Genomic DNA, 47,737 nt, shown 5'->3' with positions numbered 1-47,737 from the left:
GCGAACAGGGGCATGGGCGTCTCCGCACGGCCGAACGGAGTGAGGGCGTGAGCGACGCTTGCGGAGCGAACAGGGGCATGGGCGTCTCCGCACGGCCGAACGGAGTGAGGGCGTGAGCGAAGCGACGAAGGCGCGGCAGGCGGCGCTGGCTGCGGAGCTGCGGGCGCTGTACGGCTACGCGCTGGTCGGCCCGCGGCTCGACAGTGCCGGGCAGGCCCTGGCCCGCAGCTGCATCGCCGCGCACGAGCAGTTGCGCGACGCACTCACGGCCACGATCGAGGCCGCCCGCGGCGTTCCCCTGGCCACCCGGCCGGACTACCCGGACCTCTACCCGGTCACGGACCTCGCCACGGCCCGGACGCGGGCCGTCGACCTCGAGCACACCTGCGCGTCCGCGTGGCGCTATCTCTACGCCGAGCTCGCCGCGCCCGGACCCGCGACCGGGTCGTCGACCCGGGATCGGGCGAGCGCACAGCGGGCGCTCACCGCGTGCGCCGTCCGCGCCACCCGCTGGCGGCTGCAGGCGCACGCCGCGTTCCCGACCGTCGCCTTCCCGGGCATCGACTGAGCGGTCAGCGCCAGGCGTCCACGACGGCCAGCACGTCGGCGAGCCGGGTGACCACCGCGTCGGGCTCGCCGTCGACACGACCCCGCTGCTCCTGGGGGATGGTGCTGTGCGGGACGTGGATCGTCCGCAGCCCGGCCGAGGCGGCTCCGTGGATGTCGTCGAAGAGCCGGTCACCGACGAAGACGGCCTCCCCCGGGTCGTCGACGTCCACCGTGGCCAGGGCGGCGCGGAACGCCTCGGGGTGCGGCTTGGTCCACGGGATCTCCGAGGAGTACACCGCGCCGTCGATGAGCGGCAGCACGCCGTCGCGGGCGAAGATGCGCTCGTGCTCGGCGCGTGTCCAGATGGTGTTCGACAGCACGCCGATCCTGATCCCGCGCTCGTGCAGTGCCTCGAACAGGGGCGGGACGTCCGGGTCGGTGTAGGTGTGCGGTTCCCACCACGTGCTGAAGCCGGCCGCGGCGGTGTCGGACAGCTCGGCACCGGCCAGGCTGAAGACCTCGGCCAGGGTGCCGCTGCGGTGGTCGTCGGTCGACCGGCGCCAGATCTCGGTCTCGGCGGCCGCCAGGCGCTGCGCCAGCTCGTCGTCGCCGACGGCGGCGGCCCAGGCCTCCCGCGGGTCGACGGTGTGCCACGGGGTCAGCGTGCCGCCCCAGTCGAAGATCACTGCTGCGATGCCCACGCGGGCACCGTAACCGGACCGGGCAAGGGGTATCGAGTGCGGGCGTCGCGCTCGGGCGGGAGCCGTGCCGACAGCAGCCGCGAGCCGTGCCTACAGCAGCCGCGAGCCGTGCCTACAGCAGCCGCGAGCCGTGCCTACAGCAGCACGGTGGACAGCACAGCGACCTCACGCATGCCCAGCCGGTCGTACATGCGCCGCGCGGCGGTGTTGAAGTCGTTGACGTAGAGACTGACCGTCGAGGCGACCTCGAGCCCCCGGTCGAGGACACCCACCATGGCCGCCGTGCCCAGCCCGCGTCCGCGCAGGTCCGGGCGGGTCCATACGCCCTGGACCTGACAGGTGTAGGGCGACACGGCGCCGAAGTCGGCCTTGAAGACCACCTGCCCGCGGTCGAACACGGCGAAGGCGCGACCCTCACGGATCAGCGAGGCGATCCGGTTGCGGTAGTGCCCGGACCCGCCGTCCGCCGGCGAGACGCCGAGCTCCTCGGCGAACATGGCTGCCGCGGCGGGGAGGTAGCGGTCGAGCTCCCCACGTTCGACGCGCCGCAGACCCACCTCGGCCGGTCGGTCGGCGACCGCGCGGTCCAGGAAGAGCAGCGGCTGACGCCGGCGCACCGCGCGTGGGGCACCCCAGACGGCCTCGAGCACCGACCACATCGTTGCGATGGCGTCCGCGCGCCCGACCAGCGAACTGCACACCCGCGGATAGGTGGCCACCGACTCGGCCAGCATCCGCCAGTGCTCGGCGCTGCCCCCGATGGGCAGCAGGTTGCCGCCGTTGAACGCTGCGGCGACGAGTACCCCACCGGGGTCACGCACGCCGAGCAGGGTGCCGCCGAACCGCCGGGCCGACAGCGACGGGGACGCGTGCAGGCGGGCCGCGACGACGGCGTTGACGACCGGGTCGAGGTCGACCAGCGCCTGCAGGTCCGCACGGTCGCCGTCGCCGAGCTCGGCGACACGCCAGGGCCGCTGCCGGACCGGAGGGTCGAGCAGCGTGCTCATGACCGCACCGGGCCGGCAGTGATCACCTGGCGAACGGTAGTCCCACTGCGCGACCCGTGCGCTGCGACCCGGGTCAGCTCGCGCCGCGACCCGTGCTCTGCTGTAGCTTGTCGATCATCTCGCTGGCCCCGGCCTTGGTGAGACCCTCCGGCACGTCCTCGCCGGCCTCCTGCGCGAGCGTCTGCAGGTAGGAGTGCTGCGGGCCGGTCATCGGCTCGTCGCCGGTGACCCACTCATCGGTGGGCTTGTCGGCCTGAGGTGTGACGTCGTCTGGCGTGGCCATGGTGGCCCCTCTCGTATCGAATGTGTGTTCGACACGGGTATGCCCCGGTGTGCGCTGCCGCTAACGCACCGCGGGAGGTCGCGATCGTCGGATCAGGCGATGGAGACGGTGGGTTCCCCCGAGGTGACGCCGGCGTCGCCCATCTCCTCGGCCATCCGCAGGGCCTCCTCGATCAGGGTCTCGACGATCTGCGACTCGGGGACGGTCTTGACGACCTCGCCCTTGACGAAGATCTGCCCCTTGCCGTTGCCGGAGGCGACGCCCAGGTCGGCCTCGCGGGCCTCGCCCGGGCCGTTGACGACGCAGCCCATGACCGCGACGCGCAGCGGGACCTCGATGCCCTCAAGCCCGGCGGTCACCTTGTCGGCCAGCGTGTAGACGTCGACCTGGGCGCGTCCGCACGAGGGGCACGACACGATCTCGAGCCGGCGCTGGCGCAGGTTCAGCGACTCCAGGATGGCCAGGCCGACCTTGACCTCCTCGACGGGCGGAGCGGACAACGACACGCGGATGGTGTCGCCGATGCCCTGCGAGAGCAGGGCACCGAAGGCCACCGAGGACTTGATGGTGCCCTGGAAGGCAGGACCCGCCTCGGTGACGCCGAGATGCAGCGGGTAGTCGCAGGCCTGCGCGAGCAGCTCGTAGGCCTTCACCATGACCACCGGGTCGTTGTGCTTGACCGAGATCTTGAAGTCACGGAAGCCGTGCTCCTCGAACAGCGCGGCCTCGTTCATCGCCGACTCGACGAGCGCCTCCGGCGTCGCCTTGCCGTACTTGGCCAGCAGTCGCTTGTCGAGCGAGCCGGCGTTGACGCCGATGCGGATCGACACGCCGGCGTCGGCGGCGGCCCTGGCGATCTCGCCCACCTTGTCGTCGAACGCCTTGATGTTGCCCGGGTTGACCCGGACGGCGGCGCACCCGGCGTCGATGGCCTGGAAGACGTACTTGGGCTGGAAGTGGATGTCGGCGATGACCGCGATCTGGGACTTGGTCGCGATCGCCGGCAGGGCGTCGGCGTCGTCCTGCGACGGCACCGCGACCCGCACGATGTCGCAGCCGGACGCCGTCAGCTCGGCGATCTGCTGCAGCGTGGAGTTGATGTCGGCCGTCAGCGTCGTGCACATGGACTGCACCGACACCGGCGCGTCGCCGCCCACGGCGACGGAACCGACCTGGATCTTGCGCGATGCGCGACGCGGCGCGAGCACCGGCGGGGGTGAGGCTGGCATGCCCAACGAAACGCTCATGACTCCATCATCCACCCGTGAGGTTAATCGGCTTCACGATGTCGGCGTAGAGAGTGAGTAACGTCAACACGACGAGCACCGAGGCGACCGCGTACATCACGGGCAGCATCTGGGCGGTGTCGACGAAGATGGCCGGCCTGGGGATCGGAGATCCGTCGGCGCCGACCGCCGCCGGACGGCCGCGGGCGCGCAGCCGGGCCCGTCCCCGCTTGATCGCCTCGACGATCGCGCCCGCCACATGGCCGCCGTCCAGCGGCAGCAGCGGCAGCAGGTTGAACAGGAACAGCAACAGGTTGACGCTCGCGAGCAGCCCCAGCAGCGTGTAGATCTTCGACTTCAGGGTGAAGTGCGGGTCGCTGGCGAACTCCCCCGAGATGCGCCCGATGCCCACGACACCGACCGCGCCGGCCGGGTCACGCTTCTTGCCCTCGAAGACCGTCTGGTACAGGCTGTGCAGCTTGCTCGGGTACTGGCCCAGCGCGTCGAGGCCCAGCTTGAGCTGACTCCCGATCTTGCCGGGAACGCCCGTGATGCCGACGGACGCGAAGTAGGACCTCTCGTAGGGCGAGAGGCCCACGAAGCCGGCCGTGACCGCCGGCTTGCCGACGGTCGGAGTGAAGGTGTTGCGGGTCGGCGTCAGGGTGACGGTCCGGTCCTGACCCTTGCGCTCCACCTCGACCCGCAGCGGTTTGCCCGCCGAGGCCTGGATGATGGGCGCCACGTCGTCCCACGAGGAGACCTTGCGGCCGTCGATGGCCAGGAGCTTGTCGTTCACCTGCAGGGTCTTGGCGGCCGGCGTGCGCGGCGCACCCGCCGGGCACGTGTTGTTCTTGGCGGCCGTCGAGTTCGCGGAGACGACGCACTTGGCGATCGACCCGACCGTCGTCGTCGACGTGGTCGTCGGCGAGCCCAGCGTCAGCAGGAGGATAAGGGTGAGCACCAGGTAGATGACCAGGTTCATCACCGGGCCACCGGTCATCACGATCATCTTCTTGCCGGGCGTCAACCGGTAGAACTGCCGGTGCGCGTCCTGCTCGTCGACCTCGGCGCGACTCACCTGGCGGAACTCCTCGACCGCGGTCGCCATCCGACGCGGCCAGCGCGAACGCGAGCCGTCGGCGCGGGGCGGCACCATCCCGATCATCCGGATGTAGCCGCCGAGCGGGATGCCCTTGATCCCGTACTCGGTGTCACCCCTCTTGCGCGACCAGACCGTCGGACCGAACCCGACCATGTACTGGGTGACCTTCACGCCGAACTTCTTGGCCGGCACCATGTGCCCGATCTCGTGCAGCGCGATCGACAGCAGGAGCCCGAAGGCGAAGATCAGCACACCCAGCGTGTAGAGCAACCAGCTCGGCACCGCGTCCTCTTCTCGAATTCCCCCGGCAGGTTCCCGCTACCCGGCTACCCGGCGAGGGTGCGCGCGCGCTCGCGTGCCCAGTCCTCGGCCTGTTCGACCTCCTCGACGGTACCTGGAATCCCCTGATTCGCCGCCACGTGACGCCGCTCGCTCAGCCATTCCTCGACCACGTCGGCGATGGTGTCGACGATCTGCAGGAACCCGATGCGCCCGTCGTGGAAGGCATCGACCAGCTGCTCGTTGGCGGCGTTGTAGACCGCCGGCGCGCAGCCACCCTCGCGGCCGACCCGCTTGGCCAGGGCGACGGCGGGGAACGCGGCGTCGTCGAGCGGCTCGAACGTCCAGGTGTGCGCCTGCGTCCAGTCGACGTGGTGCGCCGCCCCGGCGACGCGGTCCGGCCACCCCAGGGCCAGCGAGATGGGCAGGCGCATGTCCGGCGGCGATGCCTGGGCGATGGTCGACCCGTCGACGAACTCGACCATCGAGTGGATCACCGACTGCGGGTGCACGACCGCCTCGATCCGCTCGTAGGGCACGCCGAAGAGCAGGTGCGCCTCGATGATCTCCAGGCCCTTGTTGACGAGCGTCGCCGAGTTGGTGGTGACGAGCCGACCCATGTCCCAGGTGGGGTGGGCGAGGGCCTGCTGCGGGGTCACGTCGACGAGCTCGCCTCGGTCCCGCCCACGGAACGGGCCGCCGCTGGCGGTGACGAGCAGGCGGGCGACCTCGTCCGCGGAACCGGAGCGCAGGCACTGGGCGAGGGCGGAGTGCTCGGAGTCGACGGGCACGATCTGGCCGGGCGCGGCGAGCCGGGAGACGATCGGGCCGCCGGCGATCAGGGACTCCTTGTTGGCCAGGGCCACCGTCGTGCCGGCCTCGAGGGCCGCGATGGTGGCGCGCAGTCCCTGCGAGCCGTCGACCGCGTTCAGCACCGTGTCGCAGCCGGCTCCGGCCAGCTCGACGGTGGCCTGCGGCCCGGCCTGGATCGTGGGTGCGGGGGCGTCGGCGGGCCACAGGGCCTCGAGGTGCTTGCGCAGCTCGTCGACCCCCGACTCCTGCGCGATGCCGACCTCGCGCACCCGCAGCCGGGCGGCCTGTTCGGCGAGCAGCTGCACGTTGCTGCCGCCGGCGGCGATCGCGCGCACACGGAACCGGTCGGGGGCCGCGGCGGTGACGACGTCGACGGTCTGGGTGCCGATGGAACCGGTCGAGCCGAGCAGCACGATCTCGCGGGTCATGCCCTCAGCCTGCCAGCCTCAGGCGAACAGGGACTTGCCCCACCAGTCACCCGGGCCGCGCAGCCCCGGCGGGACGGCGAACAGCGCGCTGCCGGTGTGCCGGATGTATTCGTTGAGCAGGTCATTAGAGCCGAGCTTGCGCTGGATGGGGACGAACTGCCGCCGCGGGTCCTTCTGGTAGGCGATGAAGAACAGTCCGGCGTCGAGCAGGCCGGTGTCACTGTCGATGCCGTCCGTGTAGGAGTAGCCCCGGCGCAGGATCTTCTGCCCGTCGTTGGTCTCGGGCGACGCCAGCCGGATGTGCGCGTTCTGGTCGATGACCGGCTTTCCGTTGCGGGTGGCCTGCAGATTGACGGGGTCGAACTCCTTGTGGCCGGTGAGCGGTGCACCGGAGGTCTTCACCCGGCCGAACACCCGCTCCTGGTCGGCCAGGTAGTCGGTGTCCCACGACTCGATCAGCATCCGGATGCGCCTTGCCACGAGGTAGCTGCCGCCCCTCATCCACGCCTGGTCGCCCTCGTTGCCCACCCAGACGTAGCTGTCCATCTCCGACGGGTACTCCGACTTGATGTTGTTCGTGCCGTCCTTGAAACCCAGCAGGTTGCGCTCGGTCTCCTGCTTGCGCGACGTGGACGACGTGCGGCCGAAACCGAGCTGCGACCAGCGCATCACCGCGGTGCCTCGGGCCAGCCGGGCGAAGTTCCGGATCACGTGGAACGCGACGGTGGGGTCGTCCGCGCACGCCTGCACGCACAGGTCACCGCCCGAGCGCTCCTTCTGCAGCGCGTCGCCGGGCAGGGCCGGGATCGGCGCGAGGGCGGCGGGGCGCCGCTCGGCCAGTCCGAACCGGTCGTCGAACAGCGACGGCCCGAAGCCCACCGTGATGGTGAGGTTGGCGGCGTTGAGACCGGTGGCCTCGCCGGTGTCGATCGGTGGCCGCTCCGGTGAGGTCTCGACGGCGCCGACGGGCAGGCCCTTCGTCATCTGCGACGCGGCCGCCGCCCACGAACCGAGCAGCACCTGCAGGGCCATCGGGTCGACGGCGGTCACGTCGAAGGCGGCGAACGCCAGCTGATCCTGCGCAGGCGTGGCGATGCCGGCCTGACGACTGCCGTAGAACGGCACCACCGAGGCGGCCGGTCTCGAGGTCGTCGTGCTGCCGTCGTCGGGCCCGGTGGCGCGAGCCACGCCGAACCCGGCTCCCCCGCCGACGACGACGCCGGCGGCACCGAGGGCCCCGCCGAGGAAGCGCCGCCGACTGTGCCCGGCCGACGACGCCTGCGCGCCGTCGGCCGTGCCCGTGGTGTCGTCCGTCATCCGTTCCGTTCCCGTCTCAGGCGTTCGCGACCTTGCTGGCGACCGTCGACAGCGGCTCCTGCACGGCCTTCACCGCAGCCGCGAGCAGACGCTTGTCGTTGGCCGTCAGCTGGTTGTAGAGCTTGTAACCGGACGGGTTGCTCGTGGTGCGGTAGGAGTCGACCAGCTTGTCCAACGCGGTGAAGTTCGTCTGAATGCTCTTGGTCAGCACCGGGTCGATCTTGGTCAACGCGGGCTGCAACTGGGCGAAGGCCTGCTCGGCGCCCTCGTCGTTGTTCGCGAAGTCGAGGAGGTCGATCTGCGAGTACGCCTCCTCCTCACCGGTGATCTTCGACGACGACACCTCGTCCAGCAGCTCCTGGGCACCGTTGGCGAGCTCGGTCGGCTTGTAGGTCAGGCCGGTCGTCAGCTTCTTGAGCCGGCCGACGTCGGCGACCAGCTTGTCGCCGAACGCGCCCATGCCCTTCAGCGACTTGGCCTTGAACAGGCCGTACTCGATGCGGTGGAAGCCGCGCCACTTGGAGAAGGTGGTGTCGGCGATGCGCACGTCGATGTCGGCGTCGATGCTGTCCTTGCCGATGACGAAGGACTCGGCGACCGGCTCGATCTTCTCGTAGTACGGGCGGGCCTTCATGTACGCGACCTGGGCGGCCTTCAGGTCCGTGCCGTGCAGCGTCTTGTTGAACGTGGCCACCGACGTGGCCAACGTGGCGATCTGGGTGTCGACGTAGTTCGCGTAGTTCGTGCTGGCGGTCTTCAGCAGCGCCGCGACGGTGGCATTGGAGGTGCCGGCCGATTTGCCGACCACCTTGAGGGGGCGCTTCTCGGGCGTGCCGCCGGGGCAGTACAGCGTGTATGTACCGGCCGGGACCGAGACGGCGAACTCGCCGGAGAACCCGGGCGGCAGGTTCTCCTTCTCACCGACGATGCGCTCACCACTGAGCAGCTCGACCTCGCTGACCGCGGTGGCGTCGGTGTTGCGCACCTTGAACGTCAGCGCGCCCGCCTTGTACTGCGCGGCGTCGGCCGTGCAGCCCTTGGCCGCAGAGACGGTGACGGTGGCGACGCGCGAGCCGGTGGTCGTGCTCGAGGAGGCGTCGGAGGCCTTGGCGCCGCCCGTTCCCTTGCCCGAACTGCCGCAGGCGGTCAGGGCCAGGGCGGCGACGACGGTCGAGGCGAGGACGGCGGGAACCGTGCGGGTGCGCGGTGCGGGCATCAAGCAACTCCGGGGATCGGACGGACGATTTAGGGCAGCCTAACCTAACTGCGGACGAGGGCTGCCTGGGGTCGGGCAGTGGGCTCCTCCGCAGCGACCCGGCGGCGGGCGGCCAGGGCGAAACCGAGCGCGAGCAGCAGGGCGACGACGGCCAGCGCCGTGCACCACCCGACCAGGGTCTGCAGCACCGATCGGTGGCCGAGCGTCGCGTGGTCGGCGCGCGCCTGCGTCGCCGCCGCGCTCACCGCGGAGGCGGGCAGGGCGACGGTGGCGGACGCGACGGGACGGGCCAGCGCCTCGGTGTCGCTGGCTGTCCGCACGGCGGCGACGACCCGCTCGGTCCACCGGACGTCGAGGACGCGGTCGGTGCGCGAGTCGAGCCAGACGGTGAGTGTCGCCGCGTCGCGGTAGATGACGGCGATGTCGCCGGAGGACGTGCGGACGGCCGACAGCGGCAACCGCCCGCCGTTCAGGGCGGCGACCCGTTCCGCCGGGAGCGCGGCCGGCCGGCCGGCGCCGCCGGACCCCCGCACGAAGGTGACGAAACGCTCGGCGCTGACGCCTGCGTAACGGCTGGTGCCCTGCGAGCTGAGCTGGTACGGCGTCAGCGCCCCGGTGCTGCCGGTGACGGCGTCGCGGGCCTGGGTGCGGATCGTCGCCGAGCTGTCGCCGCGGCTGAGCACCGAGGCGGAGACGGCGCCGGCCCTGGTGGTCGGACGGCCGGTCGGCCGCGCCGGGGTGACGAGGGCGAGCACGACGGCGGCAACGGCGGCCGCGACGCCGACGGCGGCACCGACCTTGGCGGCGAGCCGCGCCGGAGCGGGACGCCCGGGTGGCCAGACGACGTAGAGGCCGACCGGGATCAGGTACACCAGCCAGCCCACGATCTCGGCCACCACGGGGTGGGCCTGGATGCCGAGCATGCCGGTGAGCAGCGAGGCCTGCACGCTGCCCGGCCGCACGAGCCAGCTGAGGTCGACCGTGCTGCCCTGCCCGGCGTCGAGCCAGCCGGCCTCATGGGCGGTGTGCAGGGCATTGACGACGATGCCGGCGGCGACGAGCACCAGCACGAACCCGGTGGCCCGGAAGAACTTGGACAGGTTGATCCGCACGCCACCGCGGTAGATGCCGTAACCCAGGACGACCGCGACCAGGATGCCGAGCACCACGCCGAGGCCGGCGCTGCGCGGGTTGCTGGCCTCGTTGAAGGCGGCAAGCAGGAAGACGACTGTCTCCAGGCCCTCGCGGATGACGGCGAGGAAGGCCATGAGCACCATGGCCCGCCCGGCGTTGGAGCGGCCGTCCATGGCCTGCGCCGCGAGGCCCTCGAGCTGGCCCTTGAGGTTGCGCGAGTTCCGGCGCATCCAGACGACCATGTAGGTGACCATGCCGACCGCGACGAGCCCGATGACCGTCTCGAGGCCCTCCTGCTGCTTCTGCGGCAGGTTGCGGGAGTAGACCTGCAGCGCGATGCCGCCGGCCAGGCAGAGGGCGAGCGCCAGCCCGACGCCACCCATGACCCAGCGCACCAGGTCCAGGCGACCCTGCTTGCGCAGGAAGGCGGCGATGATGCCGACGATGAGCGCGGCCTCGAGCCCCTCACGGAGGCCGATCACGAAGGTGGGCAGCACGTGGGCGTCCTCCCGGTGGGTCGCGGGCTTGCGTCGGACTCGACCGGCGCACCCTTAGGTTAGGCACGCCTTAGCGAGGGTAACCGACCGGGACGGACGCGGGAACATGACGTCCCCGATAGCGTGATCGGATGCCGATCGACCTCAACGCCGACCTCGGCGAGGGCTTCGGCGTGTGGCGCCTCGGCGACGACGAGGCCCTGCTCGACGTCGTCACCAGCGCCAACGTCGCCTGTGGCTTCCACGCCGGCGACCCGGTCACGATGCGCCGCGTCTGCGCCGCCGCCGCCGGGCGCGGCGTGGCCATCGGCGCGCAGGTCGGCTACCGCGACCTGGCCGGCTTCGGCCGTCGACGCCTCGACATCGCCGCGGACGAGCTCTCGGCCGACGTGCTCTACCAGCTCGGAGCGCTCGACGCCTGCGCCGTGGCCGGCGGGTCACGCGTGCGCTACGTCAAGCCGCACGGCGCGCTCTACAACACGGCGGCCGACGACCCGGGTCAGGCGGCAGCCGTCGTGGAGGCCGTCGCCGCCTATGACGACACCCTGCCGGTGCTGGGACTGCCCGGGTCGGCGCTCGCCGACGCGGCGGGCGCAGCCGGCGTGCCCTTCGTCGCGGAGGCGTTCGCGGACCGCGGCTACCTCGCCACCGGGCGGCTCGCGCCCCGCGGTACGGACGGCGCGGTGCTCACGGACGTTCCCGCCGTCGTCGAGCGTGCGCTCGGCCTCGCGGTCGACGGGCGCGTGACGGCACTCGACGGCGCGCCGGTGGAGGTGGCGCCCGCGTCGCTGTGCCTGCACGGGGACACACCGGGCGCGGTCGACCTGGCCCGGGCCGTCCGCACCGCGCTGTCCGACGCCGGCGTCGCGCTCGCACCGTTCGCGGGTCCGTGACGGTGCGCGTCCTGCCGTACGGCGAGTCGGCGCTGCTCGTCGAGCCCGACGACGCCGAGGGTGTCCTCGCGCTGGCCGGTGCGGCGCGGCAACTGGCGGGCGTGACCGAGGTCGTGCCCGCGGCGCGCACCGTCCTGCTCGTCCTCGACCCGGGTGTCGACGTGGGCGAGGTGCGGCGCCGGCTGCTCGAGCTGGTCGTCGGGCCCGCGGCCCACGCCGACCGCGCGGAGGTCGTGCTCGACGTCGTCTACGACGGGCCGGACCTCGCGACGACCGCGGCCGAGGTCGGCCTCGACCCCGACGGCCTGGTCCGGGCGCACATCTCGGCCGCGCACACCGTCGCGTTCTGCGGCTTCGTGCCCGGCTTCGCTTACTGCCGTGGATTGCCCGAGCGGGTGCAGGTACCCCGCCTGCGCGAGCCGCGCACCCGGGTGCCGGCCGGGTCGGTGGCCATCGCCGGTGAGTTCAGCGGCGTCTACCCCCGGGCGTCGCCGGGCGGCTGGCGACTGCTCGGGCGCACCGACGCGGTGCTGTGGGACCTCGGACGCGAACCACCGGCCCTGCTGTCGCCGGGTACGCCGGTGCGCTTCCGCGCCGTCGACCGGTGATCGAGATCCTGGCGGCCGGCCCACTCGCCACGGTGCAGGACCTCGGCCGCCCGGGGTACGCCGCCCTCGCCGTACCGCGCGCGGGAGCGTTCGACCGCGGGTCGTTGCGGCGCGCCAACCGCCTGGTCGGCAACCCCGACGAATACGCCGGCCTCGAGATCACCCTCGGCGGGTTGGCGGCCCGTTTCGCTGACGCCGCGACGGTCGCCCTCACCGGCGCCGCCTGCCCCGGCCCCGACACCGGCGTCGCGATCAGCGTCCGCGCCGGGACGGTGCTGCGGCTCGGCGTGCCCCGCCGCGGGCTGCGCACCTATCTGGCCGTGCGCGGCGGCATCGACGTCGCGGGCGTGCTGGGCTCGCGCAGCACCGACACTCTGAGCGGGCTCGGGCCGTCGCCGCTGCGTGCCGGTGACCGCCTGCCGTTCGGGACCACGGCGGCGGGGTCCGCGCCGGTCAGCGGCGCCGTCGTGCCGAGCTCTGCCGTCGTGCCGAGCTCCGGCCCCGCAACGCTGCACGTCCGCACCGGGCCGCGGGACGACTGGTTCGCCGACACCGACGCGCTGTTCACCACCACCTGGACGGTCCGCGCGGACTCCGACCGTGTCGGTCTGCGCCTCGACGGGACACCGCTGCGGCGCCGCACCGACGGGGAGCTGCCCAGCGAGGCGACCCTGCCCGGTGCCCTGCAGGTGCCGCCCGACGGCCGCCCCATCCTGTTCGGCCCCGACGCGCCCGTCACCGGCGGCTACCCGGTGATCGCGGTCGTCGCCACCCGCGACCTGGACGCCGCTGCCCAACTGCGTCCGGGCGATTCCGTGACGCTGGTCCGGCTGCCATGATGAGCGCCCCCGGCCCCGCGAGCGGTGAGGAGGCGACGTGGACGGTGGCGAGGGCACGCTCATCGGCGGCCGCTACACGCTGGTGCGCCGCCTCGGACGCGGCGGCATGGCCGAGGTCTGGCTGGCCACCGACCGCCGCCTGGGCGACAAGCACGTCGCGATCAAACGACTGCTCGGCTACCGCGCGGACTCCCCCGAGTCGGCGCAGGACGTCGAACGCGCCCGCCGCGAGGCCCTCGCCGCCTCCCGGCTGAACCACGGCAACCTCGTCGCGGTCACCGACTTCGTGGCCGAGGACGGCGAGCCGTTCATCGTCATGGAGTACGTCGAGGGCACGACGCTCGACGACGTCCTCGCCGACGGCGGTGTGCCCGTTCCTCGCGCCGCGCACATCGTCGGCCAGGTGGCCGGCGCGGTCGCCGCCGCGCACGAGGCGGGCATCATCCACCGCGACATCAAGCCGGCCAACATCATGGTCACCCGCCGCGACGTCGCCAAGCTCGCCGACTTCGGCATCGCCCATTCCGCCGGTGACGCACGGTTGACCCGGACCGGCTTCTTCACCGGCACCGTCGGCTACCTCGCGCCAGAACTGCTCGACGGTTCGGCTGCGTCGCCGGCGAGCGACGTCTGGGCCCTCGGCGCCGTGCTGTTCGAGACCGTGGAGGGACGTCCCGCCTTCCAGGGCGACACGACCCCCACCCTGATCGCGGCGATCGCGCTGCGCGAACTGCCGGTGCCGCACCGCGCACCCGAACTGGCCCCGCTGATCGCGCGCATGCTGGACCGCGACCCGTCCCGGCGCGCGAGCGTCGACGACGTCGTGGCTGCCCTCGCCGGGTTCGCGAGACCCGCCGCGACGCCGGCGCCCACACCCGCTGCGGCGCCCGCGGGACGGACCACGGTGGCGGCTGCCCCCACGCCGACGTCGGCGGCGCCCGCCGCGGCCACGACCCCCGTCCGCCGTCGACGGGGCTGGTGGATCGCGGCCGCCGCCGTGCTGCTCCTGCTCGCCGGGGGGATCACCGCGATCGTCACCCACGGTGGTGGCGGTTCCTCACAGGCCGGCGCGGGATCGACGGCGAGCGCGTCGCGGACCGGGCAGGCCGAGGCCCCCGACCGGTCGGCCGCGGGCACCGCCACCTCGGCCACCTCGGCCGGCGCGGGCTCGGGCTCGGGGCCGCTCCGCGTCCTCGCGCACCGCGGCGGGCGGGAGAACTACGCCGAGGAGTCACTGCCCGCGCTGGTGCAGGCGGCCAAGGACGGGTACGGCGTCGAGACCGACGTCCGGTGGACCTCCGACGGCGTCCCCGTGATCGTCCACGACCCGACGACGCGCGCCAATCTCGAGTGCACGGGTGGCCCGTACACGGTGAGCTCGACGACCTGGGCGGTGCTGAAGGCACGCTGCCACACCCCGGCGTCCGCATCGCCGAACGGCAGGACCTACCCGATCGCGACCTTCGACGACGTCGCGAAGGGTCTGCAGGCCGTCACCGGCGCCACCCTGTTCGCGGAGGTCAAGGTCGCCCAGACGCCGAAGCAGGTCAGCGGGTTCCTCGCCGTGCTGCAACGCCACGACCTGATCGACCGCGCCGTCGTCACGTCGCTCTACCCGGCCGAGCTGGCGAAGATGCGGGCGGCGGCAACGCCACTGGGCACGACACTCTCGCTGCTGCAGTTCGTCGCCGACACGAGGACGGCGCCGGCCACCTTCCGCGCCGCGGGCGTGCGCTGGGTCGCGGTCCCCGCCGACGTCGCGACCCGGGCGTACCTGTCGAGTCTGCGGGCGGCAGGGCTGCGCTCGGTGGTGTTCACCGTCGACACGCCTGCGCAATGGGCCGCGGCCCGCGCGGCGGGCGCCGACCTGGTGCTCACCGACGTCCCCGCCGCCTACCTGCGCTGGCTGGGAGGCAGGTAGCCGGCATCACGACGTGACGGCGTGCAGCACCGCCCAGATCAACGCGGACACGGCCGCCGCCGCCGGGATGGTCAGGACCCAGGCGAAGATGATGTTGCCGGCGACACTCCACCGCACCGCCGAGAAGCGCTGCGTTGCGCCGACCCCCATGACCGAGGACGTCACGACGTGCGTGGTCGACACCGGCAGGCCGAGCCCCGCAGTACCCAGCAGCACGGCGCTGGCCACGGACTGGGCCGCAAAACCGCTGGCGGGGGTGAGCGGGTAGATGCGCCGCCCGATCGTGCGCATGATGCGCCAGCCTCCCGAGTAGGTACCGGCCGCGATCGCAGCCGCCGAGGACAGGATCACCCACAGCGGGATGTCGGCGCCGGCGCCCAGGTGGCCGCTCACGACGAGGCACAGGGCGATGACGCCCATGGTCTTCTGCGCGTCCTGCGTGCCGTGCCCGAACGACATGACGGCGGCCGAGACGATCTGGGCCCACCGGAACCCGCGGTTGACCCGCACCACGTTGGACCGACGAAAGATCCAGAGCACCCCGACCATCACGGCGTAGGCCAGGCCGAACCCGACGATCGGCGACACGATCATCGGCACGATGACCTTGTCGAAGACGCCCTGCCACTTGACGCTGCGGGACGCGGCGAGGGCCGCGCCGACCAGTCCCCCGATCAGTGCGTGCGACGACGACGACGGCAACCCGAAGTACCAGGTCAGCAGGTTCCAGGCGATCGCGCCGCCGAGTGCGGCCAGGACGACGATCAGCCCCGACGTGCCGCCCGAGGGTGGGTCGATGATGCCGCCGCCGACCGTCTTGGCGACCTTGGTCGAGATGAGGGCGCCGACGACGTTGAACACCGCGGCCATGGCCAGCGCGACCCGCGGCGTCAGCGCCTTGGTGGAGATGGACGTCGCGATCGCGTTGGCCGAGTCGTGGAAGCCGTTGGTGAAGTCGAAGGCCAGGGCGGTCACCACGATGACCACGACAAGTGCCGTGGGGCCCACCGCTAGGACTCTTTGACGGCGATGGACTCGACCGCGTGCGCCACGTGCTCGAGCGCGTCGGCGGCGTCCTCGAATCCGTCGGCGACCTCGCGCAGCTTGACCATTGTCAGGGCGTCGAAATCGCCGCTGAACAGCCTGGACAGCAGTTTGCGGTAGACCCGGTCGGACTCGTTCTCGAGCCGGTTCACCTCGATCCAGTACGGCTCGAGGTCGCGCAGGGTGCGCAGCCGGGACATCGCCTCGGCGGTCTCGTTGGCCGAGCGTTCCAGCAGCCGGATCTGGTCGATCATCAGCGGCGGCAGGGCGCCCACGCCGGCGAGGACGATGAAGTCGGCCGCGGCCTCGATGGCGTCCACGACGTCGTCCAGGGCCGAGGCCAGCCGGTAGATGTCCTCGCGGTCGAACGGCGTCACGAAGCTGGTGTTGAGCTGCCGCATGATCCGGTGGGTGACCGAGTCGCCGGCGTGCTCGCGCTCGCGCAGGGCCTTGGCCACCGCCTCCCGATCGACGTCCGGGTCGATCAGCCAGGCGAGCACCCCGGCGCTGTCGGCGACGTTGCGCCCGGCCTCGGTGAACATGTCGTAGAACGCCGTGTCACGCGGGGTGAGTCGGAAGGCCACGCGGTCACCCTATAGACGACCGTTTCCCTGTCGTTCACCTGCCGGACGTGTCGTCGTCACTTTCGGCGGGACGACCCTCGGCTGTTCTGCACGCGGCGCACGATCACGAGCACCAGGAGCCCGCCGGTCACCCCGATGACGACGCGGCCCTGGGGAGAGTTGGCCCGGGCACGCAGCGACTGGGTGGTCTTCTCGACGATCCGCTTGGGGTTGCCGCGGTAGGCCAGCTGGTCGACGGCGGCCGCCAGGGCCACACGGGACTGCTCGATGTCGCGCTGGATGTCGTCCGCGCTGCGTTCGCCGGCCACGCCACTCCCCTCGTCCGGGCGTCCGCCGCCCGTCGCGACGAGCCTAGGGCATCGGTAGCGTCAGCCGGCGTGACCCGACTCGAACCCGGCGACCCGGCCCCGGACTTCACCCTGCCCGACGCCGACGGCAACGACGTGACGCTGTCCGACCTGCGCGGGCGCACAGTGATCGTCTACTTCTACCCGGCCGCCATGACGCCCGGCTGCACCACGCAGGCCTGCGACTTCCGCGACAGCCTGGACGCACTGCAGGCCGCCGGCTACGTCGTGCTGGGCGTCTCGCCCGACAAGCCCGCCAAGCTGGCGACCTTCCGCGAGCGCGACCACGTCACCTTCCCGCTGCTGTCCGACGTCTCGAAGCAGACGCTCGAGGCCTGGGGCGCGTACGGCGAGAAGACGATGTACGGCAAGAAGGTCACCGGGGTCATCCGCTCGACCTTCGTCGTGGGCGAGGGCGGTGCGATCGAGGTCGCGCAGTACAACGTCAGGGCCACCGGGCACGTGGCCAAGCTCCGCCGCGAGCTGGGGCTGGACGCTGCCTGACCCGGACGGCCGCCTGCCCGCCCTCCGGGCGGCTGCTCTCGAGCGCATCGCGGCGGCCCGCGCCGAGCTGGACGACGTGCTGGACTCCGCGTCGTCGACCACCGGCGACGACGAGCACGACCCCGAGGGCGCGACGATCGGCTTCGAGCGCGCGCAGTCCGTGGGCTCGCTGCGGGCGGCCGAGGCGGCGTTGGCCGAGGTCGACGCCGCTGTCGAGCGGGTGGCCGACGGCACGTACGGGCGGTGCGTGACCTGTGGCCGCCCGATCGGCGACGCCCGCCTGGAGGCCCGCCCCGCGACCCCGTACTGCATCGATCACGCCCGGGTGCGGGCCTAGCGACATCCCGTGCGTCTTGTGCCGGCGGCGGGATTCGAACCCGCACTGCCTGGTTCCTAGGACCAGCCTCTCTGCCAGTTGGAGTACGCCGGCTAGCGCGCTTCGCCGTCGGACTACGCGGACTACACGCGCCCGACATTCCGCCTGCACCAGGTGTCGGTCTGTGCGTGGCAGTTCGGACACAGGATACGGAGATTCTCCAACCGGTTGTCGATCGGATCACCGTTGATGTGGTCCAGTGCCAAGGACAGCGGCTTCCCTTGCCAATCGGCTGTACCGCAGATCTCGCAGTGGGCGGTCTTGAGACCAGCGGCGACGAGCCGCTCCCGCAGTCGTCCGCTGGGGTAAGTCGACCCGAGGACGAGGATCTCCTCGAGTGGTCGCGAACGGCTGCCTTCCGGACAGGTCATACCGCGTGACCAGGCCTGGCCGGGGAAGTGGCTGGTGTCGATTCCCAGCGTCCGGATCTTGGCGTTGACGTATCGGTACATCCCCCCGCTCGGGACGTAACCAAGGCGCCTCAACACCTCGGACACAGATCTGCTGTCCCGCACCAACATCCTGAGTTCGGCGTCGGTCCAACGCGGGTTCTTCCGAGTGCGTGCTTCGACCGCGGGCAGATGCGACGCCTCGATTCCGAGGCGCGCGATACGACGGCGGAGGGATTCGTACGTTCCACCGCCGGCATGCAGGCCGAGGAGGTAGCAGACCTCGTTCAGCGACGCACAGACGGGCACGGCGTCACGAAGGTCGTCATCGGTCCAGGATCGTGGTCGCGGCATACTGCGATCGTTGCGTGACCCTCCGACAGAAATGGCCACCGTTGACCGGCGATCTGATCATCGAGGGCGACTGTGCCGACGTGCTGCCGACGCTGCCGGACGCGTCGTTCCAGCTCGTGTACATCGACCCGCCGTTCAACACCGGCAGGGTGCAGCAGCGGCGCACCGTCCGCACCGTCCGCACCGTTCGCGACGACGACGGCGACCGTACGGGCTTCGCCGGCCGGCGCTACGCCACCACCGAGACCTCCCGCCGGGCCTACCTCGACGTGCACGACGACTACCTCGGGATGCTCGAACCGCTGCTGCACGAGACGCGTCGCCTGCTGAGCGCGACCGGCACGCTGTACCTGCACATCGACTACCGCGAGGCCCACGCGGTGAAGCTGCTGCTCGATCACGTCTTCGGGCCCGAGGCGTTCCTGAACGAGCTGATCTGGGCCTACGACTTCGGCGGCCGCGCGAAGGACCGGTGGCCCGCCAAGCACGACACGATCTTCGTCTACGTCCGGACGCCGGGCGGGCACTTCTTCGACCAGGACGCGGTCGAGCGCATCCCCTACCTGGCCCCCGGGCTCGTCGGGCCCGAGAAGGCGGCCCGCGGCAAGCTGCCCACGGACGTCTGGTGGCACACCATCGTGCCGACCAACGGCGCGGAGAAGACCGGCTACCCGAACCAGAAACCCGAGGGCATCCTCCGACGGATCGTGCAGGCGTCCTCCCGCGCGGGTGACCAGGTACTGGACTTCTTCGCGGGCAGCGGCACCACCGGCGCGGTGGCGGCCGAACTCGGGCGGCGCTTCGTGCTCGTCGACCGCAACCCGGAGGCCGTCGACGTCATGCGGCGACGGCTCCCCGGGGCGACCGTGGTCAACGGTCCGAGTTGAGGCGCTGCACCAGTTCGCGCAACTGGTCCATGGACAGCGGCGGGTTGTGGCTGACGATCGCCGTCTGCCGCTGGTGGCCGCGCGGCGCGAGGGAGTTGGTCGTCTCGGCCATGATCGACCTCCCGTTACGGTCCACGACGATGGCCTGGGTGACGGCGGACCGTCCGTCAGCGGTCCGCCCTGAGCGCACGACGAGGTAGCCCCCGCCGGCCGACGGGGTCACGGTGCACGGGCCGGTGTAGCCGTCCCCGTCGGGCCCCGCACCGCTCAGGTCGGCACACGTCGGGGCGGTGGTGGGCGTGGTCCCGGCCGGGGACACCTGGACGTTGACGTACTGGCCCTGGGCACTCGCGAGCCCGGCGGACAGGTTGATGTCCCCCGTCGGCGTGAGGTCCTGCACCTGCACGCCGGACAGCCGCACGCCCGCCTTCTGCTCGATCAGTGCTGCGAGGTTGAAGCGGGTGATGCCGTGCACGACGGTCCCGCCCGACGGGCCTCGAGACATCGCGGACGCGATGGCGCCCGCGTTCGCGCGCGGCAAGTAGCCCGGCACGATCGGTGTGTGCGAGCTCGCGGCGGACATCGTTCCGTCCCCGGCCGGAGCGGACGACGAGCCACCGGCGCCCGCCACGGCGACGGCCACCCCGGCCAGGCCTGCGGTGACCGCCAGGCCCGTCCCGGCCGACGCCAGGCGGCGACGGCGTTGTCGCCGGCGGGCGGCCGTCAGGATGGCCTCGACGTCGGGCGCGGTGTGGGGTTCCCCGGCGAGCGCCGAGTCGAGAAGCAGCGTGATGTCGGACATGGTCAGCCTTCCGTTCGGATGTCGATGAGCTCGTCGGTGCCGAGCACGGTGCGCAGGGTGGTCAGCCCGCGTGCGGTCTGGCTCTTGACCGTCCCCTCGGAGCAACCGAGCAAGGCCGCGGTCTCCGCCACGTCGTAGCCCTCGTAGTAGCGCGGGACGATCGCCGCGCGTTGACGTGGCGGGACCTGCTTGAGCGCGGCCCGGACGTCGAGGCGTTCGGCGTCGTCGACGGACGGGGCGGGACCATCCGGCAGGGTGCGACTCGCTCGTTCACGCCGCCGCGGCCGCCGGCTGTCGTCGATCAGCCAGCGCAACGCGGTGGTGCGCACGTAGCGGTGTCGTGCCGCCGGGTCCCGGACCCGCGACCAGGTCTGGTACAGCCGCACGTAGGCGTTCTGCACCGCATCCTCGGCCTGGTGCCAGTCACCGCAGACGAGGTAGGCAGTCCGGCGCAGGCCGACGGACGTCTCCCGCACGAACTCGGTGAACTGCCGTTCGTCGTCGCCTCGCATGACCCTCCCGTCGCCCTGATCCCACTAGAGACGAGATCCGCGACCGTCGGGTTGCACGCGGGGCGACACCGGGCTGCGCGGCCTCAGCCGTCGACGGTCTCCGCGTCGTGGTGGCCGTGGTGCGAGCGCTCGGACTCCGGGTCGTGCGGGGGCGCAGTCACCATGCCCGGGACCGGCTCCCCCTCGGGAGCGCACCGCAGGTCGTGCCCGACCGACGACAGGCACTTGCCGTCCGACAACCGCCACTTCCAGCCGTGCATCTGACAGGTCATGACGGGCCCCTGCTTGGGGTCGTCGGCGACCGTGCCGAAGCGCGAGAGGTCGGCCTTGAGGTGCGGGCAGCGCCGCTGCATCTCCCAGCCGTCCAGCGTGATCGTCTCGGCGGCCTCGGCGGAGTTCTGCTCCAGGAACCAGCCCTCGGCGTAGTTCAGGCGCTCCTCGGACAGGCACTTGAAGAACACGTAGACGAACTCGTTGTACGGGCCGATGCGCTGGGCGGAGAACCGGCAGGACAGGAACAACGAGTTGACCCAGTCGATCTCGTGCTCGGCGATGAGCTGCTCGACGTACGCGCGTCGGGTGCGGAACCGGTAGCGCACCTTCTCGTCGTCGTAGGCCTTGACGCGGCGCTCGACGAAGTCGATCACGATGTCGACGTCCCCGCGCTCGGCGTCCTCGCACGTCAGGCGGATGCCGCCGTTGATCCCGTCGGCGATGTGTGTCGACTCCTCGAGCAGCGGGTGGAACCACTCCTGCAGGGCGGTGAGCACATCGGTGTCCGGGTGCGGCCAGGTGGCCTTGACGGCCTCGACCTCGGGCATCCGCCGGGCCTGCATCTCACGCAGGTAGGCGGTCTTGGTCTCGTTCGACGCGTAGATCGTCTGCGGGTCGTAGGGGTGCTCGACCGGGCAGCCGGGTTCGTCGACCGTCGCCACCGATCCGGGCAGCAGCAACCGTCCCTCGTCGTGCCCCTTGGAGGCCAGGAAGTCGAGGTAGACGGTCTGGTCCGGGAAGATGTTCGAGTCGTCGCCGAAGATGTCGTTGAAGCCCCACAGCTCCTCGTCGAGGAAGCAGGGCGGCCCCGCGGTCGGGAAGACGTAGGTGGCGTCCAGTTCCTCGATGTAGCGCAGGGTGCGGTCGAACTGGCGCTCGCGCTTGGTCTTGCCGAGCGCCTGCTTGGCGCGCGCCGGCAGCTCGTAGACCATCGGGAACCAGATCGCGCCCGAGAACTGGATGAGGTAGGCGTCGACGGGGCCGAGCTCGCGGAACTCCGACAGTTCCGACGGGCGGGCGTCGTTCTGGTTCAGCACACGGTGCGTGCCGTCGGACAACCACAGCGACGAGTCCCCGATCGGGCCGTCCGTGGGCGAGGTGAGCGCCTGGATCATGATGTCGAGCCCGTCGAGGTGCACGACGTCACCGGAGGCCGGTTTCACGAAGGAGGTGAAGCCACAGTCGCGCAGCGCGTCCTCGAGCTCGCTGGTCGGGTACTCGGGCAGCAGCACCGTCGTCTTCTTGCTGATGTGCTTGCGCAGGTGCTCCGGGTCGAAGTGGTCGCGGTGCAGGTGGGAGACGAACAGGTAGTCGGCCTGCCCGATGGTGTCCCAGTCGAGGTCCGAGTTGTCGGGGAACGGGAACCACGACCCGAAGTAGGCGGGGTTGACCCAGGGGTCGGTCAGGACGCTGCCGTGAGCGGTCTCGAGCAGGACGCTGGCGTGACCCAGACCGGTGATGCGCATGGCGCCCACGGTAGCCAGTGACCGCAGTGTCAGAATGAACCAGCCCCACCGACGACGCGTCCCGACAGGAGCATGCCGTGGCCCTCAAGCCCGGGAGCGAAGAGCCCGACCTCGCCCTGCCCGACGACTACAAGCACGACCACCCGACCGAGCACCCCGAGGACTGGGGCTGGCACGGGGAGTTCGGCCGCTGGACCATCGTCGCGGGCTGGATCGTGGCCATCGTGCTCATCCTCATGATGACCTCGACGCACTACAACCTGCAGGGCGCGCTGTTCCTCGGCATCAGCGCCGGTCTGCTCGTCATCGGACTGATCGTGGCGCGGCAGAAGCGCAAGAACTCCTGGCGGGGCTGACCCACTCGTAGGGCGGCTCACCCGCCGGTCGAGGACCGGCCCGCCCGCTCAGCTGCGGGCGGCGGCCTTCGCGCGCTGCGCCTCGCGCTTCTCCTCGAACCGCGAGGCCTGCCCGTCGAGCGCGGTCATGAACTCCGCCAGCTCGGTACGGGCCTGCTCGCCGGCCGGCCCCAGGTCGTCGCGGGTGAAGATCTTCCAGTAGCGCAGCACCGGCGCGATGACCTCGTCGTGGTGCAGCCGCAGGTCGTAGATGCCGGCCTTGGCGATCGTGGCGGAGTTGCGCAGGTAGTTCGGCATCCCCTGACCCGGCATCTGGAAGCCGACGACCTCGTCACGGATGGCGCAGACGGTGGCGTCGGGCTCGCGCTCGAGCGCGGCGGCCACCAGGTTGCGGTAGAAGACCATGTGCAGGTTCTCGTCGGTGGCGACGCGGGCCAGTAGCTGCTCGGCCAGCGGGCAACCGGCCGCCGCGCCGGTGTTGCGGTGCGACACGCGGGTGGCGAGCTCCTGGAACGACACGTACGCGACGGCCTGCAGCGCGGTCTTGTCCCCGGAGTCGTAACCCGCCGTCATGTGCAGCATGCGCAGGTTCTCCAGCTCGACCGGGTCCACCCCGCGGGTGACGACGAGGTAGTCGCGCAGCGCGATGCCGTGCCGGCCCTCCTCGGCGGTCCAGCGGCCGACCCACTCGCCCCAGGCGCCGTCGCGGCTGAAGCGGGTGGCGATCTCGCGGTGGTAGGACGGCAGGTTGTCCTCGGTCAGCAGGTTGACGGTCATCGCCGTGCGCGCGACCGGGTCGAGCGGCGAGTCCTCGGGCTTCCAGTCCTCGCCGCCGAGGAACGCGAAATCACGGCCGCGCGACCACGGCACGTAGTCGTGCGGGTGCCACGGCTTCGCAGCCTTGAGGTGACGTTCGAGGTTCTGCGCGACGACCGGCTCCAGCTCGTGCAGCAGGCGCGACTGCATGCCTTCGTCGGTGTCGGCAGGTGCGAGTACGGACATACAACCTACGGTACCGTAACTTCGGCCGTTCGTGGATCGTCACCGTGGATCACGGGGGCCGACCCTAGGCTGCCGGCATGGCCGCACCCCGTCGCCGCCGGCGCATCCTGTGGAGCGCAGCAGCGCTCGTGGCTGCCGCCGTCGTTGCCACCGGGCTGGCCTGGTTCCAGCCCTGGAAGCTCGTCGTCGACCACCGGGTCGACGAGAAGCTGCCGGCCGTCGCCGAAACCTCGCCCACGCAGGCTCCGCCGACCGTCCCACCCGCGACCGCACCGTCGCTGGACGCCGCGCGGCCCACGCCGACCCGCCCGTCCCCGTCGCAGGCCGTGCTGCTGTCCCGTGGCCGGCTCATCAGCCACGAGCACTCGACCTCGGGCACGGTCAGCGTCGTGCGCCAGCCGGACGGCAGCCGCGTGCTCGCCGTCGCCGACCTCGACACCAGCGACGGCCCGGACGTGCACGTGTGGCTCACCGACGCGCCCGTGTTGCGCGGCGAGAAGGGCTGGCACGTCTTCGACGACGGCACGCACGTCAACCTCGGCACCCTGAAGGGCAACCTCGGCAACCAGGTGTACCGGATCCCGAAGGACGCCGACCTGCGGACGCTGACGAGCGTCACGATCTGGTGCAAGCGCTTCAGCGTCTCCTTCGGCGCCGCCGAGCTCGCCCCGGTCGGCTGACCGTCACCGCGTCAGGAGTCGAAGCCCAGGCCGAGCCGGTCGAGCAGGCGCAGCCACGGACCGCGCCGGCCCTGATTGCGGTCGGCGCGCGCGAGCTCGAAGCGGGTGAGCTGGATGCCGGCGTAGCGAAGCGGTTCGGGCGGGAACGGCCACGGGCGCGACCGGATGGCCTCGAGCTGCAGGGCGTCGCTGTCGCGGCCGTCGAGCAGGTCGAGGGCCACCTGGGCCCCGAAGCGGGTCGCGCCGACGCCGAGGCCGGTGTAGCCGACGCTGTAGGCCACCCGGCCGGACACCGCGGCGCGCTGGAAGGCGAAGAAACGGGTCGAGGTGTCGATCGCCCCGCCCCAGCGGTGGGTGAACCGCAGACCCTCGAGCTGGGGGAAGGTCGCGAAGAACTGGCGCGCCAGCATGTCGAACGTGGCGGGGCGCTCGTCGAGCTCCTCGCGCAAGCCGTTACGCCAGTGGTAGATCGCGTCGTAACCGCCCCAGAGGATCCGGTCGTCCGAGGTCAGGCGGTAGTAGTGGAACTGGTTGGTGACGTCGCCGACGCCCTGCCGGTTACGCCAGCCGATCAAGTCGAGCTGCGCCGCGGACAGCGGCTCGGTCACCAGCACGTAGTCGTAGACCGGAACGGTGTAGGGGCGCATCCGCCTCAGCAGGCCGGGGAACGCGCTGGTGCCGAGCACGGCACGCGCCGAGCGCACGACGGCGTGCTCGGTGGTCACCCGCACCCCGGGCCCGTCCCGGCGCAGCCCGGTCACCGGCGTGTTCTCGGCGATGCGCACCCCGACCGAGAGGCACGCCGTGCGCAGCCCCCACGCCAGGCGTGCCGGGTCGACCAGCGCAACCCGGTCCCGGTGCCAGGACCCGGCGAGGTAGGTCGGGGACGCCACCTCGGCGCGCACGGCGTCGGTGTCGAGGAAGACCGCCTCGTGCCCGTGCCCGCGTGCCTGCTCGACGTCGTCACGCACCCACTCGACCTCGTGGGGCGACGTGGCGACCTCGAGCTCACCGGTGCGCTCGAAGTCGCAGTCGATCCCGTGCCGGGACACGGTCTTCTCGATCTCGTCGAGGTTCTGGGCGCCGAGGCGCTCGAGCGCAGTCATGTCGTCGGGGAACCGCGTCAGGCCGTTGTCGAGCCCGTGCGTCAGGCTGGCCGCGCAGAACCCGCCGTTGCGTCCGGAGGCGGCCCACCCGCAGGTGCGGCTCTCCAGCAGCAGGACGTCGCGGGACGGGTCGCGTTCCTTGGCCAGCAGCGCCGTCCACAGCCCGGTGTACCCGCCGCCGACCACGGTCAGGTCGGCACGCGCCGAGCCCGTCAACGCCGGCAGCGGGTCGGGACGAACGGGTGAGTCCAACCAGAAGGACCCGGGCGCCGAGTCGGCCAGCGACGGGTGCGGCCTCATGACTTGCGGCGCGCGCTGAGCCCGGCCGCCACGGCGAGCAGCACACCGAACCCGAAGATCAGCGTCCCCATCACGTTGACCTGGGGCGGCACGCTGCCGCCGTTGCGCTGCGCGGCACCGTAGACCCACAGCGGGAACGTCTGGGTGGACCCGTTGTTGAACGAGGTGATGATGTAGTCGTCGATCGACAGCGCGAACGCGAGCAGCGCGCCGGCGGTCACCCCCGGCATGATCACCGGCAGGGTGACGCGGAAGAAGGTCGCCACCGGGCCGGCGCCGAGGTCGCGCGCCGCCTCCTCCAGAGCCGGGTCCATCCCGGACATCCGCGCCCGCACGGTCACCACCACGTAGGCGACGCTGAACATGACGTGGGCGATCAGGATGGTGAGGTACCCGCGCGGGATGTTCAGGGTCAGGAACAGGCTCAACAGCGCGGCACCGAGCACGACCTCCGGCGCGGCGATGTTGGCGAACAGCAACAGGTTCACCGACCCCACACCCCGGAAACGGAACCGCCCGAGGGCAACGCCCATCAGGGTGCCGAGCACCACCGCGATGGCCGTCGTCAGCAGAGCCACGGTCAGCGAGTTGATCAGCGCGTCCGTCAGGTCGTTGATCCCGAACAGCTGCTGGTACCACTTCAGGGTGAAGCCACGCCAGGTGGTGCTCACGCCGCGGCCGTTGCCGTCGTTGAACCCGAACACGATCATGACGACGATCGGTGCCGACAGCCAGACGATCACCAGCCAGCCCCACAGGGGCAGCAGCCAACCGCGGCGGCGACGCGTGCGGGGAGCCGGTTGCTGTTCGTGCTCGGCCGCCTCCTCGAGCGCGGCGCCGGCCAGCGCGGTCATCTGCCCCCTCCCGTCATCACGCCGCCGCCATCTCGAGGACGTCGTCGGTGCCCAGCAAACGGGCGTAGGCGAAGACGCCGACGAGCAGCAGGGCCATCAGGATGAACGACAGCGCCGACGCGGTCGGGTAGTTGAGGTTGGTGAAGTACTGCGACTCGATGACCGTGCCGATCATCGTCGTCCGCGCGCCGCCGAGGATCTGGGCGTTGACGTAGTCCGACGCCACCGGCACGAAGGTCAGCAGCACCGCGGCGAAGACCCCCGGCATCGACAGCGGCAGCACCACCTTGCGGAACGCGGTGGCCTTGTTGGCGTAGAGGTCGGCGGACGCCTCGAGCAGCGCCGGGTCGACGCGCTCGAGGGCCACGTAGATCGGCAGCACGGTGAACGGCAGGAAGTTGTAGACCAGCCCGCCGATGACGGCGGTCGGCGTCTGCAGGATCTGGGTGCCGCCGTCGGCCAGGTGCACGGTGCGCAGCAACCCCAGCACCATGCCGTGGTCGTCCAGCATGAACTCCCAGGACTGCGTGCGGATCACGAAGGACACGAAGAACGGCAGCAGCAGCAGGAACAGCAGCATGGACTTGTACCGACCGCCGCGGAACGCGATCCAGTACGCGACCGGGTAGGCGATGACCAGGCACAGCGCGGTGGCGATCAGCCCGTAGACCAGTGACCGCACGATCTGCACGTGGAACTGGTCCCAGGCGTGGCTGTACGTGGCCAGGTGGAAGGTCTGCTTGAAGCCCTGCAGGTCGTTGCCGGTCATCGTCGACACCGACAGCATCGACAACGTGGGCAGCACGAAGAAGATGACGAGCCACAGCCAGCCCGGCAGGACCAGCGCGTACGGGGCGAGCCGCCCCACCCACCGCCGCCTCGGGCGACGCGGGGTACCGGTGGCGGCGGTCATGACTGGTAGATCGGTTCGAACAGACCGTTCCAGGTCTGCTGCTCCTCCGCGCTGAGCACGCGGTACCGGTGCAACCGCGAATAGTCGGCCGCGGACGGGAAGACGAGCGGGCTGGTCGACAACCCGCTGTAGTACTCCTTGTCGTCCTTGCTGGTCGCGGTTCTGGCGTCGGTAGCGAAGATCTTCTGCGTGGCGGGCACCGGGGTGATGTAGTTGACGTAGTCGGCGATCATGGCGGCCACGCTCGGCTTGTAGACCCAGTCCATGTAGGTCATCGCGTCGAGCGGGTGCTGGGCGTGCGCGGGGATGCACATGTTGTCGGTCCAGAACGCGGCACCCTCCTCGGGCACCACGAACTCCAGCGAGGCACCGTTGGCGTTGGCCTGGAAGATGTCACCCGACCACGCCATCGAGGCCCACAGGTCGCCCTTGGACAGCGGCGCCACGTAGTCCTGCTGGTAGTACTTGCGCACCAGGGGCCGCTGCTTGCGCAGCCACGCGGCGGCCTTCTTCCAGTCGGCCGGAGTCGAGTTCTCCGGGTTGACACCGATCGCGCACAGCGCCGAGTTCGGCAGGTCCTCGTTGTCGGCGAACATCCCGATCTTGCCGGCGAAGCGCCGGTCCAGCAGGTCGTTCCAACTCTTGATCTTGCCGCCGACCCGCTTGGGGTCGTAGCCGATGCCGGTGATGCCCGACTGCCACGCCATCGTGTACACGTTGCCGCGGTCGTAGCTGGCGTTCTTCACCAGATCCGAGGCGTTGGCGTAGAAGTTGGTCATCCGGCTCTGGTCCAGCGGGATGACGTAGTCACGCTCGATCAGGTTGTCGAGGTAGATGCCGTTGGTGATGACCATGAGGTCATAGCCGGTGCCCTGGCCCTGCTTCAGCACCGGTGCGATCTTCCCGTAGTACGTGTCGTCCTGCTGGATGACCTCGTCGTACTTGACCTTGATCCCGGTCTGCTCAGTGAACAGCGACAGCGACGGGTGATCGCTCGCCTTCTTGCCGGTGTCGATGTAGAGCGGCCAGTTCGCGAAGTTGAGCTGGCCCTTCTTGGTCTGGCTCCGCCAGAAGTCGTCGATCTGGCGCCGCGCACCGTTGAGGCTCAGCTTGGACCCGCCGCCCTGAGATCCGGGGATGCTGCACGCGGAGAGGACGGCGCCCATGGCCGACAGACCGCCGAGCTGCAGCATGCGGCGGCGTGAGACGCGCGCCTGCGTCAAGCCGCGCAACAAGTCCGGCGGGAGGTCCGGCCCGCTCACGAGGCGGCGACCAGGGACGGGTCCTTCGTCACGTCGACGGGACCGGACGCCCCGCTCAACGGCTCGCCGAGCGGCAGGCAGTGCTCGGCGCGCCAGGACAGCCAGACGTCGTCGTTGCGGTTCGCGATGTCGTCGGAGTCGGCCGCGTTCTGCAGGAACACGAGCAACTCGCTGCCGTCGAGGGCGGTGACGGCGTACTGGGTCGACGTGCCGAGGTAGACCACCTCGGTGACGCGGCCGCGGACGGCACACCGGCCGGCGTCGGGGCGCTGGGCGCTGAGCACGATCTTCTCGGGCCGGACGGTGACGTCGAGCGGCGAGCCGACGGCCGCGCCGGCCTCGGCCGCACCGGGTACGACGATGCTCTCGTCGGCGCCCGTGTCGAGGACGGCGGTGCCCCCGTCGAGGGAGCGCACGGTACCGGTGAGCAGGTTCGACGTGCCGATGAAGCCGGCGACGAACCGCGTGCGCGGGCGTTCGTAGACCTCGCGCGGCGCGCCGAGCTGTTCGATGCGTCCCGCGTTCATGACCACGAGGCGGTCGGACATGGTCAGCGCCTCGTTCTGGTCGTGGGTGACGAAGATGAAGGTGATGCCGACCTCGCGCTGGATGCGCTTGAGCTCGAGCTGCATCGCCTGCCGCAGCTTGAGGTCCAGGGCGGCGAGCGGCTCGTCGAGCAGCAGCGCACGCGGGCGGTTCACCAGCGCGCGGGCCAGCGCGACCCGCTGCTGCTGACCGCCGGACAGCTCCTTGGGGCGTCGGTCGGCCTTGCCGTCGAGCTGCACGAGATCGAGCATCTCGCCCACCCGGGTACGCGCCTCGGCCTTCTGCACACCCTTGCGTTCCAGACCGAACGCGACGTTGTCGAACACCGACATGTGCGGGAACAGCGCGTAGGACTGGAAGACCATGTTCACGTCGCGACGGTTGGGCGGCACCCCGACGACGTCGTTGCCGTAGAGCAGGATCTGGCCCTGGGTGGGTTCCTCGAAACCGCCGATCATGCGCAGCGTCGTGGTCTTGCCGCACCCCGACGGTCCGAGCAGCGAGAAGAACTCACCCTCGCCGATGGTGAGGTCGACGCGTTCGACGGCCGTCACCGTGCCCCGCTTCGAGACGAACCGCTTGGCGATGCCGACCAGCTCGATCGCCGCCGTGCCCGCCGCGCGCGTGTCCTTCGGGCGTTCCCCCACGCCGTCTCCCCTCGTTCTGCCGTTGCCTCGCGTGCCAGGACACAGCCAACCTGGTGACTGTTTCCGCCGGATGAACCCCGTTGCCGTCACGAAATCCCGCGATCGGCCCTCATTTACGCACGGTCGGCGGCGTTCGTCACCCCTTCGGCCACGAAAACCGCAAACACACAGCGACAGATCCGGCTGCGGAACGAACACGTCGTCGAAACGCTTGCAGACGACGGATCCGGTTGTCTGTTAGCCTCGCGGCAACGACATCGTTCGCCAAGCCCACCTCGCGCAGAAGGAGTCGTCAGTCATGCCGAACGGCGTTCCTGACGAGGTCTCCCGCGCGATCATCGCCCAGTTGCAGGAGGACGGCCGCCGGCCGTACGCCTCGATCGGCAAGGCGGTGGGGCTGTCCGAGGCCGCGGTCCGGCAACGCGTCCAGAAGCTCGTCGACACCGGCGTCATGCAGATCGTGGCCGTCACCGATCCCATGCAGGTCGGGTTCGCCAAGCAGGCCATGGTGGCGGTGTCGGTCACCGGCGACGTGGAGCAGGTCGCCGAACAGCTCGCCGCGGTCGACGCCGTCGACTACATCGTCGTCACCGCCGGCTCCTACGACCTGCTCGTCGAGGTGGTCGTCGAGGATGACGCGCACCTGCTGGAGCTCGTGAACAAGCACATCCGCGCGATCCCGGGCGTCACGCGCACCGAGTCGTTCCTCTACCTCAAGCTCGTCAAGCAGACCTACAACTGGGGCACGCACTAACGCGGCGTGCCCCGTCAGGAGATCACCCATGACGACCACCCCGGTCGAGACCAGCGGAACGCACGACTTCGACGGCGACGGCCTGTCGGCGAAGGCCCGCGACCACCTGTGGATGCACTTCACCCGCATGTCGTCCTACGCCGAGGCGGCCGTGCCCACCATCGTCCGCGGTGAGGGCGCGCGCATCTACGACGTCAACGGCCGCGAGTACCTCGACGGGCTGGCCGGGCTGTTCGTCGTGCAGGCCGGACACGGACGTGAGGAGCTCGCCCGTGCCGCGTACGACCAGGCCAAGGAGCTCGCCTTCTTCCCGCTGTGGTCCTACGCCCACCCGCCGGCCATCGACCTGGCCGACCGGCTCGCCTCCTACGCACCGGGTGATCTGAACAAGGTCTTCTTCACCACCGGCGGCGGCGAGGCCGTCGAAACGGCGTGGAAGCTGGCCAAGCAGTACTTCAAGCTCGTCGGCAAGCCGATGAAGCACAAGGTCATCAGCCGGGCCGTGGCCTACCACGGCACGCCGCAGGGTGCCCTGTCGATCACCGGCATCCCCGACGCGAAGAAGTACTTCGAGCCGCTGGTGCCCGGCGCGCACAAGGTGCCGAACACCAACTTCTACCGCGCGCCCGAGTACGGCGACGACCTCGAGGCGTTCGGCCGCTGGGCCGCCGACCAGATCGACTTCGCCATCGAGATGGAGGGCCCGGACACCGTCGCCGCGGTGTTCCTCGAGCCGGTGCAGAACTCTGGCGGCTGCTTCACTCCCCCGCCCGGGTACTTCCAGCGGGTCCGCGAGATCTGCGACAAGCACGACGTCCTGCTCGTCTCCGACGAGGTCATCTGCGCCTTCGGCCGCCTCGGCACGATGTTCGGCTGCGACAAGTTCGGCTACGTCCCGGACATGATCACTTGCGCCAAGGGCATGACGAGCGGCTACTCGCCGATCGGCGCCTGCCTGGTCAGCGACCGCATCGCCGCGCCGTTCTACCAGGGCGACGTGTCGTTCCCCCACGGCTACACCTTCGGCGGGCACCCCGTGTCGGCCGCGGTGGCCATGCGCAACCTCGACCTCTTCGAGCGGGAAGGCCTCACCCAGCACGTGCTGCAGAACGAGGGTGCGTTCCGCTCGACGCTGGAGAAGCTGCTCGACCTGCCCATCGTCGGCGACGTGCGCGGCGACGGCTACTTCTACGGGATCGAGCTTGTGAAGGACAAGACCACCAAGGAAACCTTCGACGACGACGAGTCGGAGCGGCTGCTGCGCGGGTTCATGTCCAAGGCGCTGTTCGAGGCCGGGCTGTACTGCCGCGCCGACGACCGCGGTGATCCGGTCGTGCAGCTGTCCCCGCCGCTGATCATCGGTCAGCCCGAGTTCGACGAGATCGAAGGTGTACTGCGCTCGGTGTTGACCGAGGCCTGGGCCCGTCTGTAATGGCCGTCGACGCGTCGATGCCGGCGGGTGGTCCGCTGGCGAGTGCCTCCAACACGGCCGCCGGCAAGGGGTTGAAGGGCGGCGCGCTGGGCCTCGCGTCCAGCGTGGTCATCGGCGTCGCCTCGACGGCGCCGGCCTACAGCCTCGCGGCCACGCTCGGCTTCATCGTCGCGTTCGTCGGCGTGCAGTCGCCGATCGTCGTGATCCTCGCGTTCGTCCCCATGCTGTTCACGGCGATCGGCTACCAGGAGCTGAACAAGGCCGACCCCGACTGCGGCACGACCTTCACCTGGGCCACCCGTGCCTTCGGCCCGAAGACCGGCTGGCTCGGCGGCTGGGGCATCATCGCCGCGGACATCCTGGTCATGGCGTCACTGGCGCAGGTCGCCGGCCAGTACGTGTTCCTGCTCTTCAACGCCGACGGCATCGGCTCCGACGCCACCAGTGGCTGGGTGCTGCTGGTCGGCGTCGCGTGGATCGTGGTCATGACCGCGATCTGCTACATCGGCGTCGAGCTGTCGGCCTGGCTGCAGAAGATCTTCCTGGTCCTCGAGATCATCGTGCTCATCATCTTCGCCGTCACCGCCCTGGTGAAGGTGGGCCACGGCAGCGCCGGCCCGCAGGCCATCGACCCGTCGTGGTCGTGGTTCAACCCCTTCGCCATCGGCGACTTCTCCGCCTTCGTGCGCGGGCTCATCCTCATGCTGTTCATCTACTGGGGCTGGGACAGCGCGGTGGCGGTGAACGAGGAGACCGCCGACCCGGCCAAGACGCCGGGGCGGGCCGCGGTGATCTCGACGGTAATGCTGCTCGTCACCTACGCCCTGTTGACCCTGTCGTCGCAGGCCTTCGCCGGCATCGGCAGCAAGGGCATCGGGTTGAACAACCAGGACAACTCCTCCGACATCTTCGGAGCGTTGGGTCGTGCCGTCTTCGGCGGCGGTGCCTACGGCAGCGTCATGGTGCACCTGCTGCTGTTCCTGGTTCTCACCTCGGCGGCGGCGTCGACGCAGACCACCATCCTGCCGACGGCGCGTACCTCGCTGTCCATGGCCGTCTACCGCGCGCTGCCCCGGGCCTTCGCCACGGTGCACCGCAAGTACCTGACGCCCACCGTCTCGACCCTCGCTTTCGGCGGGGTGTCCATCGCGCTCTACGTCCTGCTGAACTACACCAGCGACGCATCGAACGTGATCGCCGACTGCGTCACGTCGCTGGGCATGATGATCGCGTTCTACTACGGCCTGACCGGCTTCGCGTGCGCGTGGTACTACCGGCACAACCTGACGAGCAGCCCGCGCAACTTCCTCTTCCAGGGCCTGCTGCCCTTCCTCGGCGGAGTCATCCTGTTCGGCGTGCTGATCTGGAGCTTCCACGACGACTGGCTGTCGCCGCTCAAGGTCGGCGCGGCGAGCTACACCGGCTGGCAGATGGGCTTCGCGCCGCACTGGCACATCGGCGGCGTCTTCCTGCTCGGCGTGGGCACGTTCGTCCTCGGCATCATCCTGATGTTCGTGTGGCAGGCCATTGCGCCGGCGTTCTTCCGCGGGGAGATCCTGCACCGCGACACCCCGACCATGGTCCCGGACCAGCCGGAGCTCTCCCAGGTCAAGACCCTGTGACCGCACGTGTGGCAGTGATCGGAGGCGGGATCTCCGGCGCGGCGTGCGCGAACGTCCTGGCGGCGGCCGGGGTCTCGGTGGACGTCCTCGAGCGCGGGCGCGCGCCGGGTGGCCGGATGGCGTCGCCGGAAGTGCGCGGGCGGCGCGTGCATCTCGGCGCCGCCTACGTCACCGCCAAGGACCCCGACTTCGCCGCGCTGCTCGACGGGTGGGCGTCACACGGTCTCGTGCGCGAGTGGACCGACACCTTCGACGTGCTCTCACCCGGTAGCCACGAGCGCAAGAGCGGTCCCCCGCGCTGGGCGGCGCCGGGCGGGCTGCGGTCGTTGGTGCGTGACCTGCTGCCCGCACCGCAACTCGAGCGCGAGGTCACCGAGCTCGGCGAACTCGACCACGACGCGATTGTGCTGGCCATGCCCGACCCGCAGGCGGCGCGGCTGCTCGGCGACGTCGAGGCGGACGGGGTCGAGTGGGTGACCTTCGAGCCGGTGATCGCGGTGGCCCTGGGCTACGAGCGACGGTCGTGGTCCATGGACGCGGCCTTCGTCAACGACGACCCAGAGCTGACCCTCATCGCTGACGACGGCTCGCGGCGCGGTGACGGAGCGTCGGTCCTCGTCGCGCACACGACCTCGGAACTGGCCGCGGCTCACCTCGGCGACCCGTCGGGTGTCGAGCGTCCGGTGGCCGACGCGGTCGCACGCCTGCTCGGCCTCGACATGTCACCGGCCTGGACGCAGGCGCACCGGTGGACCTTCGCCAAGCCGGCCGGCACGCACGGCGGCGCACCGTTCGGCCTGGTCGAGCGCGACCGTCCGGTCGGGCTGTGCACCGACTCGTGGTGCCCCGAGGGTTCACCCCGGGTCGAGTCGGCGTGGCTGTCCGGCCGACGCCTCGGGATCGAGCTCGCCCAGCGGCTGGCCTGACGCTCCCGACGATGATCGCCCCCGCCGGCCGCTCAGGGCCGGCCGGCAGGGGCGATCATCGGTCGAGGGCACGCGTCAGCGGGCGGGTGTCACCCGGATCGTCACGGTCGCGGTGAGCACCGGGTCGTCGACGCGGTCGGTGCGTACCGCGAGGTACTCGCCGTCGTCCTGCTGACCGTTCGGCAGGATCTTGGCGTGCAGCCGGAACGGCGGCGCATCGTTGCTCAGGCCGTCGATGCCGAAGTCGTTGTCGTTGCTGACGACCAGCGTGCGCCCGTGGTCGAGCGCCGCCACCCCTTCGACCTTGTCGTGGCCGAAGAACCCCCCGGTCGGGTCCAGACGGGTCACCAGACCACCGAGGTCGACATCCAGCGTCTTGCTCGCCGGCGTGATGTGCGCGCCGGCCAGGGTCGTCGCCGCCTCGGCCGTGGTCGCCTTGCCGACCAGGGCCTCGACCGTCCTGCCCCCGACGAGCAGCCCGCCCTTGGTGGCGTCGTAGCTCGCGCCGCTCACCGCGGCCGACGGGCCGATGTCGGTGGCACCGCGCAGGTCGGCCACGTACAGCTTCTTGAACGCGCCGGGCTCGACGTTCCCGTCGCGCTCGTCGACCACGAAGGTGTGGTCGGACAGCGCGGTGATCTCGCTGACCGCCGAGCTGGTGGTGGCCGGGTCGTCGAGCAGGTACACGTACTCGTGCTCGGCGTAGGTGCGCAGGTCGACGGTGACGATGCGCAGCGCCGGGACGTTGCCCGGCTTCTTGGTGAGGTCGGGCTGCTGCAGCGCCGACTGCATGATGCCGACGAGAGTGTGGCCGTCGGGCGTGATCGTCAGTCCCTCCATGCCCTTGTTCGGCACCCGGTTGGCGAGCTCGCGCGGCAGCGAGTGGTCGAACGGGGACAACCGGCCGATCTGCCGGCCGGTGCGGTCGAAGTGGGTGATGAACGGCCCGTACTCGTCCGACACCCAGAACGTCCCGTCCGGCAGGGCCACCAGCCCCTCGGGGTCGTAGCCGGTGTCGGTGCACGGCAGCACCTTGCCGTCGAGGTCGGTGATGGTCTCGCCGGTGCTCGCCGCGCAGTTGACCTGCCCGTTGTAGGCGGTGCCGTCGGCAGCATGCAGCGGGATGCGGCGCAGCAGCGTCGCCTTCCCGTGCGTCAGACGGAACTCACCGATCGCCGGGTCGAAGTCGGGCAGCGGCTCGACCTTCGTCCCGTTCGGGCCGTCTGCGTTCGGCCCGCGGTCGGTCAGGCCGTAGAAGACGGTCGTGCTGCCGGGCCTGGCCGTGAACGAGGAACCGTAGGCGCCGCCGGTGATCTTGACCCCACCGATGGTGGCCAGCGGCGGCAGCGCGGTGCGGTACAGGCTCACGGCGTCCGACGTGCCGTAGGAGAACGAGTCGGTACCCGTGAAGCCGGCCTGCGGCGTGTAGCTGAACGACCCGTCGGAATGCAGGTCGAGCGTGCCGTGCTCGGTGGGGGTGTGCCGCACGACGGTGGTGAGGTCGCCGTGGTCGTTGCGCAGCACCCCCGAGCCGCCCACGGTCAGGGTCCGGCCGGACTGCACCCGGTAGCTGTCGCCGTCGGCGCGGGCGCCGTGGCGGGACGGCTGCGCGGACGCCACCGCGGTTCCGGCGAGGACGGCGCAGGCCACGGCGGCGGCCGTCAGGGACAGAGCGGTACGGGTGCGGCGACGTGTCATGCCCAGCACGCTCGACCCGGCGGGTGGCCGGCGGGCGACGCATGGTTGGCCGCCGGGTGAATGTCGACCCGCGGATCGTCAACGGCCGGAGCTGCCCACGCCGTTCCAGACCGCGTGCGCTCCGGAGTCGCCGATCCGGTACAGCATAATCGACACGCCTACCGCGACGGCGATGGACAGCACGGTCAGGACCGCGGTCAGCCACAGTGGTGCCACGGCCAGCGTCGGGGCTTCGGCCTTGCGCGTCATGGTGGCCGTTCCGCCCGAGCCGGACGCGGGTGCGTCCGCGTCGTGCCGGTCGGCCTCGTGATCGTCATCGGCCGGCCGCCGCCACAGCAGCTCCCGACGCCGACCGACCCACCACACCGCCGCCGCCATGACGAACAACCCGGCGGCCCACGGCAGCAGCTGGTCGCCGAGGTCGGCGTGATGCTCGATGGCCCTGCTGTGCGGCAGACGACCCTCGAGCCACTCGCCGGCGTGCGTGGTCACCGGCACCAGGGCGAGGCCCACCAGGGCGAGCAGCGGGGTCAGCACACCGAACTTGCGGCGCGCGGTGGGCCACAGCACGCCGACCACGAGCATGATCGCGGCGAGGGGCAGCAACACGACCACGGCGTGGACGAGCAGGACATGGGCGGGCAGCCCACCGATCGTGACGGGCATCTCGAGCCTCCGTAGTTGGTACTACTCGACTTGTCGTACAGACAGTAGAACGGATCTCCGCCGTGCCTGGTTCACCACCCGGGCGTCCTCACAGGTGGCCGCGGGCCTGGCTAGGGTGCCTGCGTGACCGACTTCTCCGGCGCCGGCGCGGCCGGCCGCGCGAACCGCGCCCTCGAATCCCTGCACGCGATGATCTATTTCGCACCCGAGGCCGACGAGGAGTACCAGCGCGTCGGGCTCAAGCGGGGACGGATGGGGTACTTCGCGAGCCGATCGGCCGCCATGGGCCCGGTGTCCCCAGGGGTCGTCACCGCCACCTTCTACAACTTCCACCCGGGCCTGGTCGCCCACAACATCCCGAGGGCCTGGACGCTCGCCTCGACCGACGACGTGCTTGCCGCGCGGTACACCGCCGTCGACCGAGCCCTGCGCCGGCTGCTGGGCGACGCCGTCGACGCGCCCGAGCTCGGCGAGCTGGCCGCACTGACCCGAGCCGCGACCGAGGACCTGCCCGCGCACGGCCGACCGTTGTTCGCCGCGCACACCGAGCTGCCGTGGCCCGACGCGCCGCATCTGGTGCTGTGGCACGCGGCCACCCTGCTGCGCGAGTTCCGGGGCGACGGGCACCTCGCCGCGCTGCTCGACGGCGAGCTGTCCGGCCTCGAGGCCCTGATCACGCACTGCGCCACCGGCCACGGGTTCACCGAGCCGGCCGCCAAGGCCTCGCGGGGGTGGTCCGAGGACGAGTGGAACACGTGCGTCGACGCGCTGCGTGATCGCGGCATCCTCGACGGCTCCGGCCTCACCGCGGGCGGCGTCGCCCTGCGCGACTCGGTCGAGCGCACCACCGACCGCCTCTCGGCCGCGCCGTGGACGCACCTCGGCGCCGAACGCACCGGGCGGGTGGTCGAGCTGGGCACGGCGTTCTCGCGGCAGCTCGCCGCCAACGGCGCCTGGCCCGACGGGGTGTTCGCCAACCGCTGATCGACTGACGCCGACGCGTACGGCTCAGTGCTCGAGCCCGGCGCGTACGTGCTCGAAGATCAGGTTGGTCTCGGTCAGCGCGACGTCAGGGTTGCCGCTGAGGTTGACGACGACGAAGTCGCGCAGGTTCTCGGTGCCCGAGGCCGCGATGTGTACGTAGAAGTCGTCGGCGCCGCCGAGGAAGAACACGTTGAGCACCTCGGGCAGCTCGGCGATGCGGGCCATGAAGTCGGGGATGTGCCCGCGCGCGTGGGACTGCAGGCGCACCGAGATCATTGCCTGGATGGGGCGGCCGAGCGCTCCCGGGTCGATGTCGGCGTGGTAGCCGCGGATGACGCCGCTCTCGCGCAGGGCCCGCACCCGGCCCAGGCAGGTGGACGGCGCGACCCCGGCCTGCTCGGCCAGCGCGTTGTTCGGCATCCGCGCGTCCGCGGCGAGGGCACGCAGCAGGCGGCGATCGACGTCGTCGAGGGACCGAACGAAGTTCGAGGCAGACGCGAACGTGGCGGGCGGAGTCGCACGATCAGCAGGCATGCGCCCAACTTACAGAATCTTGTTCAGCCGCCTGGCGGTTCGGCATGGCATTCCTTCATTCTGAGGGCCACCCGGACACCCTGGAGACGTAATGAAGGTCGGCATTCCCCGCGAGGTCAAGAACAACGAGTTCCGGGTGGCCATCACCCCGGCCGGCGTGCACGAGTTCGTCCGGCACGGCCACCAGGTCGTCATCGAGGCCGAGGCCGGGGTCGGTTCGGCGATCCCCGACTCGGCGTTCGTCGAGGCGGGCGCCACGATCGCGCCCACCGCCGACGACGTGTGGGGCGACGCCGAGCTGGTCCTCAAGGTCAAGGAGCCGATGGCCGAGGAATACCAGCGCATGCGCAAGGACCAGGTCCTGTTCACCTACCTGCACCTCGCCGCGAACAAGCCCTGCACGGACGCGCTGCTCGCCGCCGGCACCACCGGGATCGCTTACGAGACCGTCCAGCTGCCGGACGGCTCGCTGCCGCTGCTCGCCCCGATGTCCGAGGTCGCCGGTCGCCTGGCCCCACAGGTCGGCTCGTACCACCTCATGGCCCAGGGCGGTGGCCGCGGCACCCTGATGGGCGGCGTGCCCGGTGTGTACGCGGCCAAAGTCGTCGTCATCGGCGCCGGCGTCTCCGGCGTCAACGCGGCCGCGATCGCGCTCGGCATGCAGGCCGAGGTACTGCTGCTCGACAAGAACGTGTCGCGGCTGCGCCAGGTCGACGCCATCTACCAGGGTCACTGCCAGACCGTCGCATCCAACGCCTACGAGGTCGAGCGGGCCGTGCTCGACGCCGACCTGGTCATCGGCGCGGTACTCGTCCCGGGCGCAAAGGCCCCGACGCTGATCAGCAACGACCTGGTCTCGCGGATGAAGCCGGGTTCCGTGCTCGTCGACATCTCGATCGACCAGGGCGGGTGCTTCGAGGACTCGCACCCGACCACCCACGCCGAACCGACCTATCGCGTGCACGACTCGGTGTTCTACTGCGTCGCGAACATGCCGGGCGCCGTCCCGCACACGTCGACGTACGCCTTGACCAACGTCACGCTGCCCTACGCCGTCGAGCTCGCCGACCGCGGCTGGCGCGACGCCCTGCGCGGCGACGCCGCCCTGGCGCTCGGCCTGAACACCCACGAGGGCCAGCTGCTCAACGCGCCGGTGGCCCAGGCCCACGGCTACGACGCGGTGCCGGTCACCGACGTCCTGGTCTGACCCCGGTATGCCCGACTACCGCGACGTCTCGCTCTGGTTCGACCAGCTCACCGAACCGCTGACGCCGCGGGCTGCGCTCAGCGGTGACGTCGAGGCGGACGTCGCGATCGTGGGTGCCGGTCTCACCGGGCTCTGGACGGCCTACTACCTGCAGGAACGCGACCCCGACCTGCGGATCGTGGTGCTGGAGAAGGAGATCGCCGGGTTCGGCGCCTCCGGGCGCAACGGCGGCTGGTGCTCGGCGCTGTACCCCGTACCCATCGACAAGCTCGTCGCCGACGTCGGCCGCGACGGCGCGCTGGCGCAGTACCTGGCCATGCGCAGCGCGGTCGCCGAGGTCGAGCGGGTCGCTGCGCGCGAGGGCATCGAGGCCCACATCGCGCGCGGGGGCACGGTCGTCGCCGCCCGTTCCGAACCCCAGCTCGCACGGGCGCGGGCCGAGCACGACGAGAGCGTCGAGTTCGGCCTCGACATGGACCTGCTCGACGCGACGCAGACCCGTGCCCGCCTCAACGCCACCGACGTGGTCGGCGGTACATACACACCACACTGCGCCGCCTTGCAGCCCGCCGCGCTCGTGCGTGGTTTGGCCCGCGCCGTCGAGGCCCGCGGCGCGCACATCGCCGAACAGAGCTCGGTGACGTCGGTCGAGCCACATCTCGTCCGCACCGCACACGGCTCGGTGCGCGCCGGGACGGTCGTGCGCGCCACCGAGGGGTACACCGCGCGGCTGCCCGGCCACCGCCGCGCGCTGGCCCCGGTCTACTCCCTGGTCGTCGCCACCGAGCCCCTGCCGGACAGCGTGTGGGCCGACATCGGGCTGGCCGAGCGCGAGACGTTCAGCGACTACCGGCACCTGATCATCTACGGCCAGCGCAGCGCGGACGGCCGGCTGGTGTTCGGCGGACGCGGCGCGCCGTACCACTTCGCGTCGCGCATCCAACCCGGCTACGACCGGGTGCCGCGGGTCTTCGACGCGCTGCGCGAGACCCTGCACGAGCTGTTCCCGGTGACCCGCTCGGCGCGCATCACCCACCGCTGGGGCGGCCCGCTGGGCATCACCCGCGACTGGGAACCGTCCGTCGGCCTCGACCCCGCCACCGGCTACGCGTGGGCCGGGGGTTACGTCGGCGACGGGGTGTCGACGACCAACCTCGCGGGACGCACCCTCGCCGACCTCATCACCGGCCGTACGACGGAACTCACCGCGCTGCCCTGGGTCAACCACCGCTCCCGCTCGTGGGAGCCCGAGCCGCTGCGCTGGGCGGGGGCCAACCTCGGGCTGGCGGCGATGACCTGGGCCGACCGGGCCGAGCGACGCACCCAGCGTCCGTCCCGGATCGCGTCGACGGTCAATACGCTCATCGGGCGGTGAGCCCGTGAACGACTCCCCCGGCCCGGCCACCACCCCGACCCGCCTGCGGGAGAAGGCGAGCACAGACCGGGCGCAGCTCGACGAGCTGCTCGACTCCGTGCAGGTCGGGCACGTCGCGCTGGTCGTCGACGGCCACCCGGTCACCCTGCCCACGCTCGTCGTCCGCGACGGCGACCGGGTGCTCACCCACGGCTCGACCGGCTCGCCGTGGCTGCGCGCGCTGGCCGGCGGCGCCGACAGCTGCCTGGCCGTGACCGCGCTCGACGGCCTCGTGGTGGCCCGTTCGGCGTTCGAGTCCTCCATGCACTACCGCAGCGCGATGTTGTTCGGTCGCTGGACGAGGCTGACCGGCGGCGAGGCCACCGACGCCCTCGACGTGGTCACCGAGGCGCTGCTGCCCGGACGGACGGCCGAGGTGCGCCGCCCGACCGACCGCGAGCTGGCGGCCACGGTCGTCCTGACCCTGCCGATCGAGCGGTGGTCGCTCAAGGTCTCCGCGGACTGGCCGGACGACCCGGACGACGACGTGGCGGGCGACGCGTGGGCCGGTGTCGTCCCGCGCACCGCCGGGTGGGGCAGCCCGCGGCCCGCGCCGGATCTGCGCGACGGCATTGCCGTGCCGCCGTCGGTGCGGGGGCTGTCCTGACCGTGTTCGAGGCCCGGGGTCGATAGGTTAGGGTTGCCTAACTCGACCCCGCGGAGGACCGCATGCCCGACCCGGCCACGCTTGCCCGACAGGCGCGACGCGCCCTCGCCGACGCGCACACCGCCACCCTGCTCGTCGAGGGGATCGGTCGGGTGGCGCCGCACCCCGGCCACGTCCTGCTTGCCGACCACGACGGCCGGCCACGGTTCACCTGCGCGCCCGGCTCGTCGATCGCCGTGGCCGCCGCGGCCCGCCGCCCCGCCGTCCTCGATGTCGGCGTGCCCGTCGGGTCCGACGTGGTCACCGGGTCGGTGATCTTCGCCGGGCACCTCGCGCTCGGGACCGGTCCTCTGGCGACCCGGGCCGCCGAGGACAACCTGATCGTCGTGGAGTTGCAGCTCGTGTCGATCGTGGTCGAGATCGACGACCCGGCGTCGCCGACGGTGGTGACCTGCCGCGTCCCGCTGGAGGTGTACGGCGCGAACGCGGCGACCCTCATCGAGGTCGCGGAGACCATGCGGGTGCACACCAACACCGGGCACGCCAACCGGCTCCGGGCATGCGCCGCGGCTCGTGCCGGTGTCCCGCTCGGCGAGATCCTCGAGGCGCAGCTGGTCGAGGTCAGGGCCGACGGTGCCGTACTGGACTGGCTCGACACGGACGGCGGCCACCGGGCGCAGCTCGGTTTTCCGCGGCCCGCCGGGGACGCCGACGAGCTCGCCACCGCGCTGCGGCGCACGCTCTGCGCGCGCCCGGGATGCTGCTGATCGGCGACCCGTTCAGACGGTCGTGGCGCCGTACCGCATGCCGTCGAGCAACAGGTCGACCAGGCGCGCGGTGCGCTCGGGCGCACCCGGTGCGTCGCCGGCCATACAGATGCCGCTCATGCCACGCAACAGGTCCATGGGCTCGACGTCGGAGCGGATCTCCCCGGTGTCAACCGCTGCCCGCACCAGGGTGGTGATGGCCGTCTCGATGCGTTCGCGACTGTCGCGGAACAGCTCGGAGTCGGCGCCCACCATCGACTTCAGGGCGGTGGCCATCCCCCGCTTGCGGGCCACGTAGACGGCGAACGAGCGCATCCACATGGACAGCGCGGTGACCGGGTCGTGCTCGGCGCGCAACGGCTCCACGCTGTCGCTCAGGATCTCGACCTCGCGGCGGTAGACGGCCGCGATCAGGTCGTTCCGGGTCGGGTAGTGCCGGTACAGGGTGCCGATGCCGACGCCCGCCTGACGGGCGATCTCCTCCAGCGACGTCTCGACGCCGTGCTGCTCGAACAGCTCGCCGGCCTTCGCGAGCAGCAGATCACGGTTGCGGCGCGCATCGGCACGCTGCGGCTTCACCGTGCTCGACACACCGGCCTCCCGAGATGAACTTGCGAAACGGAGGATGCCTCCGTAAGTTATTCGGAGGGCCCTTCCGTTTCAACAATGCTACTACGCGTTCCGAGGTATCGCTCGTGACTGTATCCACCACCCACCGCTCCGGCGGGAACCCCGCGGCTGGCCCGCGGAGCCGCCGACCACGCCTGCCACACGGCCACCCCGGCCTGGTGCTGGCGCTCATCCTGACCTGTCAGCTGATGGTCGTGCTCGACGCGACGATCGTGAACATCGCCCTGCAGGACATCAAGGGCGATCTCGGCTTCTCGACGTCCGGGCTGTCCTGGGTCGTCAACGCCTACACCCTCACCTTCGGCGGCCTGCTGCTGCTCGGCGCCCGCGCCGGCGACCTGCTCGGGCGCCGCCGCGTGTTCCTGGCCGGCATCGCCCTGTTCACCCTGGCCTCGCTGGCGGGCGGCTTCGCCCAGAACCCGGGCGAACTGCTGGCCGCCCGCGCCATCCAGGGCATCGGCGGCGCGCTGGCCTCGCCCTCCGCGCTCGCCCTGCTGATGACCATGTTCACCGGTTCGCGCGAGCGCACCCGAGCCATCGGCTACTACACGGCGGTGTCCATCGGCGGCAGCGCGCTCGGCCTGATCGCCGGCGGCATGCTCTCGGAGTGGGCGTCCTGGCGGTGGGTCTTCTTCGTCAACGTCCCCATCGGCGCCGTCCTGCTCGTCCTGGCCCGGCCGACCCTGCCCGAGACCCAGCGCTCGACCGGCAAGTTCGACCTCGCCGGTGCCCTGACCTCGACGCTGGGCATGACCGCGCTCGTCTACGGCTTCGTGCACGCCGCCTCGGACGGGTGGGGCGACGCCGAGACCATCGGCTCGTTCGCGGTCGGGGCGCTCCTGCTCGCTGCGTTCATCTTCACCGAGCTGCGCGCCGAGGCTCCGATCACCCCGCTGCGGCTGTTCGCCGACCGGAACCGGTCCAGTTCCTACGTGGCCCGGCTGCTCCTCGTCGCGGGGATGATGGGGATGTTCTTCTTCCTCACCCAGTTCCTGCGCGGCGTGCTCGGCTACAGCGACCTGAAGACCGGGTTCGCGTTCGTGCCGCTCACCGCGGTGGTGTTCGTGGCCTCGCAGGTCAGCGCCCGCTGGCTCGTCGAGCTCGTCGGCCCCAAGCCGCTGATGATCGTGGGCATCACCTTCTCCACCCTCGGCATGCTCTGGTTGACCCAGCTCGGCGAACACAGCGGTTACGGCTCGCTCGTCGGTCCGCTGCTCGTCTTCGGTCTGGGCAACGGCCTGGCCTTCGTGCCGCTGACCAGTGCCGCGCTCGAGGGCGTGGCACCGCAGGACGCCGGTGCGGCGTCCGGTCTCGTCAACGTCATGCAGCAGGTGGGCGGCTCGCTGGGCCTCGCCGTGCTCGTCACCGTGTTCGGCGCAGCCAGCAAGGCCGAGCAGCGCGACCTGCCCGCGGGGTTGTCGCCCGCCGAGGCGGCCCGCCGGGTCTACACCCACGCGGCCGACCGGTCGTTCTGGATGGCGACCGCGTTCCTGACCGCCACCTGGTTGCTCGTCACCTTCGTCATGCGCAGCCCGAAGGCGCCGCCCGCGACGCCGGTGACCACCGACGAGCAGCAGCCGGCACCCGCCCTGGTGGCTGCCGAGTAATCGCCCGACGTCGCTGACCGCCCCCTCCCGCCGGGCCCGACCGGCAGGAGGGGGCGGTCGTGCGCGCGGGCCGGCGCGGTCGCCGGCCGCGTCCCGCAGCCCGTCGAGCGCTGCTGTCGGTCGTCGCCCGCCGCTAGGGAGTCGCGGCGAGCTGACCGCAGGCGCCGTCGATGTCGCGGCCGCGCGTGTCGCGCACGGTGACCGACACCCCGCCGGCCTCGAGGCGGCGCACGAACTCGCGCTCGACGCGTTTCGGCGAGGCGTCCCACTGCGAGCCCGGCGTCGGGTTCAGCGGGATGAGGTTGACGTGCGCGAGGCGTCCGGTGAGCACGTCGGCGAGCAGGTCCGCGCGCCAGGGCTGGTCGTTCACGTCGCGGATCATCGCGTACTCGATCGAGTAGCGGCGGCCGGTGCGGGCGGCGTACTCGTCCGCGGCGCCGAGCACCTCCTCGACCTTCCACCGGTTGTTGACGGGCACCAGGGTGTCGCGCAGCTCGTCGTCCGGCGCGTGCAACGAGACCGCCAGGGTGACGTCGAGCTCCTCGAGCACCAGCCGGTTGACGGCGGGGACGAGGCCGACCGTCGACACCGTCACCGAGCGGCGCGACAGCCCGAAGCCAGCGGGCGCGGGATCGATGATGCGGTGCAGGGCCGCGGCGACCCGCCCGTAATTGGCTAACGGCTCGCCCATGCCCATGAACACCACGTTCGAGAGCCGACCGGTATCGCCGCCCAGCTCGCCACCCGCGGCGGCTGCGGCCGCGATCCGCACCTGGTCGACGATCTCGGCGGCCGACAGGTTGCGGGTCAGGCCGCCCTGGCCGGTGGCGCAGAACGGGCAGGCCATGCCACAGCCGGCCTGGCTGGAGATGCAGACCGTGATGCGCTCGCGGGTCTCGCCGGTCGCGGTCTGCCGGGACGGGTAGCGCATGAGCACGCTCTCGACCAGCGCGCCGTCGTGCAGCCGCCACAGGGTCTTGCGCGTCATGCCGTCGTCGGTCTCGCTGCGCCGCACCTCGGTGAGCAGGGTGGGCAGCAGGGCGTCGCCGACGGCCTCGCGGGCGGCCGCCGGCAGGTCGGTCATGGTGGCCGCGTCGTTCTCGAACCGCGCGTAGTAGTGGCGGGCGAGCTGGTCGGCCCGGAAGGCCGGCAGCCCGAGGTCGCGAACGGCGGCCCGCAGGCCGTCGCGGTCGAGATCGGCGAGGTGACGTGGCGGCTTGCCCCGGCGGGGGGCCTCGAAGACGAGCGGGAGCAGAGTCATGGCCGTTCCATTGTCCCCGATCGCCGTCGCACCGCGAACCACGTCGCCGAGTGGTCACTTGTGCGCCCAGTGGTCAGCTGTGAGTGACCACTCGCGGCCCACGTGACCACTCGAGGCATCGGGGTCAGCGGTGCTCGGTGCCGTCGACGATCAGGTCGACGCGCTGCCACGGACGCTCGCGCGCGGCGTAGGCCTGCTCCTGCGGGATCCACGTGCTGCGCCAGATCTCCTGCGTCGCGGCGTCGTCGCGGCCGGCGGTACGGGCCCGCCGAAGGGTCTCCGGAGCGTCGACCCACACGGTCAGGTCCCACGGGACCAGCGCCTCGCGGCGGGTGGCGGACACGCCCTCGACCACCACGATGGAGGCCGTGGCGACGTCGACGGTGCCCGACGCTGCACGCTCCCCCCAGTGACGGACGGTGTAGCGCGCCGCGCGCCCCCGGGTCAGCGGTTCGACCACGTCGCGGTGCAGCGCCGGCCAGTCCCACTCGTCGACGCCGTGACCCTGGAGGTCGTCGGTGTGCACGACCACGGCCCGCGGGACGGCAGCCGCGACGCGCGCGGCCAGCGTGCTCTTGCCCGCGCCGCCGAAGCCGTCGATGCCGACGAAGCGGGTACCCGGGGGCAGGGCGGCGACGCGTGCGACGACGGCGGCGGCGCCGACGCGCTCAGACAGGTGCGAACCCCGAGAGCACCAGGTAGGCGACGGCGGCGCACGGCAGCAGCGAGTCCAGGCGGTCCATGACGCCGCCGTGCCCGGGCAGCAGCGCGCCCATGTCCTTGATGCCGACGTCACGTTTGATCATGGATTCCCCGAGGTCGCCGAGGGTCGCGGTGACGACGACGGCCAGGCCGAACAGCAGCCCCTTCCACCACTCGTGATGGAACGTGAACACCATGAACAGCACCCCGGCGCCCGAGCACGCGAGCACCGAGCCGGCGAAGCCCTCCCACGTCTTGCCCTTGGAGATCACCGGCGCCAGGGGGTGCCTGCCGAACAGCACACCCGTCGCGTAGCCGCCAGTGTCACTGCACACCACGGTGGCGACGAAGGCCAGCACCCGGGCCGCGCCGTCGTGGGGGTGGGCGAGGAGCACCGCGAACCCGGCCAGCAGCGGCAGGTAGAGCACGACGAGCGTGGAGGCCCCGACGTCGCGGGCGTAACCGTCGGCGCCGTCACCCAGGCGCCAGACCACGACGGCGAGCACGGTGACGAGGGCTCCGAGCACCAGGCCGCTCGGGCCGCGCTCCCAGGCGGCGACGAGCATGGCCGCGCTGCCCACGAGCAACGGCAACAGGGTGATGCGGATGTGCGCGTTCGACAGCGCCCTCGACAGCTCGTAGCAGCCGTAGAGCACCGCCAGGCCGGCGACGACCGCGAACGCCGGCCGCCAGATGAACAGCGTGCCGATGATCAGCGCACCGAGGCCGGCGCCGACGCCGATCGCCGCGGGCAGGTTGCGGCCCGCTCGTGACGGGGGCGGCGTCGGCGGAGCGGGATCGGCAGGGCGCTCGCGCGGCGTCGCGGATGCGCGGGCGGCGGTGCGCGTGGCGCGGGCAGCCTGGGCGGGCGTGCGAGGCCGCGTCGCGCGCTCGAGACTGACCGGGGCC

Annotated in this window: 48 protein-coding genes, 1 tRNA gene and 1 pseudogene; 20 read left to right on the top strand and 30 right to left on the bottom strand. The window is 71.3% G+C overall.

Going from position 1 to position 47,737, the window contains the following annotated elements:
• Positions 1 to 112 precede the first annotated feature (112 nt).
• Positions 113 to 568, top strand: coding sequence for a DUF4439 domain-containing protein (locus ACFFCA_RS12785; protein WP_375485360.1), 456 nt, complete (start codon positions 113 to 115; stop codon positions 566 to 568).
• A 4-nt stretch (positions 569 to 572) separates the two neighbouring features.
• On the opposite strand, the gene ACFFCA_RS12780 is transcribed toward ACFFCA_RS12785, so the two are convergent.
• From ACFFCA_RS12780 to efeU, 9 genes are all read right to left on the bottom strand, one after another.
• Positions 573 to 1,250, bottom strand: a complete 678-nt coding sequence (locus ACFFCA_RS12780; protein ID WP_375485358.1) for an HAD family hydrolase — start codon at positions 1,248 to 1,250, stop codon at positions 573 to 575.
• 134 nt (positions 1,251 to 1,384) lie between these two features.
• The gene (locus ACFFCA_RS12775) at positions 1,385 to 2,257 is read right to left on the bottom strand and encodes a GNAT family N-acetyltransferase (RefSeq protein WP_375485356.1); all 873 of its coding nucleotides are present in this window, start codon (positions 2,255 to 2,257) and stop codon (positions 1,385 to 1,387) included.
• 73 nt (positions 2,258 to 2,330) lie between these two features.
• Complete coding sequence (locus tag ACFFCA_RS12770) at positions 2,331 to 2,540, bottom strand: DUF3072 domain-containing protein (RefSeq protein WP_375485355.1); 210 nt, start codon at positions 2,538 to 2,540, stop codon at positions 2,331 to 2,333.
• 92 nt (positions 2,541 to 2,632) lie between these two features.
• Positions 2,633 to 3,787 (bottom strand): flavodoxin-dependent (E)-4-hydroxy-3-methylbut-2-enyl-diphosphate synthase, encoded by a 1,155-nt coding sequence (gene ispG, locus ACFFCA_RS12765; RefSeq protein ID WP_375485353.1) that lies wholly within the window; start codon positions 3,785 to 3,787, stop codon positions 2,633 to 2,635.
• A 7-nt stretch (positions 3,788 to 3,794) separates the two neighbouring features.
• Positions 3,795 to 5,150 (bottom strand): RIP metalloprotease, encoded by a 1,356-nt coding sequence (locus ACFFCA_RS12760; RefSeq protein ID WP_375485351.1) that lies wholly within the window; start codon positions 5,148 to 5,150, stop codon positions 3,795 to 3,797.
• Positions 5,151 to 5,194: 44 nt separating this feature from the next.
• Positions 5,195 to 6,388 carry a 1-deoxy-D-xylulose-5-phosphate reductoisomerase gene (dxr, locus tag ACFFCA_RS12755; RefSeq protein ID WP_375485349.1) on the bottom strand — a complete coding sequence of 398 codons (1,194 nt, stop codon included), beginning with the start codon at positions 6,386 to 6,388 and terminating at the stop codon, positions 5,195 to 5,197.
• Positions 6,389 to 6,406: 18 nt separating this feature from the next.
• On the bottom strand, positions 6,407 to 7,705 hold the full coding sequence (gene efeB / locus ACFFCA_RS12750; RefSeq protein ID WP_375485347.1) for an iron uptake transporter deferrochelatase/peroxidase subunit: 1,299 nt from the start codon (positions 7,703 to 7,705) through the stop codon (positions 6,407 to 6,409).
• Between the two features lie 16 nt (positions 7,706 to 7,721).
• The gene (gene efeO / locus ACFFCA_RS12745) at positions 7,722 to 8,921 is read right to left on the bottom strand and encodes an iron uptake system protein EfeO (protein ID WP_375485345.1); all 1,200 of its coding nucleotides are present in this window, start codon (positions 8,919 to 8,921) and stop codon (positions 7,722 to 7,724) included.
• A 44-nt stretch (positions 8,922 to 8,965) separates the two neighbouring features.
• Entirely contained in the window at positions 8,966 to 10,552 is a 1,587-nt protein-coding gene (efeU, locus tag ACFFCA_RS12740) for an iron uptake transporter permease EfeU (protein ID WP_375485343.1), read from the bottom strand.
• A gap of 131 nt (positions 10,553 to 10,683) precedes the next feature.
• Between efeU and ACFFCA_RS12735 the strand changes: the two genes are divergently transcribed.
• From ACFFCA_RS12735 to ACFFCA_RS12720, 4 genes are read left to right on the top strand one after another with little or no spacing between them, the layout of a single operon-like run.
• Positions 10,684 to 11,445 (top strand): LamB/YcsF family protein, encoded by a 762-nt coding sequence (locus tag ACFFCA_RS12735; RefSeq protein WP_375485341.1) that lies wholly within the window; start codon positions 10,684 to 10,686, stop codon positions 11,443 to 11,445.
• The gene (locus ACFFCA_RS12730; RefSeq protein ID WP_375485339.1) at positions 11,442 to 12,053 is read left to right on the top strand and encodes an allophanate hydrolase subunit 1; all 612 of its coding nucleotides are present in this window, start codon (positions 11,442 to 11,444) and stop codon (positions 12,051 to 12,053) included. The genes ACFFCA_RS12735 and ACFFCA_RS12730 overlap by 4 nt, the downstream gene beginning before the upstream one ends.
• Positions 12,050 to 12,892: a biotin-dependent carboxyltransferase family protein gene (locus ACFFCA_RS12725; protein WP_375485337.1), complete on the top strand. Its 843-nt coding sequence runs from the start codon at positions 12,050 to 12,052 to the stop codon at positions 12,890 to 12,892. The genes ACFFCA_RS12730 and ACFFCA_RS12725 overlap by 4 nt, the downstream gene beginning before the upstream one ends.
• 37 nt (positions 12,893 to 12,929) lie before the next feature.
• On the top strand, positions 12,930 to 14,813 hold the full coding sequence (locus tag ACFFCA_RS12720; RefSeq protein WP_375485335.1) for a protein kinase: 1,884 nt from the start codon (positions 12,930 to 12,932) through the stop codon (positions 14,811 to 14,813).
• Positions 14,814 to 14,819: 6 nt separating this feature from the next.
• Here ACFFCA_RS12720 and ACFFCA_RS12715 read toward each other — a convergent pair whose 3' ends face one another.
• The 3 genes from ACFFCA_RS12715 to ACFFCA_RS12705 are packed head-to-tail and all read right to left on the bottom strand — an operon-like array spanning position 14,820 to position 16,749.
• Entirely contained in the window at positions 14,820 to 15,821 is a 1,002-nt protein-coding gene (locus tag ACFFCA_RS12715) for an anion permease (RefSeq protein WP_375485333.1), read from the bottom strand.
• Positions 15,822 to 15,823: 2 nt separating this feature from the next.
• Positions 15,824 to 16,441, bottom strand: coding sequence for a DUF47 domain-containing protein (locus tag ACFFCA_RS12710; protein ID WP_375485331.1), 618 nt, complete (start codon positions 16,439 to 16,441; stop codon positions 15,824 to 15,826).
• A 56-nt stretch (positions 16,442 to 16,497) separates the two neighbouring features.
• Complete coding sequence (locus ACFFCA_RS12705) at positions 16,498 to 16,749, bottom strand: DUF3618 domain-containing protein (protein WP_375485329.1); 252 nt, start codon at positions 16,747 to 16,749, stop codon at positions 16,498 to 16,500.
• A gap of 69 nt (positions 16,750 to 16,818) precedes the next feature.
• Here ACFFCA_RS12705 and bcp point away from each other — a divergent pair, with 69 nt between their 5' ends.
• Both bcp and ACFFCA_RS12695 read left to right on the top strand, forming a co-directional pair.
• Positions 16,819 to 17,292: a thioredoxin-dependent thiol peroxidase gene (gene bcp / locus ACFFCA_RS12700; protein ID WP_375485327.1), complete on the top strand. Its 474-nt coding sequence runs from the start codon at positions 16,819 to 16,821 to the stop codon at positions 17,290 to 17,292.
• Positions 17,293 to 17,368: 76 nt separating this feature from the next.
• Complete coding sequence (locus tag ACFFCA_RS12695; RefSeq protein ID WP_375485325.1) at positions 17,369 to 17,629, top strand: TraR/DksA family transcriptional regulator; 261 nt, start codon at positions 17,369 to 17,371, stop codon at positions 17,627 to 17,629.
• Positions 17,630 to 17,648: 19 nt separating this feature from the next.
• On the opposite strand, the gene ACFFCA_RS12690 is transcribed toward ACFFCA_RS12695, so the two are convergent.
• Positions 17,649 to 17,722: transfer RNA gene (locus ACFFCA_RS12690), tRNA-Leu, on the bottom strand.
• Positions 17,723 to 17,751: 29 nt separating this feature from the next.
• A complete protein-coding gene (locus ACFFCA_RS12685; RefSeq protein WP_375485323.1) occupies positions 17,752 to 18,366 on the bottom strand; it encodes an HNH endonuclease signature motif containing protein in 615 nt (204 codons plus the stop codon).
• 59 nt (positions 18,367 to 18,425) lie between these two features.
• Between ACFFCA_RS12685 and ACFFCA_RS12680 the strand changes: the two genes are divergently transcribed.
• Positions 18,426 to 19,298, top strand: a complete 873-nt coding sequence (locus ACFFCA_RS12680) for a DNA-methyltransferase (protein ID WP_375485321.1) — start codon at positions 18,426 to 18,428, stop codon at positions 19,296 to 19,298.
• Here ACFFCA_RS12680 and ACFFCA_RS12675 read toward each other — a convergent pair.
• The 3 genes and pseudogenes from ACFFCA_RS12675 to ACFFCA_RS12665 form a co-directional block, all read right to left on the bottom strand.
• Positions 19,282 to 20,100: a hypothetical protein gene (locus ACFFCA_RS12675; protein WP_375485319.1), complete on the bottom strand. Its 819-nt coding sequence runs from the start codon at positions 20,098 to 20,100 to the stop codon at positions 19,282 to 19,284. The two genes, ACFFCA_RS12680 and ACFFCA_RS12675, sit on opposite strands and share 17 nt — an antisense overlap.
• Positions 20,101 to 20,102: 2 nt before the next feature.
• Positions 20,103 to 20,612 carry a SigE family RNA polymerase sigma factor gene (locus ACFFCA_RS12670; protein ID WP_375485317.1) on the bottom strand — a complete coding sequence of 170 codons (510 nt, stop codon included), beginning with the start codon at positions 20,610 to 20,612 and terminating at the stop codon, positions 20,103 to 20,105.
• Positions 20,613 to 20,779: 167 nt separating this feature from the next.
• Positions 20,780 to 22,351 (bottom strand): annotated as a pseudogene (locus ACFFCA_RS12665) (MBL fold metallo-hydrolase); the annotation flags it as partial.
• A 77-nt stretch (positions 22,352 to 22,428) separates the two neighbouring features.
• Here ACFFCA_RS12665 and ACFFCA_RS12660 point away from each other — a divergent pair.
• On the top strand, positions 22,429 to 22,707 hold the full coding sequence (locus ACFFCA_RS12660; protein ID WP_375485315.1) for a DUF2631 domain-containing protein: 279 nt from the start codon (positions 22,429 to 22,431) through the stop codon (positions 22,705 to 22,707).
• Positions 22,708 to 22,755: 48 nt separating this feature from the next.
• On the opposite strand, the gene ACFFCA_RS12655 is transcribed toward ACFFCA_RS12660, so the two are convergent.
• Positions 22,756 to 23,709 (bottom strand): acyl-ACP desaturase, encoded by a 954-nt coding sequence (locus tag ACFFCA_RS12655; RefSeq protein WP_375485313.1) that lies wholly within the window; start codon positions 23,707 to 23,709, stop codon positions 22,756 to 22,758.
• Positions 23,710 to 23,786: 77 nt separating this feature from the next.
• Here ACFFCA_RS12655 and ACFFCA_RS12650 point away from each other — a divergent pair, with 77 nt between their 5' ends.
• Positions 23,787 to 24,389, top strand: a complete 603-nt coding sequence (locus ACFFCA_RS12650; protein ID WP_375485311.1) for a DM13 domain-containing protein — start codon at positions 23,787 to 23,789, stop codon at positions 24,387 to 24,389.
• A gap of 11 nt (positions 24,390 to 24,400) precedes the next feature.
• On the opposite strand, the gene ACFFCA_RS12645 is transcribed toward ACFFCA_RS12650, so the two are convergent.
• Genes ACFFCA_RS12645 through ACFFCA_RS12625 form a run of 5 tightly spaced genes read right to left on the bottom strand, consistent with a single transcriptional unit; the run spans position 24,401 to position 30,017 of the window.
• Positions 24,401 to 25,795, bottom strand: coding sequence for an NAD(P)/FAD-dependent oxidoreductase (locus tag ACFFCA_RS12645; RefSeq protein ID WP_375485310.1), 1,395 nt, complete (start codon positions 25,793 to 25,795; stop codon positions 24,401 to 24,403).
• A complete protein-coding gene (locus ACFFCA_RS12640) occupies positions 25,792 to 26,649 on the bottom strand; it encodes an ABC transporter permease (RefSeq protein ID WP_375485308.1) in 858 nt (285 codons plus the stop codon). The genes ACFFCA_RS12645 and ACFFCA_RS12640 overlap by 4 nt, the downstream gene beginning before the upstream one ends.
• Positions 26,650 to 26,665: 16 nt before the next feature.
• Entirely contained in the window at positions 26,666 to 27,562 is an 897-nt protein-coding gene (locus ACFFCA_RS12635; RefSeq protein WP_375485306.1) for an ABC transporter permease, read from the bottom strand.
• Positions 27,559 to 28,785 (bottom strand): spermidine/putrescine ABC transporter substrate-binding protein, encoded by a 1,227-nt coding sequence (locus tag ACFFCA_RS12630; protein WP_375485304.1) that lies wholly within the window; start codon positions 28,783 to 28,785, stop codon positions 27,559 to 27,561. The genes ACFFCA_RS12635 and ACFFCA_RS12630 overlap by 4 nt, the downstream gene beginning before the upstream one ends.
• A gap of 35 nt (positions 28,786 to 28,820) precedes the next feature.
• The gene (locus ACFFCA_RS12625; RefSeq protein ID WP_375485302.1) at positions 28,821 to 30,017 is read right to left on the bottom strand and encodes an ABC transporter ATP-binding protein; all 1,197 of its coding nucleotides are present in this window, start codon (positions 30,015 to 30,017) and stop codon (positions 28,821 to 28,823) included.
• A 298-nt stretch (positions 30,018 to 30,315) separates the two neighbouring features.
• Between ACFFCA_RS12625 and ACFFCA_RS12620 the strand changes: the two genes are divergently transcribed.
• Genes ACFFCA_RS12620 through ACFFCA_RS12605 form a run of 4 tightly spaced genes read left to right on the top strand, consistent with a single transcriptional unit; the run spans position 30,316 to position 34,751 of the window.
• Entirely contained in the window at positions 30,316 to 30,771 is a 456-nt protein-coding gene (locus ACFFCA_RS12620) for an Lrp/AsnC family transcriptional regulator (RefSeq protein ID WP_375485300.1), read from the top strand.
• Between the two features lie 28 nt (positions 30,772 to 30,799).
• Positions 30,800 to 32,203, top strand: coding sequence for an aspartate aminotransferase family protein (locus tag ACFFCA_RS12615; RefSeq protein ID WP_375485298.1), 1,404 nt, complete (start codon positions 30,800 to 30,802; stop codon positions 32,201 to 32,203).
• Positions 32,204 to 32,220: 17 nt separating this feature from the next.
• Positions 32,221 to 33,825, top strand: a complete 1,605-nt coding sequence (locus tag ACFFCA_RS12610) for an APC family permease (protein WP_375485296.1) — start codon at positions 32,221 to 32,223, stop codon at positions 33,823 to 33,825.
• A gap of 8 nt (positions 33,826 to 33,833) precedes the next feature.
• A complete protein-coding gene (locus ACFFCA_RS12605; RefSeq protein ID WP_375485294.1) occupies positions 33,834 to 34,751 on the top strand; it encodes an NAD(P)/FAD-dependent oxidoreductase in 918 nt (305 codons plus the stop codon).
• Positions 34,752 to 34,826: 75 nt separating this feature from the next.
• On the opposite strand, the gene ACFFCA_RS12600 is transcribed toward ACFFCA_RS12605, so the two are convergent.
• Positions 34,827 to 36,449, bottom strand: a complete 1,623-nt coding sequence (locus ACFFCA_RS12600; protein WP_375485292.1) for an esterase-like activity of phytase family protein — start codon at positions 36,447 to 36,449, stop codon at positions 34,827 to 34,829.
• Between the two features lie 78 nt (positions 36,450 to 36,527).
• Positions 36,528 to 37,115, bottom strand: coding sequence for a DUF2231 domain-containing protein (locus ACFFCA_RS12595; RefSeq protein WP_375485290.1), 588 nt, complete (start codon positions 37,113 to 37,115; stop codon positions 36,528 to 36,530).
• 123 nt (positions 37,116 to 37,238) lie between these two features.
• On the opposite strand from ACFFCA_RS12595, the gene ACFFCA_RS12590 reads away from it, so the two are divergent.
• The gene (locus ACFFCA_RS12590) at positions 37,239 to 38,099 is read left to right on the top strand and encodes a hypothetical protein (protein WP_375485288.1); all 861 of its coding nucleotides are present in this window, start codon (positions 37,239 to 37,241) and stop codon (positions 38,097 to 38,099) included.
• A 24-nt stretch (positions 38,100 to 38,123) separates the two neighbouring features.
• Here ACFFCA_RS12590 and ACFFCA_RS12585 read toward each other — a convergent pair whose 3' ends face one another.
• Positions 38,124 to 38,633 carry an Lrp/AsnC family transcriptional regulator gene (locus tag ACFFCA_RS12585; protein ID WP_375485286.1) on the bottom strand — a complete coding sequence of 170 codons (510 nt, stop codon included), beginning with the start codon at positions 38,631 to 38,633 and terminating at the stop codon, positions 38,124 to 38,126.
• 91 nt (positions 38,634 to 38,724) lie between these two features.
• On the opposite strand from ACFFCA_RS12585, the gene ald reads away from it, so the two are divergent.
• From ald to ACFFCA_RS12565, 4 genes are all read left to right on the top strand, one after another.
• On the top strand, positions 38,725 to 39,840 hold the full coding sequence (gene ald, locus ACFFCA_RS12580) for an alanine dehydrogenase (protein ID WP_375485284.1): 1,116 nt from the start codon (positions 38,725 to 38,727) through the stop codon (positions 39,838 to 39,840).
• 7 nt (positions 39,841 to 39,847) lie between these two features.
• Positions 39,848 to 41,215 (top strand): NAD(P)/FAD-dependent oxidoreductase, encoded by a 1,368-nt coding sequence (locus tag ACFFCA_RS12575; protein ID WP_375485282.1) that lies wholly within the window; start codon positions 39,848 to 39,850, stop codon positions 41,213 to 41,215.
• 4 nt (positions 41,216 to 41,219) lie between these two features.
• Positions 41,220 to 41,861 (top strand): pyridoxamine 5'-phosphate oxidase family protein, encoded by a 642-nt coding sequence (locus ACFFCA_RS12570; RefSeq protein ID WP_375485280.1) that lies wholly within the window; start codon positions 41,220 to 41,222, stop codon positions 41,859 to 41,861.
• A gap of 62 nt (positions 41,862 to 41,923) precedes the next feature.
• Positions 41,924 to 42,628 (top strand): hypothetical protein, encoded by a 705-nt coding sequence (locus ACFFCA_RS12565; protein WP_375485278.1) that lies wholly within the window; start codon positions 41,924 to 41,926, stop codon positions 42,626 to 42,628.
• A 12-nt stretch (positions 42,629 to 42,640) separates the two neighbouring features.
• On the opposite strand, the gene ACFFCA_RS12560 is transcribed toward ACFFCA_RS12565, so the two are convergent.
• Positions 42,641 to 43,219, bottom strand: a complete 579-nt coding sequence (locus ACFFCA_RS12560) for a TetR/AcrR family transcriptional regulator (RefSeq protein WP_375485276.1) — start codon at positions 43,217 to 43,219, stop codon at positions 42,641 to 42,643.
• Positions 43,220 to 43,446: 227 nt separating this feature from the next.
• On the opposite strand from ACFFCA_RS12560, the gene ACFFCA_RS12555 reads away from it, so the two are divergent.
• Positions 43,447 to 44,865 carry an MFS transporter gene (locus ACFFCA_RS12555; RefSeq protein WP_375485372.1) on the top strand — a complete coding sequence of 473 codons (1,419 nt, stop codon included), beginning with the start codon at positions 43,447 to 43,449 and terminating at the stop codon, positions 44,863 to 44,865.
• A gap of 133 nt (positions 44,866 to 44,998) precedes the next feature.
• Here the strand turns inward: ACFFCA_RS12555 and rlmN are convergent, their stop codons facing one another.
• From rlmN to ACFFCA_RS12540, 3 genes are all read right to left on the bottom strand, one after another.
• A complete protein-coding gene (gene rlmN / locus ACFFCA_RS12550) occupies positions 44,999 to 46,126 on the bottom strand; it encodes a 23S rRNA (adenine(2503)-C(2))-methyltransferase RlmN (protein WP_375485274.1) in 1,128 nt (375 codons plus the stop codon).
• A 124-nt stretch (positions 46,127 to 46,250) separates the two neighbouring features.
• The gene (locus ACFFCA_RS12545; protein ID WP_375485272.1) at positions 46,251 to 46,658 is read right to left on the bottom strand and encodes a hypothetical protein; all 408 of its coding nucleotides are present in this window, start codon (positions 46,656 to 46,658) and stop codon (positions 46,251 to 46,253) included.
• A 136-nt stretch (positions 46,659 to 46,794) separates the two neighbouring features.
• Positions 46,795 to 47,737, bottom strand: a 943-nt coding sequence (locus ACFFCA_RS12540) for a phosphatidate cytidylyltransferase (RefSeq protein WP_375485270.1), incomplete at its 5' end; no start/stop codon positions are given.

Origin of the sequence: uncultured Jatrophihabitans sp. (assembly GCF_964252635.1) — a bacterium.
In the GTDB taxonomy this organism is placed as follows: domain Bacteria; phylum Actinomycetota; class Actinomycetes; order Mycobacteriales; family Jatrophihabitantaceae; genus Jatrophihabitans.
The sequence above is the reverse complement of the archived record's forward strand: the minus strand, read 5'-3'. Positions and strand labels throughout refer to the sequence as shown.

Coding starts and splice junctions, on each gene's coding strand:
- ACFFCA_RS12650 (WP_375485311.1), top strand. CDS start 23,787: ATGGCCGCACCCCGTCGCCGCCGGCGCATCCTGTGGAGCGCAGCAGCG.
- ACFFCA_RS12640 (WP_375485308.1), bottom strand. CDS start 26,649: ATGACCGCGCTGGCCGGCGCCGCGCTCGAGGAGGCGGCCGAGCACGAA.
- ACFFCA_RS12595 (WP_375485290.1), bottom strand. CDS start 37,115: ATGCCCGTCACGATCGGTGGGCTGCCCGCCCATGTCCTGCTCGTCCAC.
- efeB (WP_375485347.1), bottom strand. CDS start 7,705: ATGACGGACGACACCACGGGCACGGCCGACGGCGCGCAGGCGTCGTCG.
- ACFFCA_RS12575 (WP_375485282.1), top strand. CDS start 39,848: ATGCCCGACTACCGCGACGTCTCGCTCTGGTTCGACCAGCTCACCGAA.
- ACFFCA_RS12585 (WP_375485286.1), bottom strand. CDS start 38,633: ATGCCTGCTGATCGTGCGACTCCGCCCGCCACGTTCGCGTCTGCCTCG.
- ACFFCA_RS12565 (WP_375485278.1), top strand. CDS start 41,924: ATGCCCGACCCGGCCACGCTTGCCCGACAGGCGCGACGCGCCCTCGCC.
- ACFFCA_RS12670 (WP_375485317.1), bottom strand. CDS start 20,612: ATGCGAGGCGACGACGAACGGCAGTTCACCGAGTTCGTGCGGGAGACG.
- ACFFCA_RS12620 (WP_375485300.1), top strand. CDS start 30,316: ATGCCGAACGGCGTTCCTGACGAGGTCTCCCGCGCGATCATCGCCCAG.
- ACFFCA_RS12600 (WP_375485292.1), bottom strand. CDS start 36,449: ATGACACGTCGCCGCACCCGTACCGCTCTGTCCCTGACGGCCGCCGCC.
- ACFFCA_RS12775 (WP_375485356.1), bottom strand. CDS start 2,257: ATGAGCACGCTGCTCGACCCTCCGGTCCGGCAGCGGCCCTGGCGTGTC.
- rlmN (WP_375485274.1), bottom strand. CDS start 46,126: ATGACTCTGCTCCCGCTCGTCTTCGAGGCCCCCCGCCGGGGCAAGCCG.
- ACFFCA_RS12610 (WP_375485296.1), top strand. CDS start 32,221: ATGCCGGCGGGTGGTCCGCTGGCGAGTGCCTCCAACACGGCCGCCGGC.
- ald (WP_375485284.1), top strand. CDS start 38,725: ATGAAGGTCGGCATTCCCCGCGAGGTCAAGAACAACGAGTTCCGGGTG.
- ACFFCA_RS12555 (WP_375485372.1), top strand. CDS start 43,447: ATGGTCGTGCTCGACGCGACGATCGTGAACATCGCCCTGCAGGACATC.
- ACFFCA_RS12655 (WP_375485313.1), bottom strand. CDS start 23,709: ATGTCCGTACTCGCACCTGCCGACACCGACGAAGGCATGCAGTCGCGC.
- ACFFCA_RS12735 (WP_375485341.1), top strand. CDS start 10,684: ATGCCGATCGACCTCAACGCCGACCTCGGCGAGGGCTTCGGCGTGTGG.
- efeO (WP_375485345.1), bottom strand. CDS start 8,921: ATGCCCGCACCGCGCACCCGCACGGTTCCCGCCGTCCTCGCCTCGACC.
- ACFFCA_RS12645 (WP_375485310.1), bottom strand. CDS start 25,795: ATGAGGCCGCACCCGTCGCTGGCCGACTCGGCGCCCGGGTCCTTCTGG.
- dxr (WP_375485349.1), bottom strand. CDS start 6,388: ATGACCCGCGAGATCGTGCTGCTCGGCTCGACCGGTTCCATCGGCACC.
- ACFFCA_RS12675 (WP_375485319.1), bottom strand. CDS start 20,100: ATGTCCGACATCACGCTGCTTCTCGACTCGGCGCTCGCCGGGGAACCC.
- ACFFCA_RS12615 (WP_375485298.1), top strand. CDS start 30,800: ATGACGACCACCCCGGTCGAGACCAGCGGAACGCACGACTTCGACGGC.
- ACFFCA_RS12770 (WP_375485355.1), bottom strand. CDS start 2,540: ATGGCCACGCCAGACGACGTCACACCTCAGGCCGACAAGCCCACCGAT.
- ispG (WP_375485353.1), bottom strand. CDS start 3,787: ATGAGCGTTTCGTTGGGCATGCCAGCCTCACCCCCGCCGGTGCTCGCG.
- ACFFCA_RS12635 (WP_375485306.1), bottom strand. CDS start 27,562: ATGACCGCCGCCACCGGTACCCCGCGTCGCCCGAGGCGGCGGTGGGTG.